44 protein-coding genes and 3 tRNA genes (2 of these 47 running past the window's edge) are annotated in these 57,671 nt (G+C 41.0%); 19 read left to right on the plus strand and 28 right to left on the minus strand.

Features of this window, described 5'->3' with window-relative positions:
* The 5 genes from traJ to SNE25_RS04660 all read left to right on the plus strand — a co-directional run.
* A protein-coding gene (traJ, locus tag SNE25_RS04640; protein WP_321563923.1) for a conjugative transposon protein TraJ crosses the window boundary here: on the plus strand, positions 1-294 show its end. 903 nt of this gene lie to the left of the window's left edge; the window shows 294 of its 1,197 coding nt (coding positions 904-1,197); its start codon lies off the left edge, out of view; the stop codon is at positions 292-294.
* A gap of 22 nt (positions 295-316) precedes the next feature.
* The gene (gene traK, locus SNE25_RS04645; protein WP_321563924.1) at positions 317-934 is read left to right on the plus strand and encodes a conjugative transposon protein TraK; all 618 of its coding nucleotides are present in this window, start codon (positions 317-319) and stop codon (positions 932-934) included.
* Positions 935-1,284: 350 nt separating this feature from the next.
* Positions 1,285-2,385, plus strand: coding sequence for a conjugative transposon protein TraM (gene traM / locus SNE25_RS04650; protein WP_321563925.1), 1,101 nt, complete (start codon positions 1,285-1,287; stop codon positions 2,383-2,385).
* Positions 2,386-2,389: 4 nt separating this feature from the next.
* Complete coding sequence (locus SNE25_RS04655; RefSeq protein ID WP_321563926.1) at positions 2,390-3,415, plus strand: hypothetical protein; 1,026 nt, start codon at positions 2,390-2,392, stop codon at positions 3,413-3,415.
* Between the two features lie 13 nt (positions 3,416-3,428).
* On the plus strand, positions 3,429-4,586 hold the full coding sequence (locus SNE25_RS04660; protein WP_321563927.1) for a hypothetical protein: 1,158 nt from the start codon (positions 3,429-3,431) through the stop codon (positions 4,584-4,586).
* Positions 4,587-4,970: 384 nt separating this feature from the next.
* Here the strand turns inward: SNE25_RS04660 and SNE25_RS04665 are convergent, their stop codons facing one another.
* The 4 genes from SNE25_RS04665 to SNE25_RS04680 are packed head-to-tail and all read right to left on the minus strand — an operon-like array spanning position 4,971 to position 11,114.
* Positions 4,971-6,269 carry a hypothetical protein gene (locus SNE25_RS04665; protein ID WP_321563928.1) on the minus strand — a complete coding sequence of 433 codons (1,299 nt, stop codon included), beginning with the start codon at positions 6,267-6,269 and terminating at the stop codon, positions 4,971-4,973.
* 10 nt (positions 6,270-6,279) lie between these two features.
* A complete protein-coding gene (locus SNE25_RS04670; protein WP_321563929.1) occupies positions 6,280-7,209 on the minus strand; it encodes an abortive infection family protein in 930 nt (309 codons plus the stop codon).
* An 18-nt stretch (positions 7,210-7,227) separates the two neighbouring features.
* Complete coding sequence (locus tag SNE25_RS04675; RefSeq protein WP_321563930.1) at positions 7,228-9,003, minus strand: ATP-dependent helicase; 1,776 nt, start codon at positions 9,001-9,003, stop codon at positions 7,228-7,230.
* Positions 9,000-11,114: an ATP-dependent nuclease gene (locus tag SNE25_RS04680; protein WP_321563931.1), complete on the minus strand. Its 2,115-nt coding sequence runs from the start codon at positions 11,112-11,114 to the stop codon at positions 9,000-9,002. Before SNE25_RS04680 ends, SNE25_RS04675 begins: the two co-directional genes overlap by 4 nt.
* A gap of 263 nt (positions 11,115-11,377) precedes the next feature.
* Between SNE25_RS04680 and SNE25_RS04685 the strand changes: the two genes are divergently transcribed.
* Both SNE25_RS04685 and SNE25_RS04690 read left to right on the plus strand, forming a co-directional pair.
* Positions 11,378-14,626 (plus strand): DEAD/DEAH box helicase, encoded by a 3,249-nt coding sequence (locus SNE25_RS04685; RefSeq protein WP_321563932.1) that lies wholly within the window; start codon positions 11,378-11,380, stop codon positions 14,624-14,626.
* Between the two features lie 123 nt (positions 14,627-14,749).
* Positions 14,750-16,168, plus strand: coding sequence for a dihydrolipoyl dehydrogenase family protein (locus SNE25_RS04690; protein ID WP_321563933.1), 1,419 nt, complete (start codon positions 14,750-14,752; stop codon positions 16,166-16,168).
* A gap of 84 nt (positions 16,169-16,252) precedes the next feature.
* Here SNE25_RS04690 and SNE25_RS04695 read toward each other — a convergent pair whose 3' ends face one another.
* The 3 genes from SNE25_RS04695 to SNE25_RS04705 form a co-directional block, all read right to left on the minus strand.
* A complete protein-coding gene (locus tag SNE25_RS04695; protein WP_321563934.1) occupies positions 16,253-17,377 on the minus strand; it encodes a TlpA disulfide reductase family protein in 1,125 nt (374 codons plus the stop codon).
* 82 nt (positions 17,378-17,459) lie between these two features.
* A complete protein-coding gene (locus SNE25_RS04700; protein ID WP_321563935.1) occupies positions 17,460-17,984 on the minus strand; it encodes a DUF417 family protein in 525 nt (174 codons plus the stop codon).
* 961 nt (positions 17,985-18,945) lie between these two features.
* On the minus strand, positions 18,946-19,170 hold the full coding sequence (locus SNE25_RS04705; RefSeq protein WP_321563936.1) for a helix-turn-helix domain-containing protein: 225 nt from the start codon (positions 19,168-19,170) through the stop codon (positions 18,946-18,948).
* A gap of 308 nt (positions 19,171-19,478) precedes the next feature.
* On the opposite strand from SNE25_RS04705, the gene SNE25_RS04710 reads away from it, so the two are divergent.
* The 4 genes from SNE25_RS04710 to SNE25_RS04725 all read left to right on the plus strand — a co-directional run bounded on the left by SNE25_RS04710 (position 19,479) and on the right by SNE25_RS04725 (position 25,047).
* Positions 19,479-19,739: a hypothetical protein gene (locus SNE25_RS04710; RefSeq protein WP_321563937.1), complete on the plus strand. Its 261-nt coding sequence runs from the start codon at positions 19,479-19,481 to the stop codon at positions 19,737-19,739.
* A gap of 146 nt (positions 19,740-19,885) precedes the next feature.
* Positions 19,886-20,446, plus strand: coding sequence for a TlpA family protein disulfide reductase (locus SNE25_RS04715; RefSeq protein WP_321563938.1), 561 nt, complete (start codon positions 19,886-19,888; stop codon positions 20,444-20,446).
* A gap of 11 nt (positions 20,447-20,457) precedes the next feature.
* Positions 20,458-23,655, plus strand: coding sequence for a SusC/RagA family TonB-linked outer membrane protein (locus SNE25_RS04720; protein WP_321563939.1), 3,198 nt, complete (start codon positions 20,458-20,460; stop codon positions 23,653-23,655).
* 12 nt (positions 23,656-23,667) lie between these two features.
* Positions 23,668-25,047, plus strand: coding sequence for a RagB/SusD family nutrient uptake outer membrane protein (locus tag SNE25_RS04725; protein ID WP_321563940.1), 1,380 nt, complete (start codon positions 23,668-23,670; stop codon positions 25,045-25,047).
* A 38-nt stretch (positions 25,048-25,085) separates the two neighbouring features.
* On the opposite strand, the gene SNE25_RS04730 is transcribed toward SNE25_RS04725, so the two are convergent.
* From SNE25_RS04730 to SNE25_RS04765, 8 genes are all read right to left on the minus strand, one after another.
* The gene (locus tag SNE25_RS04730; protein WP_321563941.1) at positions 25,086-25,424 is read right to left on the minus strand and encodes a hypothetical protein; all 339 of its coding nucleotides are present in this window, start codon (positions 25,422-25,424) and stop codon (positions 25,086-25,088) included.
* Between the two features lie 4 nt (positions 25,425-25,428).
* Positions 25,429-25,896, minus strand: coding sequence for a MauE/DoxX family redox-associated membrane protein (locus SNE25_RS04735; RefSeq protein ID WP_321563942.1), 468 nt, complete (start codon positions 25,894-25,896; stop codon positions 25,429-25,431).
* A gap of 335 nt (positions 25,897-26,231) precedes the next feature.
* Positions 26,232-28,178 carry a conjugal transfer protein MobC gene (mobC, locus tag SNE25_RS04740; protein ID WP_321563943.1) on the minus strand — a complete coding sequence of 649 codons (1,947 nt, stop codon included), beginning with the start codon at positions 28,176-28,178 and terminating at the stop codon, positions 26,232-26,234.
* A 10-nt stretch (positions 28,179-28,188) separates the two neighbouring features.
* Positions 28,189-29,424 carry a relaxase/mobilization nuclease domain-containing protein gene (locus SNE25_RS04745; protein ID WP_321563944.1) on the minus strand — a complete coding sequence of 412 codons (1,236 nt, stop codon included), beginning with the start codon at positions 29,422-29,424 and terminating at the stop codon, positions 28,189-28,191.
* A complete protein-coding gene (locus SNE25_RS04750) occupies positions 29,391-29,801 on the minus strand; it encodes a plasmid mobilization protein (RefSeq protein WP_321563945.1) in 411 nt (136 codons plus the stop codon). The genes SNE25_RS04745 and SNE25_RS04750 overlap by 34 nt, the downstream gene beginning before the upstream one ends.
* Positions 29,802-29,975: 174 nt before the next feature.
* Complete coding sequence (locus tag SNE25_RS04755) at positions 29,976-30,242, minus strand: hypothetical protein (RefSeq protein ID WP_321563946.1); 267 nt, start codon at positions 30,240-30,242, stop codon at positions 29,976-29,978.
* A 70-nt stretch (positions 30,243-30,312) separates the two neighbouring features.
* Complete coding sequence (locus SNE25_RS04760; protein ID WP_321563947.1) at positions 30,313-30,918, minus strand: ParA family protein; 606 nt, start codon at positions 30,916-30,918, stop codon at positions 30,313-30,315.
* A 286-nt stretch (positions 30,919-31,204) separates the two neighbouring features.
* The gene (locus SNE25_RS04765; protein WP_321563948.1) at positions 31,205-32,947 is read right to left on the minus strand and encodes an MOSC and FAD-binding oxidoreductase domain-containing protein; all 1,743 of its coding nucleotides are present in this window, start codon (positions 32,945-32,947) and stop codon (positions 31,205-31,207) included.
* A 185-nt stretch (positions 32,948-33,132) separates the two neighbouring features.
* Between SNE25_RS04765 and SNE25_RS04770 the strand changes: the two genes are divergently transcribed.
* From SNE25_RS04770 to SNE25_RS04790, 5 genes are all read left to right on the plus strand, one after another.
* Positions 33,133-33,783 (plus strand): TMEM175 family protein, encoded by a 651-nt coding sequence (locus tag SNE25_RS04770; RefSeq protein ID WP_321563949.1) that lies wholly within the window; start codon positions 33,133-33,135, stop codon positions 33,781-33,783.
* Positions 33,784-34,920: 1,137 nt separating this feature from the next.
* Positions 34,921-35,421 carry a hypothetical protein gene (locus tag SNE25_RS04775; RefSeq protein WP_321563950.1) on the plus strand — a complete coding sequence of 167 codons (501 nt, stop codon included), beginning with the start codon at positions 34,921-34,923 and terminating at the stop codon, positions 35,419-35,421.
* Between the two features lie 331 nt (positions 35,422-35,752).
* A tRNA-Pro gene (locus tag SNE25_RS04780) sits at positions 35,753-35,826 on the plus strand.
* A 13-nt stretch (positions 35,827-35,839) separates the two neighbouring features.
* Positions 35,840-35,912: transfer RNA gene (locus tag SNE25_RS04785), tRNA-Ile, on the plus strand.
* A gap of 8 nt (positions 35,913-35,920) precedes the next feature.
* Positions 35,921-35,997 (plus strand) — tRNA-Cys (locus SNE25_RS04790).
* Positions 35,998-36,263: 266 nt separating this feature from the next.
* Here SNE25_RS04790 and SNE25_RS04795 read toward each other — a convergent pair.
* Both SNE25_RS04795 and SNE25_RS04800 read right to left on the minus strand, forming a co-directional pair.
* Complete coding sequence (locus SNE25_RS04795) at positions 36,264-38,153, minus strand: leucine-rich repeat domain-containing protein (protein ID WP_321563951.1); 1,890 nt, start codon at positions 38,151-38,153, stop codon at positions 36,264-36,266.
* Between the two features lie 35 nt (positions 38,154-38,188).
* Positions 38,189-39,643, minus strand: coding sequence for an RtcB family protein (locus SNE25_RS04800; protein ID WP_321563952.1), 1,455 nt, complete (start codon positions 39,641-39,643; stop codon positions 38,189-38,191).
* Between the two features lie 216 nt (positions 39,644-39,859).
* Between SNE25_RS04800 and SNE25_RS04805 the strand changes: the two genes are divergently transcribed.
* A complete protein-coding gene (locus SNE25_RS04805; RefSeq protein ID WP_321563953.1) occupies positions 39,860-40,897 on the plus strand; it encodes a helix-turn-helix transcriptional regulator in 1,038 nt (345 codons plus the stop codon).
* Between the two features lie 361 nt (positions 40,898-41,258).
* On the opposite strand, the gene SNE25_RS04810 is transcribed toward SNE25_RS04805, so the two are convergent.
* The 3 genes from SNE25_RS04810 to SNE25_RS04820 form a co-directional block, all read right to left on the minus strand.
* Entirely contained in the window at positions 41,259-41,576 is a 318-nt protein-coding gene (locus SNE25_RS04810) for a hypothetical protein (RefSeq protein WP_321563954.1), read from the minus strand.
* Between the two features lie 388 nt (positions 41,577-41,964).
* A complete protein-coding gene (locus tag SNE25_RS04815; RefSeq protein WP_321563955.1) occupies positions 41,965-42,498 on the minus strand; it encodes a hypothetical protein in 534 nt (177 codons plus the stop codon).
* A gap of 407 nt (positions 42,499-42,905) precedes the next feature.
* The gene (locus tag SNE25_RS04820; protein WP_321563956.1) at positions 42,906-44,603 is read right to left on the minus strand and encodes a cellulase family glycosylhydrolase; all 1,698 of its coding nucleotides are present in this window, start codon (positions 44,601-44,603) and stop codon (positions 42,906-42,908) included.
* Between the two features lie 407 nt (positions 44,604-45,010).
* Here SNE25_RS04820 and SNE25_RS04825 point away from each other — a divergent pair, with 407 nt between their 5' ends.
* Positions 45,011-45,355 carry a hypothetical protein gene (locus SNE25_RS04825; protein WP_321563957.1) on the plus strand — a complete coding sequence of 115 codons (345 nt, stop codon included), beginning with the start codon at positions 45,011-45,013 and terminating at the stop codon, positions 45,353-45,355.
* A 26-nt stretch (positions 45,356-45,381) separates the two neighbouring features.
* On the opposite strand, the gene SNE25_RS04830 is transcribed toward SNE25_RS04825, so the two are convergent.
* The 8 genes from SNE25_RS04830 to SNE25_RS04865 all read right to left on the minus strand — a co-directional run bounded on the left by SNE25_RS04830 (position 45,382) and on the right by SNE25_RS04865 (position 55,186).
* Positions 45,382-46,245 carry a sialate O-acetylesterase gene (locus tag SNE25_RS04830; RefSeq protein WP_321563958.1) on the minus strand — a complete coding sequence of 288 codons (864 nt, stop codon included), beginning with the start codon at positions 46,243-46,245 and terminating at the stop codon, positions 45,382-45,384.
* A 140-nt stretch (positions 46,246-46,385) separates the two neighbouring features.
* Entirely contained in the window at positions 46,386-47,399 is a 1,014-nt protein-coding gene (locus tag SNE25_RS04835; RefSeq protein ID WP_321563959.1) for a zinc-binding alcohol dehydrogenase family protein, read from the minus strand.
* An 11-nt stretch (positions 47,400-47,410) separates the two neighbouring features.
* Positions 47,411-47,746 carry an L-rhamnose mutarotase gene (locus SNE25_RS04840; RefSeq protein ID WP_321563960.1) on the minus strand — a complete coding sequence of 112 codons (336 nt, stop codon included), beginning with the start codon at positions 47,744-47,746 and terminating at the stop codon, positions 47,411-47,413.
* Positions 47,747-47,760: 14 nt separating this feature from the next.
* On the minus strand, positions 47,761-48,777 hold the full coding sequence (locus tag SNE25_RS04845; RefSeq protein ID WP_321563961.1) for an aldo/keto reductase: 1,017 nt from the start codon (positions 48,775-48,777) through the stop codon (positions 47,761-47,763).
* A gap of 18 nt (positions 48,778-48,795) precedes the next feature.
* Positions 48,796-50,064: an L-fucose:H+ symporter permease gene (fucP, locus tag SNE25_RS04850; RefSeq protein ID WP_321563962.1), complete on the minus strand. Its 1,269-nt coding sequence runs from the start codon at positions 50,062-50,064 to the stop codon at positions 48,796-48,798.
* Between the two features lie 49 nt (positions 50,065-50,113).
* The gene (locus tag SNE25_RS04855; protein ID WP_321563963.1) at positions 50,114-52,066 is read right to left on the minus strand and encodes a glycoside hydrolase family 97 protein; all 1,953 of its coding nucleotides are present in this window, start codon (positions 52,064-52,066) and stop codon (positions 50,114-50,116) included.
* Positions 52,067-52,074: 8 nt separating this feature from the next.
* Positions 52,075-53,721 (minus strand): alpha-L-fucosidase, encoded by a 1,647-nt coding sequence (locus SNE25_RS04860; protein WP_321563964.1) that lies wholly within the window; start codon positions 53,719-53,721, stop codon positions 52,075-52,077.
* Positions 53,722-54,298: 577 nt separating this feature from the next.
* Complete coding sequence (locus SNE25_RS04865; RefSeq protein WP_321563965.1) at positions 54,299-55,186, minus strand: helix-turn-helix domain-containing protein; 888 nt, start codon at positions 55,184-55,186, stop codon at positions 54,299-54,301.
* A gap of 495 nt (positions 55,187-55,681) precedes the next feature.
* Here SNE25_RS04865 and SNE25_RS04870 point away from each other — a divergent pair, with 495 nt between their 5' ends.
* Positions 55,682-57,671, plus strand: the 5' portion of a protein-coding gene (locus tag SNE25_RS04870) for a SusC/RagA family TonB-linked outer membrane protein (protein WP_321563966.1). It continues 1,115 nt past the right edge of the window; only the first 1,990 of its 3,105 coding nucleotides appear in the window; the start codon lies at positions 55,682-55,684; the stop codon falls past the right edge of the window.

Consider the following 57,671-nt stretch of genomic DNA (forward strand, 5'->3'; position numbering starts at 1 on the left):
ACGGCTTACCTGATTTTCCTGATCATTGGAATAATCGGCTATTTCACCGTTCCCAGTGTCGCGAATTATATTGTTAATGCCGGGGGCGGCCATGGACTTCTTCAAAAGGTAAATACAATGGTGATCAATACCGGGAATTCTACAATGTCTGCAGGATCTTCCACCGGTGGCAGAATACAGCAGGGTGCCGCCAATCTGGTTAACGCTCCACGTGATTTCATGAGCGGGTATAATGGTGCCGGTAACATTGGTAATGCAGCAAGCTATGAGGAGAAAAAACTTAACAGAAATTAATCATCATTATAATCAAAACATTATGTTTAGTCATCTTAAAAATATCGATACTGCCTTTAAGCATATTCGTCAGTTCAGCTTATTTCTGATCATCGGAAACGTGATAACCATGTGCTTTTGTATCTATAAAAGCACCCAAGCGGTTAACCTCGCGCAAAGCCGCATTCACATTTTATATAACGGCAAACTGTTAGAAGCGTCTGCTACCGACCGTAAGTCCAATTTACCGGTTGAGCTAAGGGATCATATTAAATCATTCCATGAGTACTTTTTCAATTTAAGCCCGGATGATAAGGCAATCCAGGCTAATGTTGGAAAGGCGTTGTATCTGGCGGATGAATCGGCAAAACGTCAATATGATAATTTACGAGAGTCCGGTTATTTCAACAACCTGATATCTGCGAATATTTCTCAGGAGATCAAAATAGACAGTACGCGGCTTCAAGGTAATCAATGGCCCTATTTATTTACCTGCTACGCAACGGAAAAACTGGTGCGTTCCAGCGGAACAGTATACCGCAAACTCGTTACCCAGGGTGAGGTCAGGGACATCCAAATCCAGACGGATAATAATCCTCATGGTTTCCTGATTCAGCATTGGGAAATATTAGCCAATAGAGATTCCACTATTCAAAATTAATGCAATGGTCTTTAACAAAAATAAGAAGCAAATCGAAAACCCAGCTACCGACCGTGTTGCTAAGCAAATCGCTTCGCTAATCCTAAGGTGGCAACAGGAGATCTCGGTAAAAGCAAATAGGTGTATCAACCGACTAAGCCGCCGCCGTCAAAAAAAGATTTTGTGGCTTTTTTGCGCAACCTGGGCAATATTACTGACCGTCAGTGTCACCAGGATACCTATTAAGCAGGTCATTAGGAATTCGGTCGCAAACCTATTTCCGGTTCATATCGGACAAGCATCAAACACGCCCAAACGAGCTATTAAGAATTTAAAACAAACTGATTCATTAACCAATAAAAAATAAGGCTATGGAAAATCAACTACAAAGCGGCCAACCGCCGCAATACTCCCAAGAGTTTATAAAGAAACGAAGGTTTTATCTAGTTGTACCAATACTGGTTCTGCCATTTCTTACGATGGCGTTTTGGGCGCTTGACGGAGGAAAAGACGGAAGTAGCGCCGCGGCCGCAACACCTAAAAAGGGAATCGAACTGGCTCTGCCATCTGCCCAATTTAGAAATAGGGAAGCGATAGATAAGATGGACATTTACCAATCAGCGAAAAAAGACAGCTTACATACCGCTGAGGGGGTCAGCAAAGATTTTATGCATGCCATGGGCTTTAAACCGGAACGACCGGTTGATTCCTCGAAGATTAATTTAGGACATCCTCAAAGTCTGAGTAATCCAGCTGACCAACAATCGGCGAAGATTGAGGCTAAACTAGCGCAAATTAACCGTCAAATCAATCAGCCACAGCTTGCAACTTATAGGCAGTCGGATGCCAGCCCGGAGGTACAACGGCTTAACAAAATGATGCGTGCTATGAAAAATGGCAGCACAGAAGATCCGGAAATGAAACAGCTGAATGAAATGCTGACAAAAATTCAAGCTATTCAAAACCCACAATCGGTTAAATTAAAGCCAGAGCAAAAAACAAGTGACTCTGCATTTCGCGCGATCCCAGCTATTATTGATGGAAAGCAAAAGGTCATGAATGGGGGGACCGTCCGGCTGAAGCTTACCGATTCGGTATCGATAAATGGAATTAAGCTACCGAAAGGGCAATTATTGTATGGTGCCTGCCAGGTCACTAATCAAAGGTTATTGCTGAACATTCAAAATATTAGAATCGGCAAGGATATTCTGCCAACCAATTTAACCGTATTTAGCCTGGACGGGATGCCAGGAATTCCCGCCCCTGAAGCAGAACTCAGTGGTGCAGCTGGCGATGGGGCAAGCAATGCTGTTCAAAGTATGCAATTCCTGAGTATGGACGGAAATCTATCTGCGCAAGCCGCCGCTGGCGGTATTAATGCGGCTAAGGGGCTCTTAAGTAAGAAAGTTCACAAGGTCAAAGTAAAGTTGAAAGACGAGTTCCCGGTTTTGCTGAAGATCAATAAAAACTAATCTTATGAAACCGGAAAACCGCATACTGCAGGCATTCAGGACCTGGGATAGCCAAAAAGCTGAATTCCTACCATTGTTAAAGGTAGGCACTACAGATGAACGAACAATACTTCGGCTTCAGCTAGATCACTTTCGTCAAGCCAGACACCATTTGGGCGATACGGTTCGTCCGGATGAAAAGCCGTTCATGGTCTTATTGGAAAACAATATTGCAAAACTGGAAAAACAGATTTATCCCAATATTTTACTACGGTTGTTTTTACGGGCCAAGAATTATTTAATTGACGGTCCTGCCTACCTTGAGCATCAACGCCGTCAACGCACAGCCAATTTGGAAAACCTCAAAAACCAATTAAGTGCAAGCGGGCTTGGTTCAATAGTCGGCCGGCTTGAACAGCATTTAGATGTTGGCCGCAATCAGGTCCAGTTGCCGTTGGATTGCCACCTTACAGCGCATAAGCGGTTTAGCTTAGACCTGCATTTCGAGAGGGACGTTTATGGGAATTTCGAGTTAAGGAGGATTGATGGATTATTGGCTGAAAAGAGCCTGACAACGCGTGAGCACAAATTTGACATGGCAGAATGGCCGGATCTCAAGTCAAATCATGTTTTGAGCTTGTTAGAAGGCCGGGCAATAAAACAACAATTTATTGACGTACTAGGACATAAAAGTGAACGCTGGGTGGAACTAGGCGAAAATGGAGTAAAATATTATTCGCCAGACCACCCATTTGATGTAGCAGCAGCACTTGCCACGATGCCCAATATTACTCGCAATCGCGAGGAGTTAATCCGTTACCTGGAGAACGGGCAGCTGATTCCTACCCATTGGAAGCAAGACGGCCATTTTCAAAATATCTATGTCCAGGCTGACCCGGGAAACGGCATGATTAAAATATATAATTCACGCCAAAGGCCCATTACAGCAGAACAATTAAACCGCATCGCGTCGCAACTACATGTGAAGAAGCCACAGATTGTGATGCAAGCAGCACGCAAGGTTATTAAGAACGGGCAAAACGTAACTTAAAAATTTCAAGATCATGGAAAAGGCAATAAATTATTACGAATTGAAGCAGGAACTGACTACTGCAGGATTTCAGAATCCCAATGTAATCGATGATCTCCGTAAAGCCGTATTCAAGGAAAGAGATAATCAGCAATTGATTACTTGTGTCAATGATGTGGGATTCGATGTTGACCTCATGCGGGACGCACATGGCAGGCTAAGCTTTATTGGATATTCTGCCAGTCTTGGGACTGGTAATGTCAACTGGCAATTGCAGTCTTTTCAGCCGGATGTCTCTGTGACAGATGCTATGCTGCTATTGCGGGCCAGGGCAAGTCAAAGTCAAAGTCATGAAGATCTTTCTTTTATACCAATAGGAAAGTTAGAAACACAAAAACAAATCCATTTACTAAAATCAAATTTTATGAACACGCAAAATTTAGAATTTCTGAAAAAAAGCTTGCTGAACCTTGGGTTTGGCGATAAGCTTAATGACCAACTGGAAAAACAAATTAATCAAAAGACGCCGGACTTTATATTGGACGCGCGGCATGAATTTAACCAGAAAGCTGTGGATTACCAGCTGCACTTCAAGGCGGGCGAAAGCGACGGTATGTATTTCTTCAATAAGTTCGATGCTAAACTGAATAATGGCAAGGATAACGAAGTTAACCAAACCTTCTACATTAATAAAGGCAATGGTATTACTGCCAAAGAGGCATTTAACCTGATGGAGGGCCGGGCAGTCTACAAACAACTTTATAACAAGGACAGTGAGCCTTATAAAGCCTGGCTGCAGCTTGACCCCGATAATCTTAGCCAAAACGGTAATAAAGAGATCAAACGATTTAACGACAATTACGGCTTTGACCTGGAGGAAGTATTAACGGGTAAAGGAATTAAAGAGATGGAAAATGCCGAGAGCAAAGAAAATCTGCTTCGGTCCATAAGAAAAGGCAATCCGCAACAGATTACCGTTACCCGCGGTAAAGGAGAAGTCAAATACTTTGTTACTGCAAGTCCGCAATTTAAAACTGTTGACCTATATGATCACCAGATGAAGAAGATCAAACGCGAGGAGCTCCTAAAACCCGAACAAAAACCGGCCAATAGTCAAAAAAAAGACCAGCAGCAGAAGGAGGAGCTGCCCGAAAAAAAGCAACAATCGAGAAAACGTAAAATGACAGTTTAGATTGCATTAAAATTCAAGAGCCGAAAGGCTCTTTGAATTTTAAAGTGGTTTCAAGTTCACGTTCATCAATTGTTGCTAAATTACCATGATAAAGCCACAAAATTCCAAACTTCCGGTCAAACCTCTGGGGGTTAAAAATTTACTGTTAGTAAATTATTCAGATGTTGTCACAAGCAGTAGCCGACCAAGCCGGTGAACAAAAGGGCCTTATGTTTGATAATAAATAGTTATCCGTTGTTGATTTGTAATATAGAAATGTTTTACGATACAAAAAGGGCTACAATGACGACCTTATACGAGCAATTAGTAAAAAGTTTAATCGGTAGCGCAAATCAATGTTACATTTGAAGTTAGATATCAAATTGATTAATCCTGAAGTTAAATCTATAGTGTCATAGCGGCAATAATTTCCTTAATTGCATTTTGCGAATCATCTAAATTCCAATAATCAGTGTGACCACCGGGAAAAAACCATGGTGATTTTCTTTTGATAACAATGTCTTTAATCCCATTTCTGAATTTCCTTTGCATGGGGCCCCCAACATAATCACAAGAATAATAGATGTTGGTCCAGCGCGTGACCGCGAATAATGCACCGTGATTAAGCAGTTTGATCGTGCGCTTTTGACCTTCAATTTCAAAAGGCGGCCAGCATTTGTAGAGCATCGACTGGTCCTTTTCATCCTTGGCGGGCGGGCATACTGGCATTTCGCGCTGCCGGATCAGGTTCTCAAAGCTTTCGTTGGTGACCATAAAATAATCGGCTGCGTTGATCGCAGCACCAAGCGTGACAAAATCCGATATCAGCCATGGATTGCCATTGGCTTTCTGTTCGTCCCAGGCCGCAAATTGCAACGCCCGGAATTCGTCCAGGTTATGCTCGTCCACTTGGAATTTATCAAGCTGCTCCAGGAATGGCTGTTTGACCAACAGATGTGGTTTATAGATCGTATTGTATTCCGTCCACAGCAGGCGCATCAGGTCATAAGCCACCACCGTGCCAAGGCTATGCGCCACCACGATGATCCGGTCTACTTTTTCCGTTGACATGATGGTATGTAATTTCTGCAGGAATAAAATACCCTGCTGCCGGATACGGCTGCGCTCGCCAATATTATCAGGCTCCGGTGTAAAATAGCGTGCAGCATCGCCCGCGGAATTCAGGAAGACGCTTTTGGCAAAGGAACCGACTGCCGATAACAGAAACGGAAAGACAAACAAAGTGATCACTGGTGCCAAGATCCTTTTGAGCGTTGAAAGGTTATCTTTACTGGAGAGTACAATCACGACGGCCATGACGGCCGCGAATAAGATCCAGATTGTCCACCAAAGCTTTTGTAACCGGGGAGGTACCTTTTTTACGGGTGTAAATACCAGCCGCATGATCCAGGTCCACATCTCGCTGAATTTGGTATCCCGCATATTATGCGCCCAGTAAAATTCGTAAAAGTCCGTGATTGGCCGCTTGCGTGTACTGTCCATGCTCAGCCGCACTGTCTCATAAATGTCGCCGATGCTATCCGGCTTGCTTCGGACCGTCGAGCGTTTCTCATCTGGATCAGTCTGCTCCAACACCGCTTTGACACCCCGGACAAAACTACGTAAGGTTTCCATCGGGCGCTGTTCGCCCATGCCGTGGATCACAACCACCGCCTGCCTTTTAATTTCCTGTTGTAAAGCCATATTGTTTCTTTTAAAAGCCAGGTTCAGGTTCCACCAGCTCCGCCATTTCGCCATTGGTTTCCAGCAGTAATATAACTAGGTGTGACACCACGCCTACAAATAATTTGGCGAATTTGGTTTCCAGCCCCTTAAAGTCAGCGTCCTTGCCATGCCCCGTACCATAGCTGTTGCGTAGTTCGGCCACCCCCTGTACGATATTATTGATCCCGCTGAGGATGGTTAAGATCGCCGTTTCCGCCCTTTGTGCATCCTGGGCATGTTTCGGTTTAAAATCAAGGGTTCGTGTCGTCGTCCGCAATAATTGTGGCAGCGTCCAGTCCTTATCAATAGCGATGCCTTTTTGTTTCAGGATAGACTTGCAGGTAGTTTCCAACAGCTCCTTCGCCGTGCCGATGGCCGTTTCGGTATCCTTCAAAACCGCATCGTGCATGGTGTTGATCTTACCTTCGACATATTCGGTATTCAGATATTTCTTAATGTTTTGTTTGGTGGCCACGGCAATATAGCTGCCCGCACCCAGAGGGCGGATCTCGAAGACCGGCTTTCCGGAAATGTCCCCTGTTTGGACCACCTGGAAACCATCCGCAGCCAAGTGTTTGTTATAAATTCTGACCAGTGATCGCACTTCTTCCTCATCGCTCCTTGTGCGGGGGTGAAGGCTGAGCGCTAAGAATTTACCGTAAAGCTCGTCGTCGCAATGCAGAATATTGATCCGGGGATCACCCAGGTACCAATCCTCCGGCCAGTCATTATTATTGACCATATGCTGGTAAATGTCCCCATACGCGTCGCTGTACCTCGAATCTCTCGAAGGTAATTTTTTCAGGTCGAATAGCCGCGCCAGGAAGTCCGGCTCCGTAAGGCGGCCATGGTACCATAACCTGCCGATGGTTGTTTCATCTGCTATGCTTTGACGGCTGACGTCCGTGATCGTGTTCATGCTATAAAAATAGTTTGCTTAATGTATATCATAATCGAATACAACATCTTTTAGTTCCGGGTTCATGGCCAGTTCATCTCCTTTTTTTGTCGTTCTGCCTTTTTCGCTGATGAGGTGCAAATTGGTCTTGGCCCTTGAGCAGATCACATACATCAGTTTTTTGGAAGCTTCATTCGCGTTCCCGGAAAATATCTCGTTCCAGTGCGGAATATAGCCGTTTAGAAGCCCGTAAGCGATCACAGTCTCGAATTCCTCACCTTTAACGCCCACGCAGGTGTTGATGATGACCCCGCTCATTTCCCGGTAGAAGCTTTTGAATGAAAGGATATCGCTGGGTATGCTGAAAACGGGATCGCTCAAGCGCTTTTCGATGTGTGCAAAAAATAATTTCCTGTTTTCCACCAAAGAAGGATGTAACGAATAGTCGATCTTCACCTCCACCAGAAACTGATCGAAACAGTCATGCAAATAAGGCATGCCTTCTGTCTCGACCGATTTAATGCTATTGATCAACCGCAGCAGTGATTTTGGATGCTGAAACTGCTCCTCAAAATTGGCTTTCGTCTGGCTGCTAAAATCATTAATGAGCTCTTCAGCCCATTTATAGCGCAAGGCATAGATTCTCGGATTAGGCCCAGTTAAAAACAACCTTGACAACTTGTACCAGATATTATCCCTGTTCCTGGCCATAGGCGCCAATCCCGACGCGTCAAAATTAACACCCGGCAGGATTGCCCTCAGTTTTTTTGAAACTGAAGTGATCAACCACCATTGTGGCACGAGCACACAGATTTCACCTTCAGGAATACCCTTGTCAAGGCTAATGCGGATCAACCTAGCAATTTCTTCAACGATCCCACCGTGGTGCACCACATTATTAAATGTGATCATCCCTTTCTGTTTTGCGTTTTGGCCCACCGCTTCGATCTTTATCTTTTGGGTCTGGAAATGAGAATAAAAATCAATTACCCGCTGGCAAGTGCGATAGTTGCCCGTCAGCGTGAGGGGCGTTATCGGCAAGCCGCCGATCTCCGATTTAATTTCAGCGATATTTTTAGCCACTCCACCCAACGAGGCATAAATAGCCTGGTCGGTATCACCGACCAGAAACAGGGATGTTTTCGTTTTGCCAGTCTTTACGATCTGGCAAATAATGGCATACATCAGATCCTGTGTATCCTGGTATTCATCTACGCAGATCAGTTTAAACAGGTTGGACAGGGTCTGCGGGATCTTAGGAAGACTAATCAATATCCGGTAGGCATATAACAGCAGTAATTCAAAATCGATCAGTTTCTTCTTTTTTAGTACCGCGTGGTATTCTTTTAACAGTTCCCTTTGGATCGACTTAGGTTCTGCAAAGCTCCCGTCCCGGTTGAACCGGAAATTGACGGGATCGATGGCTTTTAATTTATGCTTTACCTTTAAAGTATCGATCAGATCGGCACAAAAGGTTTCGTCGGCGATGGTGTAGCCATTCATTAATTCGGGCAGGTAACACGAATAAGGGCGAATGATCCATTCAAGGCAAAATGAATGTAGGGTTCCCGACCATATTTGATCGCTGTTGATACCCATCGCATTCAGCCTCCGGAAAATCTCCTCTGATGCCCGGACGGTAAACGTTAATGCCATCACCTTCTTTTTACTTCCCTCCGCCATCATACTTAGTTCATGCGCCAGTTTATGAATGATCACGCGAGTTTTTCCGCTGCCGGGGCATGCCGTTAATAGTACATGGCCGTCTTGCTGAACCGCTATTTTCTGCTCTTTATTCAGTTTGGCCAGGATCATATCATTGCTAAGAATTGCGTTAACTGATCTTCCGGAAAAACCTTACAAAAATCGTCAACCAATTCTTGGTTCTCCTTATCCCTGGTGACAAAACTCATGGCCGCACTATAGTCACTACTTTTTGCATGGCCCTTAAAAGATTTTAACCGGTGCCGCACGGCTTTCGCCCTGGAAGCGGGGTTGAGGTGAGCCGAGCTAAAGGCGATGGCCTCTAAGATATAGTCCGGGATATAAGTGTTGTAAACCAACTGTTCTGCCGCCAGCAATGCAAGCCAGCCTTTCCCAAATTTTTCCGCCAACCGCAGCACTTCCGATCCCGCTACGGCCACGTCATCATCTTCCAGTCTCGCCTTGGATGTTGCAATGTTGCCGGGCGTTTTATATATTTTGGGCAAGCAACTTACATATTCATGGCTATTGGCATTCATCAATAGATCGACCTCAAAAGTATAGGTGGCATAATAGGGCTTTAAATATTTATTGCCTTTGCAAAAAGCATCCAAGTCTGTTTTCCGTTCCGCGCCGGATTTTTGGGAAGCGCGGCATTTTTTCTCTTCATCGCTATCCTCATCCGGATCATCGGCCAAGGGCACAATAGATAGATCGCTATCGGTCACGATCGCGCAATTTTTCTGGATCCTGTCGGTATGAAATAGTCGCGCTACGTTTTTGAACCCGGTGCTGCCAATATTAACCAAACTTAAACCGATCTCGTCCAAACTTAAGCCAAATACTTTTTGGAACATCTCTGGTATCAGTATTTGCTCGGCATCGCCTTCCACCAGCAGGATGCCCTTTGCAAAAAGCAGCGTGCTTCTTACCGCATCCAGGTACCGCTCTATCCTTCCGATCTCGATATCCGTTAAGTTATTGGACGGATGGAAGACAGCGGCCTGCTGTTTGCCACGGCAGAGGATATTGACCCGGCTGATTTTGCTGACCGATGAGATATGGGTGGAATGAGTGGAGATGAGTATTTGCGTTTGGTTGGTGCCCAGGTTATTAAAAAGTGTTTTCTGGATATGCGTGTGGATATGCGCCTCAGGCTCCTCTATTAACAGAAAGTTTGCGATCTTGTCCGCTTTTACGTTTTCGTATTCTAATAATTTCAGGGACAAATAGATCAGGTTGGCGCCTCCGAGGCTGAGTTCCCATAAACGACCCTCATAGCCTTCGTCATCGGGGTCGCCCACCCATAATTTTAACGATTGGAAAAGCTTTTCCATTTCGTTCGGCAATTCTGATTTCAGGTTAATATTAGGTGCATAGGTTGTGCCGACCGTTTCTTTTAAGGACCTATCGATTCCTTTTTTTACTTTTTTTACCTCATCCAGGGAACTTATCTGCTCGTTCAGACTATCGATACTGTCAATGATCTCCTGCTGTTTCGCGACCGCAACCGTTCTTTCCTTGCCTCGGAGCAAGTTGATCAGCGGGTTATTGGCATATGATTTCAGGTCGCTTTCCACGTCGCGCAGGGCTTTGATGAAGGTACAGGATACCTCGTTATGAATATTGATCTCTTTAGGCAGCCAGGTGCCGAAGATCAATTCTTCTTTTTGATCCGGATCTGGAAATTCAATGGTCTCAAAGTCGCCGATATATTGCTTATAGGTGGCTTCATCACAAAAATCGGCAGATCCACGACTGAGATATACCGTTTCATAGTTGTCGAGCGATATTTTGTCGAGCAATAGCTTCAGGCCGGCCGCATCCTTAGCGAGAGTCTGCGAATAGTCAAAGAGTTCCTTCCGGAACTGGTATTTTGGCCGAAAATAGACGGCATAACTGCCTTTTGTATTGGTATCCATATGCCCGCTGGATTGTACAGCGAGCGCCTGCGCCTCCTCACTGGCATCAAGCTCGTCGAATACTATAGAGATGATAATCCAATGGCCTGCCCAATTGGAACCCAGCGAGCGGTTGAAATCCGTGCTATTAAAACGGATATAACGCGGCAACGTGTCATCTATCAGAATCCTTATTGCAAAAAATAAATTGGTTTTACCCGACCCGTTCTCTCCGATAATTGTATTGATCCCATCGTTAAATTTGAATCGGGCACATTTGAAGTTTCTAAAATTTCGAATAGAGAGGGAGGAGATATACATAACTGATTATAGGTTTAGAGTACAAATTGGTCAGCGAAGTTGATATATCGCTTGTTAATTTATAAAAATAATATTTAATTTCCAACTACTTCAATTCCGCCTTGAAATCAGCAGTATTTTGACAACATACGTGAGTTCTGAAATATTGCAATATATTTTTGATAATCAGAGCTCTATCAATAAATGGAGTATAAATATCTATATTTGGATGTAAACTTTATCCGATTCACTGCCAGTCTGCTAGTTGGCAATTATTTGTTCAAATGAAAACTCTACATCTGCCCGCTGTTATTAAAGAAAAAAAGTTTGGAAAGAATATAATCATTCAACACTTGGCGGAAAAGCTTGATATCAAATCAGAAAGCATTGAAGTATCGGACTCTCTCCTTATAGTTAATACTGATAACGGTCGCTTAGGAATTATTCAAAAAGGGAAAAGCGATACAAGCGGCGCATCAAAAGTCATTTCTACTGACACAAAACCTGCTCTTAATAACATTTATGATTCGAAACTGAGCTGGCGAAAATATCCTGGATTAAATAATGACTACGATCCAGAAGAAGTGATAGAAAGCTGGAAAGGCACATTTACATTTAAAGAAGAAGATCTTGAGCATGAAATATTCGGACTCCGAAAGCCACAGATAGCCGCCATATTCAATGTATTGTCTCATTGGCGCATTGGAGACGAAATCGGAACGGTAGTGATGCCTACTGGAACCGGTAAAACCGAAACAATGTTATCGCTACTCGTTTCAGAGCGCTGTCGTAAACTACTTGTTATTGTGCCGACAGACCCTTTGAGGGAACAGATAGCAAATAAGTTTATAACTCTTGGGCATTTACAAAACCCATTATTTAATATCGTTTCTCCTGAAGCTCAAAAACCAATTGTTGGTATCCTATGTGAAAACTTTAAAACTATTGACGAGCTTGAAGCATTTATAAATCAATGTAATGTGATTGTTTCCACTATGGACTTAATTTCGGAAGCAAAACTGGATCAAAAAAAATTATTAGCAGATAAAGCCACCCATATTTTCTTTGATGAGGCCCATCACGTTAAAGCCCCGACTTGGTTAAGTTTTAGAAATCTAGCAAAGCCGGAAAAGGTCGTACAATTTACCGCGACGCCGTTTCGAAATGATGGACAAAGTATTGATGGAGAATTTATATTTAATTACTCCCTTCGTAAAGCGCAGGAGGATGGGTATTTTAAAAGGATACACCTTATTCAAGTAAACGAATGGGACGAGAAAAAAGCCGATAAGGTAATTGCAGATCGGGCGATAGAACAATTACGGTCTGATCTTGTAAAATATGATCATATTCTAATGGCTCGGTGCAATTCACAGACAAGAGCAGATGCAATTCATAAACTATATGAACAGTACACTGACTTTAAATCAGTTGTAATCCATACTGGTAAGAGTAAAAAGGAAAGAGACGAAGCAAAAGAAGAAATCTTTAATAGAACGGCGAGAATCGTGGTATGCGTTGACATGCTTGGTGAAGGATTTGACTTACCAAATCTGAAAATCGCTGCCTTTCATGATATTAGAAAGAGTCTTCCAATCACCGTGCAATTGGCAGGTAGGTTTACGAGAACCAAATATGATGAAGAATTAGGGGATGCCAGCATTATTGTAAACTTAAAGGATTCTAACGTTACGAAAGAGCTAGAGGAGTTCTACGCGTTAGGAGCTGATTGGAATACTATCCTTCCAACGGTAAGCACATCGCGCATAAACAAAGAAGTGGATTTTGGGGAATTTTTAGACGGGTTTAAAGACCTCGATAAAAGTAAAATTCCTTTTCAGGGACTAACACCAGCATTGAGCACAGTAGTCTATAAGAACAATACCGACTCTTGGTTTCCGGGGAATTTTGAAGAAGGAATTCCGAAAGTTGATGATTTGGATTATTTATTTCCCTCTCTTAACTCCGATAAAAAAACATTAGTAATAATAACGGGTAAGAAAGCGAAGCTTGACTGGGGTGTATCTAAAGATATCTATGATATCATTTGGACATTATATGTTATTCACTGGGATACTAAAAGTAACCTCCTATTTATTAATGCGAGTGATAATGCTGGATTGTATCGTGACCTTGCAGTCGCTATCATTGGACAACAAGCAGAGATCATCAACAAAATCAATATTTTCAAAGCTTTTTATAAAATAGAACGAGTACGTCTTCAAAACGTTGGGCTAAAGGAGTTTCTAGGAAAAAACCGTTCGTTCACCATGCATACTGGTTATGACATTGAAAAAGCATTAGAAGCTGCCGATCAAAAAGGAAGTGAAAAGGCGTTTGTCGCGGGAGTTGGCTATGAGGATGGTTTGAAGGTGTCTTTGGGTTGTTCATATAAGGGCCGAATATGGTCACATCGAAAAGGCGATATTCAAGAATTGGTTGAATTTTGTACCGCTGTTGGGAAGAAGTTAATCCGAACTGACATCGACCCCAATACAATTTTAAAGGATACGTTACTATCTACTCCGCTACCCACAAGGCCGAATGTTATACCATTTGCTGTAGATTGGGATGAGGAAGTTTTTTTAGAACCTGAAACACGAATAAGTTTTGTTATTAATGATATACCTTTCTTCTTTTATGAAACTGAGCTTCTCATAATTAATCCGTCAGAAGATGGTGATCTCCTATTTGAATTGGTAAGCCCCAATTATAAACTGCGTTATAAACAGGTATTTTTCAATAATGGCAAGTTTGACGATTTTAAAATTGTCAAACTAAATCTGACAGCTCCTGACTGTAAAGTCGTGCAAGGGAAACGAGAGGTGCTAATTGAGGAATTTCTTTATGAAAACCCGATGGTTTGGTGGTTTGTGGATGGTTCTGTCCTTATCGGAAATGACTACACTGCTCTAAAACAATTAATTCCAGGCTATCCAAAAGAACATATTATAGGAAGAAGTTGGGACGGTGTCAATCTAAGAAACGAGGCGCAAAAGATCGATCCTAAGGTGACAGATTCCATTCAATATCATATTATTCAGGAGTTAAAAAATGGCGATTTTGATATAATATATGATGATGATTATAGTGGAGAAATCGCTGACGTGATTACAATAAAGCAATTTCCAGAATATGTTCAAATCCAGTTATATCATTTAAAATATGCAAAATCCGGTTCGGTTAGTCGGCGAATTGATGATTTATACGAAGTATGTGGACAGGCAATGAAATCAGTGAATTGGAAATTTAAGGAACCAACAGAGTTTTTCGGCCACTTGTTAAGACGTGAAATTAAAAAGCGTGGGGATAAATCATGCTCTCGCATTGAACATGGTGACAAGGAGGTTCTTACATTTCTTTGGCAAATCGTCAAAAAACGTTACCCAGTAGAATTTGAAATTTTTATTATTCAACCAGGACTATCTTCGAAAACCCCATCTGCGGAGCAACTTAACTTATTAGGAGTTACAAGCTCCTATCTTAGGAACAAAGCAGATATAGGCCTTACAGTTATTGGTTCAAATTCATAATCCATCAACAAAGGATAACTGAACATTATCATGTACAATTATAAAGTCGGGAAAAACAGACCTGTTTCAATGCTCCTTTTTACGTCATCTTTGATAATCTAAAATAATAGAAAAACTAATTAAATGAGCGAAGAAAACACTTTAAATCAGTATCCTGACACGGAAGAATATGACCTTGTCGTTTTAGGAAGCGGCGCAGCCGGCAAGTTAATTTCCTGGACATTGGGAAAAAAGGGGATGAAGATAGCTGTTGTCGAACGACAATATGTCGGAGGAGCCTGTCCTAATATTGCCTGTTTACCAAGTAAAAACATTATTCACAGTGCAAAAGTTGCTAACTATGTGCGTCAAAGTGAATCGTTTGGTATCACCAAAGAGAAGTGGCAGATTGACATGTCAGCTGTTCGCGAACGCAAACGTAGAATGGTTACTGATCTGGTCAATATTCATCATGACCTGTATAAGCAAAGTGGCGTTGATCTGATTATGGGAGAAGGACAATTTGTTGCGCCGAAAACCCTTTCAGTTAAGAGTTCCAACGGAGGTGTTCGGATATTAAAAGGGAAAAGAATTGTCATCAATACCGGCACTCACGCTGCAATAGGAACCACACCTGGCTTGCAAGATGCTAACCCTTTGACCCATGTGGAAGCACTGGAGTTGAACTTGGTGCCAGAACATTTTATCATTTTAGGTGGGGGCTTTGTTGGGATTGAATTTGCGCAGGCAATGCGTCGCTTTGGTAGCAAAGTGACACTGATCGAACGTAACGGGAGTTTGATTCATCGCGAGGATGATGATATCTCGGAAGAATTATATAATGTCTTAAGCGAGGAAGGAGTTGATATCATAACAAGTGCTCATATTGTAAGCGTGGAAGGTAAATCGGGCCAATTCGTTAAAATCAATTATATGCAAAAAGACATGACCAAGGTGATTGAAGGATCGCATTTAATGGTTGCCGCAGGCCGTATTCCGAATACCAGCGGAATTGGGTTAGAGCTAGCTGGAATTGAAGTCACTCGTCATGGTTACATTAAAGTAAATGACCGCCTGGAAACCACCGCCACCGATGTTTGGGCAGCTGGAGAATGTGCAGGCAGTCCGCACTTTACACACATTTCAGAAAATGATTTCCACGTTGTTGTTGACAATATATTAGGTGGAAACAAAGTAACAACTGGCAGGCAAGTACCTTTTTGTATGTTTACAGATCCTGAACTTGCCAGAATTGGTTTAAGTGAGAAAGAAGCTCAAGAACAAGGGGTTGCGTATAGATTGGCGAAAATTCCTTTTGGCGCAATACTACGCACGAGAACACTTTCAGAAACCAAAGGTTTTATGAAGGCTCTTGTTGATACAGAAAGTGATCGCATCCTCGGATTCTGTGCTTTTGGGGTAGAAGCAGGGGAACTGTTGGCGCCGGTCCAAGTCGTTATGTCGGCGCAATTGCCTTATACCATATTACGCGATATGATATTTTCTCATCCCACAATGGCGGAAGGCTTGAATTCTCTGTTTGGAAGCGTGCCCGCCAGGTAAATTATTATTGGCAAGGATGAAAATAAGAAAAGGCAGGGTAGCACCATCCTGTCTTTTCTTATTTAGAAGGTTTTACCGTTACTGTTATTTATTAAAAAGTTCCTGCAACTTTTTTTGTAATGCGTCTCCGGTTAAGTTTCGGTCTATAATTTTTCCGTCCGGATCTATTAAAAAATTCTGAGGAATGCCAGAGATATTAAAGGCTTGAGCCACCGGGCTTTTAAAACCTTTCAGGTCAGAAACTTGAAGCCATGTAATATGGTCATCCTCAATAGCTTTTCGCCATTTTTCTTTATTGCCGGGGCCGTCCAAAGAAACTCCCAGGATAATAAAGTTTTTCCCTTTATACTTAGCAACTTGGTTTACCAGGTTGGGATTTTCCAGACGACAAGGATAACACCATGAGGCCCAAAAATCGAGTAACACATAATTCCCCTTTAACGATGAAAGACTTATACTTTTACCAGCAATATCGGGAAGTGAAAAGTTGGGTGCCAATGTACCATTGGCGAGTTCCAATAGCCTATCGATTTTAATTTTAAGGTTTCTTCCACGCAGAGTTTGTTTTAAATTCAGCGAAAGATTCTTGAAAAGATTTGCAATCTCTTTGATATCAATTTTGGTATAAGTCAAATTAGCCAGTTCTATCAAGCTGACCGGCGATGTCGGATGATCTTTGATGAATGTCATCGTCACATTTAAGGATTGCTGCCGATATATCGTTAACAAGCTATCCAGGTTTCTTCGTCTCTCGATAGGACTATTTGAACTTAGCTGGTCCTTTGCCCGCGATAATGAATCATATTTATTACTAATCGGTTCATGTTTACGAATAAATATCTCATAGTCTTCATTAGCTCGATTCCCGCTTATAGACGAATATTTTATTGAGTCTTTTAATATAGATACTTTTATAACTCCTTCTTCAAGGTAAATATTTTTCATGTCTCCGGAATTTTCCAGGCCGTCTCCTTTCTTATTGAGAAAAATATAAGCGAGCACTGGAAAATCACCTTTAACTTTAATGTTAAAAGCTCCTTGTTTGATCGATGCGGAATCAACTATTTTCTTTTGTTGTTCATAACGCACCAAGTAAACTTTTGCGCCATTCTGAATTGTCGGGGCTTTACCTTGTATTTCTGACTGATTTCCTTGCGCTAATACAAACTGTGGTAAAGTAAAGATTAGGTATAAAATTTTTTTGAACATTTGAATATATTAGAATGGTTACATTACAAATATTGACTTACAGATAAATTCTTTGTTGCATTCGTATAAGTTCGAGCATACATCAATGAGTTCCAAAATGGTTAACAAGATATAGGGACAAGCTTAGAGAAATTATATCCTTAAATAGGAACAAGCCATTCAGACTCATATAACTCATCCCATTAATGTGAGCAATTACTCCAGGAGTAGACAAAAACATAGTACTGGTGATAAAAAACATCAGGGTCGCGATTAATCCTCCCACCATGCCAAATTTGGGCTTGATATAACCAATTAAGATTAAAAGTGCCGCCCCGATTTCAGTCGCCCCAATGATATCTGAACCAACATACGGGCCAAAAACTTTGAAATGCCAACTGATCAGAGGACTGTTTGATACTAGGGGTGTAATGCTCTCTGCTCCAGAAGCGGTCATTTTAAACAACCCTCCCCAAATAAGCATTACAATCATACCTGCACTACCAATAAAGAAAGGTATATCATGCTGACCGATCCAAATGGCAACTTTTTCTAAGCTGGTTTTATTTATTAAAGTGAACTTATTGTTCCTAACCTGTTTTGTTGTTGATTTTAATGACGGTTTCATTGGTGATTGATTTGATATTTCAAATATCCAGGGAACGAGGCATTCAAAAAAGGCATTAACTGCCCGACAACAGGTTCGAATTGCCCGAGTTAATCCCAATCCACGAAGATGTGAGATGTCCCTCTTATTGTAAATATAATCCCGCTGCATCCACGGATGTAACATGAACTCAGTCTTTGTTCGGGCCATACATCGGCGCTTATTATACCAGAAGCCGCCAAGGATATAATTTGAAGGTATCGTCATCAAAAGCCTAATGTACAAAAGATTACAAACCGTCTTCAACGTCCCCAAGAAGCCTAATGAAAGGCAAAAGTTGAAGTTTGAGCAATACGAGAATTGGTATCAAGTATTTGGCGGCGTCGTTTGTAAGGGGAAAAAGTGTCTGCATTTGGGAACCGAAATGCTTAAAAAAGATGGCCCGGGTAGTTTGTCCGCTACATAACCTTACCGCCGACGTTGAAACTTTAGTTATAAAGCCATTAGCAATCTAAGAAATTATTGAGGTCTTCGAACACAACCATTTGAATATTCTTTTGTTGTTAATTGGCATACTCCTGCCATATGAAAAATTATCAGCCTATACTTTTAACCACCTTATCTACTAACCATGGAATGCAAGGACTTGGAATTTGTGTCGCATTACTTGGAGTTTCATTGAAATATTGGATTGGCAGAAGGAGATTTTACAGACGATCCGTTACTGGCGTGCAGCTTTTTTCATCCTATGAAAAAATGGGTCTGATCAGATTTATGGAATGGATTGGCTCAGTACTCGGAACATTATTAATCTTAGGTGGAATATTCATATTTCTGCTTATGCTTATTACATCACATCCATCTCATCAACACCTGTAACTTGAATCTTAATTGGAAAATTGAATCTGTTTTTGAATTTATAAGACTTTGACGTTCATGAAAACTGTAGTATTCATTTGTTGAAGTGAGCTGATTGCTTAAGTTAAAAATTTAAAAGCTCTGCTCTTTCTATTTTTAATCCTTTTGCCAATGCAATTATTACTGTAAGAGTTGGATTTCTTTTACCTTTTTCCAATCTATGTATCTCGCTAAAATCGACCTCAGATAGGATTTCTAATTGACGAAGACTAATTCCCTTTTTTTTCCTAATTTTCTGAAGGTTTTTACCAAAATCTACTAAAACGCTTTCATTTCGAGTATTACTCATAGGTGAAAAGTCGATTATTCGCAAAAAATATCTGTAGGACTATTGACATACATATTAATATTTCTTATCTTGCATTCTTATATTTTATTAATTTAGCGACACTTCAAAATATTAGAAGCATTCGCTTTGAATCTCGTAACTGAAACCTAGGAAATTTCAATAACGGCGAGATGATAGGTGGAATGCTCACGCCATAGGCGTGGGCTCCCTTATTGTCGTCGGTTCTCCTAGGTACCTAGTTGCAATAAGTGGGGTTCCACGCCTTATTGCCTCGGCATCATGGCAAGGTCCCTTATAACATTACAGGGATGACTGCCAAAGTAAGATCACTTAACCGACACGACCTGCTTAATGCCGGAGAGGCTATTGAGCGGATATTGTCCGTAGTCGATTCTGCTGAAATCAAAAACGAGCTCCTTAAATGGCTTGAAATTGGTTTCAAAGATCATTCAAAAACCCTGGCTAACTTCTCTTCAGAAGAATTAGCTATTTTCCTCGACAAATTACCTGATCTTGTCCTGGCCCTGTATTGCTACCAAAAGGAAACAGAGAAAGGAGACGACAAATGACCATGATTCCCCAAAATCAATGGCTTCTTGTCATTTGCCCGCCAGATTGATAAGTATAAATGGCAGCCTGGATCAGTTTTTTAGTTAATTACCTTCTACGGCTGCCATTACTTTCCATTTTTAGTTTTTAAATCAATTATAATCTCATGAAAAAATTAACGATCGTACTCGTATTGGCATTGCTATGCCTAAAATTTTATACACAAGCGCAAGAAAAAGCTCACTTAATAGATTTGAAGCCTGGCGACAAAATGCCGGATGTCAAGATTACCAACATTATTAATTCAAAGGTCAGTTTCGCAAAAATTTCAGATTATAAAGGAAAACTTATTATCCTGGATTTTTGGTCAACCTGGTGTGCCGCATGTATTGATGGATTTTCACACCTTGATTCCTTACAACGGTTATTCCCGGATAAAATTCATGTTTTACTAGTAAATCCCAAAAAAGAAGGTGATAATGAAAAAGGTGTAAAAGTTGTCATTAACCGGATGAATGAATGGTCCTCGCACCCCTTTAAACTGCCCATTGTACTGCAAGACACCGCTATTTCCAATAATTTTCAGATACATGGTCTTCCACATTGCGCCTGGATTGGTCCCAATGGCTATGTCATCGGGATAACTGGAAAGGAAGAAGTTACCCTGGAAAATATAAAAAAAGGAATTGCCGGCGAAATGATCGAGATAACTGAAGGCAAACATTAATTCATATAACCATGAAAATAAAATTATACATAATATTAATTCTTATGATAATAAGGATATCGCCTTTATTTGGTCAGGGAACTATACACATTTATGGTGATATTAAATCAGAGACAGGGCAGCCTATACAAGGGGTAACCATAAAAACTATCAGAGATAAAACCAGCACCACTAGTGATGTTAATGGAAAATTTGGAACCGTTTTAATATCGCCATCTGATACGCTGTTATTGACCCATGTCGGATATAAGCCTGTCAAATTTTTTATCACACAGGAAAATTTAAATGTGCTTCATCTTAAGATGGCATCTACAGTAAGCGAATTACAGGAAGTAATTGTGAGTACAGGTTATCAGGATATTCCGAAAGAAAGGGTTACCGGATCGTTTTATAAATTAGACAACAAAACGCTTAATCAACGTGTAAGTCCTGATATATTAAGCAGGCTTGACGGTTTGGCGAGTGGGTTGCTCTTTGATAATCATGATGTTCAACAACACACGATCCAAATACGAGGCTTAAGTACCTTAAATTATAGTTCGGCTTCCCCGTTAATTGTTCTTGACAATTTTCCTTACTCTGGCGATATTAACAATATAAATCCCAATGATATTGAGAATATTACGATTTTAAAAGACGCAGCAGCTTCCTCAATATGGGGGGCACGTGCTGGTAATGGTGTTATTGTTATTACTACAAAAAAAGCAAAGGTTAATCAACCCATAACTGCAAACATAAACTCCAGTTTAACCATAGCATCAAAGCCTAATTTGTTTTCTGCAAATCAAATTCCAGTAACCAGTTATATTGATTTGGAGAAATACCTCTTCGGTCAGGGTTATTATGACGCTTTGTTTTCTAACACCTCATTCCCTCCTTATTCGCAGGTGGTTGACGTTCTGAACCAACAGCGTAACGGGCAACTTACTTCAACGCAAGTAAATCAAATTATTGATCAACTAAGGGGGCAAGATGTTAGAAACGATATGAAAAAATATCTCTATCGGAAAGCCACTAACCAGCAATACCATTTAAATCTTACGGGTTCAGGAAATAATATCCGTTATCTGGTTTCGGCAGGTTACGACAAAGATCTAAATAATTTAATAGGGAATGGAAATGATAGGCTTTCTGTCAGATCTAATAATATCATTGATCTGACTAAAAAATGGCAGCTTCAGACGGACTTAATTCTAACGAAATCAAGTTCAACTGCAAACAGCCCAGGAGGCTACGAAGGATATAAAACTTTTAACAGCGCAATCTCTCCCTATGCCAGCCTTGTAAACCCTGATGGCTCGCCTGCTTCAATTGATCTTTATTATAACAAAGCATTTACCGATACCGCTGGCGCCGGAAAGCTCCTGGACTGGAAATACCGGCCTTTACAAGAACTTCAGAACAACAACAACACTTCAAAGACTTCAGATATACTTGTGAACCTTGGTACTTCTTATAAAATTTTAGAATGGCTGAGAGCGGATGTTAAATATCAATATGAGCAATCTTGGGGGGACGTAAATAATTTGCAGGATTTAGATTCGTATGCAACGCGTGATGCCATTAATACTTATACTCAAATCCATGGTAATGCTATCGCCTATATTTTACCCAAAAACGCGATTTTAAATATCCAAGAAACGGTTAATAAGCAGCAGGCAATAAGGGGCCAGTTAAACATTGATCATAGATGGAATGAGAACAATCAACTATCGGCAATAATTGGTTCGGAAATAAGAGAGAATCAAAGTAATTCAACCTATGGTCTAACATATGGTTATGATCCTAACACATTAACCACAATACCGGTGGATTTTGTAAATCTTTATCCTACCTATGATGGGATCTATGGAAATACCTATATTTCAAATGGTACAAGATTTACCCAGTTGCTTAATAGATTTGTCTCTGTTTTTAGTAATGCCTCCTACACCTATGCGAATAAATACACCATTTCCGCCAGTGCAAGAAGGGACGCTTCTAACATTTTTGGCGTCAGCACAAATCAAAAATGGCAGCCCTTGTGGTCCACTGGTGCCATGTGGAAAATTGACAGGGAGAAGTTTTACAACATTTCATGGTTGCCCGAATTAAGTTTGCGGTTAACTTACGGAGAAAGTGGAAACCTCTCTCCCAACGAGTCGGCTCTTACGCGGATCCAATATTATAGTGCTTCCCGAAATCCAATTAATATACCTTTCGTTGGCATTAACTCCCCTCCCAATCCGCATTTAAGATGGGAGCAAGTTAAAACTTTGAATGCTGGATTTGATTTTGGTTTATTTGGAAATCGGATCAATGGGTCATTCGAATATTATACGAAGCACTCGGACGACCTGATTAATAGCGTGCAACTTGACCCAACCGTTGGTTTTTCAAACGCACGTCAAAATTCCGCAAGCATATTTACCAAAGGCATAGACCTGGTATTAAATTCCCTGAATATCAATGGCGAATTTAAATGGCGGTCAACACTACTATTTAATTATATAAACTATAAGGTTACTCGAAATCTCAATAGCCCTGCCACAACAGGGTTAGTTAGTAGTGGAACTTACATTTTTCCGATTTTAAATTACAACCCCTATGAAATAGTCACTTACAGATGGGCTGGGCTCGATCCAAAAACGGGTGATCCGCGTGGTTATGTAGATGGCGCGATTAGTTCAGATTACAACGCTCTCACCCAAACCCCTTTGGCACAGCAGGTAAATAATGGTTCAGCAATACCCCCGATATTTGGCACCATTAGAAATAATTTCGAATGGAATAATTTTTCTTTGGCTATTAATATCACCTATAAGCTTAATTATTATTTTCTTAAGCCGACTACTAATTATTCAAATCTTCTTACTTCAGGAACAGGGTATGCTGACTACGAAAGACGATGGCAAAAGCCAGGAGACGAAATGCATACAAATGTGCCCTCTTTTGCCTATCCGGCAAATTCTCAACGCGATGTATTTTATCAATATGCGTCAATTAACGTAGAGAAAGGCGATAATTTCAAGCTGAATGATGTTTATTTTAGTTATGATTTTACTCCACATAAAAAAATTGCGGGTTTTAAATCGATGCAATTTTACTTATACGCTAATCAATTAAATTTCATTTTGTGGAAGGCTAATAATGTGGGCATTGATCCTGATATCGTATATGAGGTAACTCCGCCTGTCAATCTTTCAGTAGGTATTAAAGCTTCACTTTAAATCATTAATCATATGAAAAGGATAACAAGAATACAGCTACGTAGGTATCTGCAGTGCTCTCGCGTTTTTTTATTTATAATTTTATGCATCCCAATTTATTCTTGTAATAAATACTTGGACGCCAAACCAGATCAATCTATTGCTACACCGACGACGATTGACGACGCCGAGGGCATATTAAATAACTACAATTTTATCAATGCCCGATATCCATCGGCATCTGAGGTAAGTTCCGATGATTTTTATCTAACAAAACCTGATTGGAGCACGTTGGCAGACGCACCTCGTAACTATTACACTTGGCAAAAATATGATATGATTGGAGGTGATTATAGTTCACCTTATTCAACCATTGAGTATGCAAATATCATTATTGATGCACTACCCAAAATTGTAACGACAGATGTGACCAGGAAAAACATTGTTCAGGGAAGCGCTTTATTTGTTCGTGCATTTAATCATTATTCTTTATCACAGCTATTTGCCAAGGTTTATGATAAAAATACGGCAAATGTGGACCTGGGAATCGTATTGAGGCTTACCTCAGATATCGCCGTTAAACCTGTACGGTCAACAAATACAGAGACTTATAATTCTATTATTATGGACTTAAAACGAGCAGTAACATTATTGCCTGCAAATACAGTTCAGAAATTTAAACCAAGTAAAGCAGCAGTATATGGCCTGCTTGCCAGAGTTTACCTTTCCATGAGTGATTATCCAAATGCTGGTTTATATGCCGATTCTGCCCTTAGTTTTTATAATAAATTGATTAATTATAATAATGTAAGTACAACCGCAACGGTCCCATTTGTTCAATTCAACGATGAAGTTATATACGACGCCCGCACATCAACGCCAGCGGCATTGTCTTCTTCCAAAGCCAAGATCGATACTTTACTTTATGGAAGTTATTCAACGAACGACTTAAGAAAAACTATTTTATTTAAAACAAATGCGAATGGTAGTCACGCATTTAAGGGTAATTACACCGGGCAGAATAATGCGTCTTTATTTACAGGTATTGCAACGAATGAACTGTATCTTATAAAAGCAGAAGCTGATGTGCGAGGTGGAAAATCAATGGGAGCGTTGCAAACAATTAACAATCTCTTGGTAAATCGATATAAGCAGGGTACTTATGTTCCTTATGATACTTCCGATCCCGGGCAGTTACTTCTATTTATTTTGCAGGAACGGCGTAAGGATCTGCCATTTAGAAGTCTGCGATGGACAGACCTGCGACGATTTAGTAAAGAGTCAAATTATAAAGTAATATTATCAAGAAATTTAGAGGGGCAAACATTTCAACTCCCTCCGGGCGACCCCCGATATGTATTCGAAATTGACCGGAATGCAGTTAACGCAAGCGGACTTGTTCAAAACCCTTAATTTAAAATGGCGGGAATAACTTCCCGCCATTTTACTTTTTATGGTTTCATGTCGATATTTCCGTCTTGTGGCGCATGTGCAGTTTGCGAATCCCATAGGTTAGCACTTTCATCGTCAAATTCGCTGGAAATCGGTTTTGAATTGACAGGTTGGGCAGTTGGCAATGTAACACCACAAACATTTGTGGTAGCGCCAGAACACGGATCAGAAGAGGTAGCTATATAGTTATTGAAATTTTGTATATCACCCTGTAAATGTGAACTTGAGCTATACACATAAAAATTACTATTAACTCTTTTAACATTGGTAAAAGCACTAAAACTAATAGCCATTGCAGCGACAACCAAGCCCAAGGCAATTCTTTTGAAATTTTTCATTTTCTTAATTTTTTAAAGATGTATTTAATTTAACTAACCGGAGGGCAATTATGGCTAAGACTATAAAAGCGAGATTAAACCATAAATGCTGTGACCAGCTTAACTTTTCGATGGCTCCTCCACAATGGCAAGGCAATGTATTTTCCCAAATCATTGCACTGGCGATATAAGCAGTAAATGCCGCCATCACCGCAATAAAACTATATAAGCCATACTTTGAGGTTTGAGGAAGCAGTAACAAATAAGCTACAATTAACTCAATGGACGGAACGGCATAAGAAATAGGAACAGCCATGTATCTTATGAACTGTACCTTTAACAAACCATTTAAAAAACGATCGTGATCAACGGTCTTTGCATAGGCGGTATATAAAAATAAAGCCATACTTAGCCAGCTAATAGCGATTGCTAGCCGCTCTCTTACCTGCTCGGATATTTGAATTCTTCTGTGACTTTTTATTACACTTTCCATTATAAATAGGATTTGCTCATCATTAATTAATAGATAACTTTTGTTATCAGCGGGCGAGTAGCCCACAACTTTGAATTCTACTCTGTGTCACTAAGGTTCCTTTCTTTTTTGTATTATCCAGGGGATGGATAAGTGATTGGTAATTGGTTTACGAATCAAAGGAACCATAAAAAACGAGGTGAAAACAGGTACAAATTGGGTAACGGTTTTGACCCTTATTTAATTAATACTTTGGGTGACTTTAATTATTACGCAATTGCATTGCAGGTTATTTATAACATATAGAGGCTTATTTACGCTGGAAAAAGTCACAACTGTTTATCCCCTGTGTTCACTTAAACTTTTTCGTTTTGGAGTGAAAGCTCTTGGTTTATGATTTGCTGAATATCATTTTTAATATCCAGGTAATTAGCCATGATCATATCACTGTCGATCTGCCGGATATTAGGAATTTTTTTATAATTCTGTTCCTCAATTTTCATTGCCGCATGGTCATTGATGATGGAGTTGTGAAATACTTTTAAATCGATTTTATTATTGGGATCGTCGGCAACTAAACCTACAAACTCACCTGAAGAAAGAGTTGATATTTTTGAGGCAGGTACAGCAAAATCTAATTGAGTTGATTTATTAATTGAGGTATCCTGGGAATTAATAGTAACACTTTGCCGCTCCTGTACAATTTTGCCAAACCTTTCACTTAATTGTTTAGAAGTATCTCCTGTTACTTGACCGGAAACGATATTGCCCACGATATTCATAATCACTTCTGCCTGATCTCTTCCGTAGTCCTTTTTTAACTGGCTATAATCTTGAACTGCTAAGGTAGTTGCTACCTTATTTGAACGAGCAGTAGCAATCAGACTATCTATATTATTAAAATAAATGGTTGGGAATTCGTCAAAAATAAGATTGCTTTTTAGTTTGCCCTTTTGGTTTACCAGTTTGATGGTCCGGGAGATATACAAGCTTAGCACAGCGCCGTAGACCTGCTGCTTCATTGGGTTGTTCCCAATACAAATAATTTTGGGGTCTTCCGGATTATTGATGTCTAATGAAAAATCATTGCCGGATAGTACGTAATATAAGGAAGGTGAGACCAACCGAGCCATACTAATTTTGGCACTGGCAATCTGACCTTCTAATTGATCATAGGCCTCGTTTTTCCAGGCCGAGATAAATGGATTAATAAGCACCTCAATTTCCGGCTCTGTTAAAAGCAAGGCAAAAAGATATTTGTATTCGACCTGAGCTAATTCAATAGCATGCGGCAATGTACAATATTTCCCTTTCTCATATTTGCGCAGGAACCAAAATAAAGCGGTTACGAAGTTAATCGGCGACTCTACAAAGAAGTCTCCTTGCTTTTTTATCCACTCTCTATTTAAGCCCAACATGAAGGTTCGGGATGATTCCATAGCATCTGTTATATCTTCCATCCGGCCAGGGTCCAGTGGGTTACAACGGTGTTTGATGTTATCAAAATCAATGAACCAAATAGTTGGTCTTACTGTATAGTTCCCTGCGTATTTTAAAAGAGCATTATAGGCGATTACCGAAAGGTCATCAAACTTGAAGTCATAAATAAGCATACTGAAACCCTTTTTTATATGTTGGGTAATAATATGCCTGATTACAAAGTAGGATTTACCTGCACCAGGACTACCCATAATTAACGAACCACGAAAGGGATTGATAATATTTATCCAACTGTTTCGTGTTTTCCCCTTCAAATTGTATTTGGCGGGGAGGTTTATTGAATAATCGTTTTCCAGTTTCCTTTCCTCCTGGGGAAAGGTTTCGTTATCCTTATTGAATACATCCTGATTTAGTTTAACGTCAATGATTCGGAACAATAAGCTGATTCCGGTAATTATGAGCATAAAGCCAATACTGGTTAAAGCGATATATATAACTCCCAGATAGAAATGAGCTACCTTGATATTAAATAGTACTCCGCTTAGGAAATAGATCAAGAACCCGATCACTGTATAGGTAAGCGCTCGTTTTAACCGAACATTTTCGTCCTTTTTTCCTTTGCTACCAATCAGTGAGGCGATTAATAAAATTACAGCGAAAAATTTAACCTCTAGCGGATTTTGAAAGATCTTTAGTTTATAAATGTTTATCAAAACCCGATCGACGATTGGATAATTTATATGTAATTCGAAAAACACATCGTAGCATGAAAAATAAAAATGCAGGATCAAAATGAGTATCCCCAGATACCTGGTAAAATCCATGATCTTTCTAAGCGCTTGTTCATTTTCTCCAGTTTGCATAATCTTAATTTTATAATTTTAGCTTTTTCTTTTTCTTCTTCTTTTTTTGTTCAAACGGGATCCCGTTTATGTTGCCCTCTGTGGGACTGAGCAGATCATCCCAGAATGTTTCTCTTGATTTGGCTAGGTTTGATACTTCCCCCTTGAAACTTCCCATATTATCGTTAACTGCGCCCGTTTCTCCGGAACTTGTAGAAGATACGGCTGACTGAATTTGCGCTATTATTGCAGCGGCGCTATACCCTCCCAGATCGCTTCCATTAAATACTACCTTATTCTTGTGGTCAACAAAGGTGACCCCATAAATTCTACCCTCGGTGTTTTCACGGATGACGGCTCCTATTTGTAAGCCTTTTAGTTCGGAAACGAACTGTTCCATTGTTCTCGCTTTCCTTAAAGCGACATCTACTCGGTCTTTTACTTGCTTTTTTAAGGGTCTCCGTAGGAATTCACCGAGATGAAACTGCTGCTCTAAATATTTTAGTGTTGGCTTTTTATAGATCGCACTGGCCTTAATAGGAACACCCAGCTTTTTCGCTTGACTATCTAATGGCCAATATCGAAGTCCTTTAAGATCATACATTACGGATTGTTTTTTTCCGCGATCTGCTTCTATGTTATAGCCTTTTAAAATGGCATTAAATTCTGCTAAGCTTGTAAATTTATATTGACGAATGATTTCATTTACCACATTCGTAATGCCCCGTTTTGTATCTGTAGTCCCATACTCTAACGGCGCTATCTGAGACCGTAAAATTTGTTTGTTCTCTACATCTTTCAGGTCTGCTCTCACCAAGTCAAAGTCTAACTCGATTTTTTTTCTAGCCGGTTCTGAAACTAGGCGACCAATATTATGAAGGCTTATTCGAGTTCCATTTGGTTGAATGTTGGTAGACACAATATGTATGTGCGGATGCCCTGCATCGAAATGTTGGTACACTAAATAGGGTTGGTTACAGAAACCAATCTCAGACATATAGGCATCCGCGATTTCAATTAACCGTTCAGTAGGTATTCTTTCAGTGACGTCAAAATTCAAAGAAAGATGAACCGTATTAGTTTTTGTGCGTTGGTTTCTTTCGGCCAAATCTGTTAAACGAAATAGCTTATCATTAAAACAAAGCAAATCCTGGTCTTTTCCATAGGAAGCTGCAGATATAAGCTTGGCTTTTCCCGCCTTAACCTTATGCTCATTATAGTTAATGGCACCAATTATACTTTTCCCGCTTTTAATTTTTGCGACCATAAATCAGAATATCGACTAATGTGTTCTTTTATTTCTGTGATGGAGGGTTCCAGCTTTCCATTAATTACCGTTAATAAATTCATCCATAATCTTGTATCAGGGTGGCCATGGGCACTATTAATATTTTTAACCGCCTGATTCAAATTGTTGCCTATAAAGTTTAGCTCCCGTCTTAGCTGAATTAATTCTTCCAATACCTCATCCATAGATTTATCCCTGTAAACTATGGTAACAGGTTTTCCCAGAATCATGGCGCGACCGTATTCACTTAGGTTTTGAAAGGTTGATTTTTTAAAATCTTTGCTAAACGCTTCTTCTTCGCTGGGCTTCAAACGAACCTTAATCCACTTCGACCTATTTTCATTATTTTGCTCCATTATATTGTTCTTTACAAACCGACTCCGGAGGTTTGCAATAACCCCGAACCGACTTTGGAGGAAAGGGCAAGATCCGTTTGTGGTACAAACGTACATCTTGCTAACTGCAGGAAAACAGCAGTTTAATCCCCTTAACTATAGTCTAAATTGACATGAAATCCCTTTTTAAATCTATCAGTCCGAAATTGTTTTAGGTGGCTTTGTATCAAGGAAATAGCGGATAGCCAAGATGTTAAGATCCTTTAGCGAAAGATCTTTTTCAATCCCGTAAGATTTCATCCTACGCAATAACGTCTTTGGAATCCAAGTATTTAGCTGCGCTTCCTCCTCTTTTTCCGTCGAAGCCTCTTTAACGGGGTGAACTTCTTGAATAGGGGTTTTCGCCGGCTCCTTCTTTAGCTTTTCGGCTAGGTTACCCAATTTATTTTTGTAATCTTCCATGAGTTTGAAATCATTCTTGTAATTATGTAAATGCAGATTTCTGTAATTGCATTTTCCTATAATTACATATTTATGCACTTATGTAATTGACGATTTCTTCAGCCAACGAAGTAAGCTCTTCCTTGGCTTTAAGGTCGGCGCCATTTAAAACGCCGGTGGTGATCGCCGATCGGGTTATACTTACCCGGTCATGAATTCGGGTATTTAATACAGGAATGCCCATAGCCCCCAGTAGGTCGTATACATCTTTAGTAATGCCGGACCTATGTTTAACCATGTTCAAGACAATGCCCGCTTTCAGATCTGCTTTTTTAGCTTGAGCGAACTTGACTAATGCTAATGTCGCACGAATGGCCATGACGTCAAAAAAGCCTGCCTTTGTAGGAATCAAAACATAATCGGAAATCATAAATAGATCGCTCAGCTTATTAGATAAATAGGGAGGTGTATCAACAATAATAAGCTCATGCTCCAGTTTCGGAATATCTGTGATCTTTTCTGCAAGGAAAATATCCAGTCCTGGAAACTCTTCCTTTACGTGATAAATACTACCCTGGAGGTCAGAGTCAACTAAAGCGACTTTTAATTGATCCTGAAAACACAATGCCAGGTTCAATGCGATTGTGCTCTTTCCTACGCCACCTTTTTGATGCGCAATGGTGATGATCTTTGCCATGTTACATAAATCTAAATTGTTATAATTCAACATTTGTGTAATTCTGCATTTATAGAATTACAGAAGCAAAAGTGAGATTTAGTAAAGAGCAGAACATCCGATATTATCCGACTCGGACGCAATAAATTTTAGAAACCATGTATGTCATCGCCTATCGCTGTTTCGACCTCGTCAAACCACTCAGGTGAGAAGCAAAGCGTCGAACTGTTCGCTTTTAAAGTTGATGAAATATTACCGGGCTCCTATATTCACAACTGGTAATTAGTGAAACTCCTGGTTGATAAACTTAAAGGTCGAGGTCGAGGTCAGAAAAAGGAACCGAACAACAGATAAGCAGTCTGCCTGTAGCAGGAGGATCAAGGGGCGGGGATGTGTATTTGATCTTGCCATCCAGCAAAGAGCTTTCGCACCGGTGACAAACGCCGACACGGCAGGACCAGTGAACAGGAATGTCGCAGGCCTCTGCAGCTTCAAGTATATTATCATACCGTGGGCTCCAGTGGAATGCAATATTGCTCTTTGTAAAGTTGATTAGCGGTCCTTTACCGTCATTGTCAGGCGGAAGATGCGGCTTTAAATCAGCCACGGTGCTGGCCGCGTAATCTCCGAATATCTCTGATTTAATTTGTGCGTCGGAAACGCCAAGAGCGACTAGTGCGGCTGTCGTATCAGAAAGATAACCCGGAGGTCCACAGAGATAATACTCGCAGCCCGATGGTAAATTCAGGCTTTTTAAAACAGACAGGCTAAGATGCCCCTGAAAATCATAATGTATTCCAATTTGTTCCCCTTCCGCCGGTTGACTATAGACCTTTAACGCGTGGAAGGCGCTAAGTCGGGACCTTATTTCTTCAACCTCCTTTAAAAATGGATAGCTGCTCTCATTTCGTGCAGAATGGATCCACCAGATTTCCCTTGTGGGCATGTTCTCTTCAAGGGTATAAAGCATGCCCAGCATTGGTGTGATCCCGACGCCGGCGCTTAACAATACTACAGGACACTGCAGGTCTGACAGAATGAATTCGCCCCGGGGAGCGCTTACTTCAAGCGTATCGCCTTTTTGTAGTTGATCATGCATATAGGCGCTGCAAAGCCCATCCTTCTCCCGCTTAACCGCGATGCGATAGCGGTCGCCGCCCGCCGGCCCGCAAAGCGAGAACATCCTCGTCAAAAGAGCCTTACCGCGCCCTGCGGGAATCCTGATGGCGATATGTTGTCCGGGTAAGAAACTGGCCAAAGACTTCCCGTCGGCCGGCCGAAGTTCAAATGATTTGATGTCTGTTGTTTCCAGATGCGAATCGGCTATGACAAACTGCCGGTAGCCTGCCCATGCAAGCGGACGGCCGTTTACCCCTGAAAGGCCGGTATTACCCTCGGCAATCCCTGCCTGTGAAGATTTCAGCAGGTCTTGGAATGATTGACGCCAGCCATCGCTTAACGCAGGGATATTTATAGCCCTGACTAATTCTTCCGTAGGATGGTTTTTTGAATACAATAAAGAGTCCACATCTGCGATGCTCATTTTACCTGGGCCGTCTGCTATCTTTTTAATCAGATCACCTGCAGCGATCTCTCCTTCCCGGATAACGCGAAAATAAAAACCAGGTCGTTTGTGAGATACGAGAAGTGCGGGCATTTCAGGAACGCCCATACTTATCCCCACCCTGTAGCAAGTCACTCTCGGCTGCGTAACCTCGAAAATGGCGGTCCCTATCTCATAATGGTCTCCGATATATACCTCTTTGTCAGCTAATCCCTCCACCGTAAGATTTTCACCAAATTGCCCATAAAAAAGATCTTCACGGTTCAATTGCTTACTCCAATAGTGATAAGATTCGGCCTGGTACACCATAACCGCACGGTGCTCGCCTCCATGCCCGATCAGATCAGTCTGGCAATCCCCATCTATATTCAGGCGCCTGACGGTGACCTTTCCTTTCACCGGCTTTTTAAATATAGAGGTTTTGATAAGTTTTCCCCGGAATTCCACTTCTTGTGACATTCCGACATTTATGGACAAAACTTTCATGATAATTAAATTTTACATAATAAATTTAACGATTAAAAACCAAATTGACATGCCGCGCCAAATTCAGATCAGAAGTTACCGGCTACCCTTTGATTCTAAACGATTGATATAGTATGACATTTAGAAAAACAGTTTTTTTATATTTATGAAGATTGCGTAGTAATTGAGGTAATTGGGAAGTTGATATGACGATTCAAAAACAAAGAATGCTTGACAAGAAGCAGAGCAAACAAATAGAAAAGGACGATAAATTCTCTGAATTTACACCTGAGCGTATAAACGCTTTTTCTGATGGTATTTTTGCCATTATTATCACTATTATGATACTGGAGTTGAAACTTCCTTCAAGTCCGACATTCAGCGCATTGTTTGCGGAATGGCCCACCTGGGTCAGCTACTTGGCGAGTTACATTTTCATTGCTATTGTGTGGATAAATCACCATTATCTGTTAAAGCATTCGACTATGGCACGTTTACCACTGATGTGGGCCAATTTTGCGCATCTTTTTTCCGTTTCATTGGTCCCTTTTAGCACCAACTGGATGGCTGAAACGCGCCTGCGGTCAGTTCCGGTTGTGATGTACGGATTTGTATTCCTGCTGGTGAATATCACTTATCTTTTACTGATACGGGAAACGGTGGCTGCGAAAAAAAACGCGGACATGCCAAATGGCACCAAAAGATTATTCCTTGTGCGGTCGGCATTAACCATGCTGATTTTCGGCAGTGGAATGGTTGTCGCTTTATGGTATCCCTACATTGGGTTCGGAATGATCTGCGCCTGCCTTACACTCTATTTGCGTCCTGACGTGCCGGCTATAAGAATGAAAGTGTAAAAAACTGAAGCTGACACTTGCGGATTGGAAGAAGGCTGTAACTATTTCAGACGATTTCTTAGACCAGCGTTTGAATTTGTTTCAATGAACATTCTTACGATTAATCGCCGCTTTTCGACTTTTGCAGAATTAAAGGTTCTTGTAAAAAATTTTAAACCAACGTTTTGATCTATGTATTTATAGAAGTGTATTTTTACATAAATACAATTATCTACATTTATGCATTTGGAGATTTACATAACAGACACCACCACTAAGTGGTGGGCGTACGTTAAATTTTTTTCTCCTCGCGCTCTAAATAATAATACTCTAATACCTCAATAAGTCTGGCATATTTTCTTCTCCTCATTAAATAGCCCACATAGCTACGCAAAATGATCCAACTAAAAGCGAGTATACTACATAGGGTTAATAAGTCTCTGTTTAATCGAGCCAAGCGCGAATTGTTTAAAAAAGAATACAAGCATGCCATAACAGTCAACGCCAAGCAAGTAGAAAGCAGCTTATAAAATAAGGGAAAGGTATAAGGCTTTTCATCTACCTCGCGCTCTTTCAGCATGGTTATGAATAACATTAGCTTTTCATTACTGATCGTCGGAAAATTAGAAAAAAAAGCTTTTGTTAGAGACAGCCTATTAAATAGTGAATTGACCTTTCTTAATTTTTCCTGGTCAAAATATATGAGTTCCTCCAATATCATATCTACATCAAAGATAATTATAATTACGTTTAAGCTTCCGTTTTGAAGTTAAAATCGAATATCGTTGATGCAATTCCATCCTTTATTTGTACATTTGAAATAACAAAAGTTCTTTTAAAATTTACTCAAAAACACTTGAAAATTGCTGATGTCCATATCGGTGACTATAGAATTTCAAAGTTTATAAATACTTGATATTTAATCAGTTATGGATGCGACCACGGTCCCGTCCATTCCGCCAATTCAATAATGAAAACAGTAAAAACCCCTCAGATGACATCATCTGAGGGGTTTTTCATTTTCAGGGCATACCAAATTATTCAGTTTTCGGATCAAGGAGAAAAAGGCGGATATTAAAAACCGACCGCGACAAACAATTATTAAAACTTGATTGGGAGCGTGATGCTATCACGAACGACCCTGATTACGCAACGGTAGTGCCTTTAACCGAATCCTACCAGAAAGGATGGAAGCGTTTATTTGTACTAAGCCCCGAAGTTAAGAAAAGTGATGAGGCCGAATTTTACCAGCAAATACTGAACGCGATAAATCAGGTTCAGTATCATTATGACGCGTCATTTAAAAAGCCAAAACGCAAAGGCCACTGGCATAGATATTGGTTTGATGAGTTACCAAAATTAACAATGATAAGTAGCCGCGACTGGCAAGTAAACAAAGACCAATTAAGCGACGAGCAGCGTGCCTGTTTTAAACTGGTTAAGTTTTGGGATGAGCGCACGTACCGGTGGAGTTATTACTACAAGTTTATCATGCCCGAATTATTTAAAATATCCATAGTGCCGCACATTATCGACACCATAACAATTGGCGACGCCCTCCTGGAGCAGCGCCTTGGCTGGATTGACAACCACATAGAAAATAATAACCTTTACTGGAAATTGCGCAAGCTACAGAACGGCAACCGCTACAAAGGTTAGAAAGATGGCACTGAAAAGTTGAAGTATAAAAATATATTGAAGAATAAAGGGAGGTTTGGTTATGAGGATGTTTAATAGACGTACCCGAAGAGAGACTCGAACTCTCTAAAGGCACACCCACATAAACAAAGATAGATTAATATTTTACAGAAATTTCTTTGTTTGTAAAAAATAATGTGTATCATTGCATCATGAAAACAACAACAATACAATGTTCTATACCCCAACTGATTTATCAGAGAGGATAGGCTATGTATTGACTTAATATAACAAGATACTTGAATCCTCTTAGAAAAATCTAAGGGGATTTTTTGTTTTAGGGAGTTTTTTCAGGGTAGTATATCAATTGGTCAGATTACCACATTTGGGATGTGGAGGCTCCCGGTTCGAGTCCGGGTTACCCTACTTTGTTTGGTAAGGAAATATAGCTCAATGGTTAGAGCAACACCCTTATACGGTGCCGGTTACAGGTTCAAGTCCTGTTATTTCCACTATTGATGGTCAGTTGCCCGAGTGGTTTAAGGGAGTCCTCTGCAAAAGGATTATTCGCAAGTTCGAATCTTGTACCGACCTCCAGATTTTCCTATGGTGCAACGGTAGCACGTCAGATTCTGGCTCTGAAGATCGTGGTTCGAATCCATGTAAGAAAACTTGATTTTATTATTGTTTTTTTTTGTTTGATCCGGTTGAGAATTGGGTAAGGGAGAGGCATGTTTAAAATAAAGAGATTTCTTTATTTTAAACATGCGCTTTTAAGCAATGTGTACCGCAAGCGTCCCGGTTGCGGTAGCAGGAGGTAATGCTTGTTGTATTGAGTAATATACTTCAAACTATGAGATCATTCAATTACATGCTTTTAATAAAATATTAAATAATAAAAATGTTATTGCAATTAGTTTCAAAATGTAAGGCATCTTCCATGTATAGTCAGTAGAATTGATATGATTATAACTTCTCCCACTATGGATCGGGACAACATTATGAGAATAGTTCCTCCGATAATAATCTACTAAATCAAAAGCAGGAAAATTACTTTCCGCTATGTTTTCATTTATATTATTTCTGTACTTACTTAATTCTTTATATAAAGGGTACTGAAAAGGCGATCCTTTGGTTACTAACGTCTTATAAATATAAAGTACTTCAGATATTGTTTCCCGTCTTAAAATTCTCTTTCCTAATATAAATATAATTTCAGGGTGTCCTTTTTTAGAACCTAATTCGCCGCTTATAAAATATTTAATGTATTCCTCATGTAAAATATACTTATAGTACTGCTTATGATTACTCAAACTTTCCAATATATCTGCTTTATCGATAAACGAAGTTTGTGTAATAATCTCTTTTAACTGTTTAAAAATTGTTTTAATTTCAGCATCATCTACAACCAGCTCTCTCTCTTTATTTAAAAGGTTTGCCAAGCAGTTTACACAGCAAATGATATAATATTTCAAGTAAAAAACATCTTTAGGATTTGTAGCGAGTAATTGCTCAAACCGAATTTTTAAAGTTTTCTTGCTGATATCATTAATATAAAAGAATGCTAATGCTTTGTCATTCTCTCCAAGTGTTAAATAATAGTCAGCAACTTTTTTGTTAAGAACGGTTAAAAGCTCCTGATTTTCTTGTTGACTGTAATAATATGATACAAATATTTTATTCCCAAAGTCATTTTCGCGCAGGTCTACACTCATTAATTTAGGAAACAAGTCAGCAATAAATGGCTCCCTGATATTATTATCTCGTAAATAAATATAATTCAAGCCCTTACAAGCATAAAGTTCATCAATGCCTGTTATTTGATTATGATCAAGATTTAAATTCGTTAATTTTTTTAGTGACTTAAGGAAAGATACATTACGAATATTACAATGTTGAAGATGTAAAAAACTTAACTCTACTAACCGGCTTATAATTTTACCTTCAAAGTTTTTCACCGGGCCAGCACTTAAATAAACAAGCTTTGACGCATATTTAACCGGCTCTAAATCTGTTACCGAAACCCCTTGCATAAATAAGTTTTGCAAGTTGGGCAAACAGCTTAACGGCGTAATGTCAGTAACCGGATTGTGGTTAAATGACAGATGTTTAAGTAATGCGATAGAGGATAAAAAATTCAGATTACTTACATTGTTATTGTTAAAACTCAATTGCTCTATCTGATCAAACCCCGCAACAACTGATAGATCATTTATTTGATTATGATCAACAGACAGTGCCCTTATTTTTTTGCAATAAAGCAAAGGAGATACATCATTGATCTGGTTGAAAGAAAAATTAACAGTAACTAATTGTTGATGTCCCTTGAGCACATCAATACTTGCTATTTTACTCCCTGATAAACATATATCAACCAGATTGGTTAATTGTCCAAGCACTGTAATGTCACTTATTTCGGCATTAATTATTGCTAAATGAGTTAATTGCTTCAAACCTGCAAGTGCAGAAATATCATCTACTTTACAGCAATCATCAAGTGTTAGCCGCTCCAGGTACTTAAAATTTGAAAGTCCACTTAAATCAGTGATTGTGTAATTGCTTACTTCAACATCTAAATTTTTTAGGTGAATGAATGGGCTTAGTGCTTGTAGCAGGTCTCCGTTAAACTCAAACTCAATGTAATCACAATCGTACAAGCAAATTCCGATAATATGACCTTTATCATTCAATTGCAGATCATAAAACACGTCATCAATTTTCAGATTGGTTTTAAAAACTTCTAATTCTTTCATGAAATTACAATTATCGTTACTTATAGTATGTTCGATCAATCCTCCGGCTTCTCCCTCGCATCCGCCATCCTTACTATTCTCGGTTCAAACTTGGCCAATACCTCTACCAGATCGTTTTGCGCGGCCATCACGGTATGAATGTCTTTGTAGGCCATTGGCGCTTCGTCCACGTCGCTACCCATCAGGGTTATGCGTTTATCGATTAAGTTGGCGGCAATAGCGGCTTTGTCTAATGTTTTAAAGGCTGCGCTACGGCTCATAGCCCTACCCGCACCATGACTGGCCGAATTAATGCTTGCCGCATCGCCTTTACCACGGACTAAAAAGCCGGGCGTACTCATACTGCCGGGAATAATGCCCAACACGCCTTCGCCGGCCGGGGTGGCACCTTTACGGTGTACCATAACTTCGGTACCGTCGGCCAGTTGTTCTTTCCAGGCAAAGTTATGATGGTTCTCAATCATGCTGATAGGCTTAACACCAAGGGCACGGGCAATTTTATTATGGATCTCGTGGTGGTTAGCACTCGCATATTCGCCGGCCAGGTTCATGGCAATCCAGTATTCCTGTCCCTCGTCCTTATCCAGATCTAACCAGGCCAAATGTTTGGCCTCGGCAGGGAGCTTGGTTTTGGTCATGGCTATACGGCTGTAATGGTCGGCCACAGTACCCCCAAAACCACGTGAGCCGGAGTGAGACAGCAAGGCCAGATATTTACCGGCAGGAATATCGTTTAAAGCACCTCCGGTTAAAGTCAATTCGCCCCATTCCACAAAGTGGTTGCCGGTACCGCTGGTTCCTAATTGGGCATAAGCTTTATCTTTCAACGAGCGGATCACCTTGGTTTCGCCCCAGGTTTTGCTATCAAATAACGAGCTATCAAAATACGACTTGGTAGTACAACCTATACCAAAGTAGGTATTATCAACCAGTATATTTTTCAGTTTGTCGGTTTCGGTATCAATGGCCTCGGCAGGTATATCAAAAATACTTAAGCACATACGGCAGGCAATATCAACCCCGACAGCAAACGGAATAATCGTATTTGCGGTGGTCGCCAATACGCCACCAATAGGTAAGCCATAACCCTGGTGCGCATCGGGCATTAAAGCACCGGCAACAGCTATGGGCAATTGCACTGCGGTACGCATCTGTGCTAAAGCACCCACCTCAATATTCTCTAATCCCCACACCGGGAAGTTGGCTATCTCTTCTTTCAGCTTAAAATTGCTGCGTTCCTGCTTTATAAATTTGCCTTCTTTACGTAATGCGATTACATCTTCGGCCAGGTTTTTAAACTTGCCTCCCTTTTTTAAGGCGTAAGGCATAGGGTCGTCAATTACAGCTTCCAAATTGGCCAGTATCTCGGCTTTACCCATAACGTTGTGTTTAAGCAAACCATTAGCCACACGACTAAAGTTTACCAATACTTCCACATCATTAATACCCAAGGCTTTCAATTCATTATTGCCTATTTTTTCCTTTTCCATATCTATAGTGATAAATGAATTTACAATTAAAAGTCTCCGGGCCAAAAAACCCTCTCTCCGGATCAAGAGAGGGGACGTTTGTGAACAGGTTTAGCCTTTCGACACTACAAAGAGAAACACCAAGTGCGCAGCGTATTTGCGCAGTAAAAAATATTTTATAAATTCATCAAAAAATAATTCCGAAATCGAACTTCCGATATCCGAAATCACACACCTATGCCTGTTAACCGTAACGCCCTTATCCGATACCGCACCATTGACCAATGCCTGCAAAACCGCTTCAAGAAATGGACGCTGGATGATCTGATAGATGCCTGCAGCGAAGCCCTGTATGAATACCAGGGAATTAATACCGGTGTAAGCCGTCGTACCGTACAGGCCGACATGGAGATGATGCGCAGCAATAAATTGGGTTACGAAGCACCCATTATAGTGGTTGATAAAAAATATTACACCTATAGTGATAAAAATTACAGCATCACCAATAGTCCGCTAAATCAGCAGGATATGCAGGTGTTGACTGAAGTGTCCGGGCTGTTAAAGCAGTTTAAAGGTTTTAATCACTTTACCGACCTTAATGAGATGGTGAGTAAACTGGAGGATAAAATATACAGTCAGAAAACCCAGGGCCCGCCGGTGATTGATTTTGAAAAGAATGACAATTTAAAAGGTTTAGAATGGATAGAGGTGATACGCAAGGCCATCGTAGCAAAGAAAACCATGTGCGTAACCTATCAATCATTCAAAGCCAGAGAGGCGAATACCTTTTGCTTTAGCGGCTATCTGCTGAAAGAATATCGTAACCGCTGGTTTGTGCTGGGATTGCCACATAAACGAAATAACCAAATTTTAACGCTGGCTTTAGACAGGATACAAACCATACAGGAAGATGAAGAACCGTACCGGGAAAACACCGTGCTTGATCTGGCAACTTATTATAATGATTGCATAGGCGTCACCAAAAGTCCCGGCCAGCGAGACAGCGAGGTAGTTTTCTGGATAGATACTGCCAATGCGCCTTATGTGATTACCAAGCCTCTGCATCATACCCAAAAGCTGTTAAGTGAAGATGAGTCCGGGAAAATATTCAGTATGCGGGTGATACTGAACTTTGAATTGGAACGGGAGTTACTGGGCTTCGGTGCTAAAATGAGGGTACTGGGGCCAAGGACGCTGGTAAAGCAAATAAAAGAACAGTTGGCTAAAACTTTGGAAAGTTATAAGATACCGGGGACAGAAACTGGCGAAAATTAATTAATAAATTTAGACCCTTATCACAATTCTTATTAATGACCAACTTTTTAAGCAAGATCAAGTTAATCTTTTTGCCGTTTTTGCTGGTGGCTATCGGCTTTGTCCTATTGTATTCGTTTTTGATATGGATGGTAGTCTATCAATTTTCTTTGTTAGCGTTAAACTCCGCTTTCGCGAAGCGACCGCCACTTTTTTTCCTGATTTGCGAAGCAAATCATTATCGGTGCAGCCGATGGCTGCACCGGATTTGTATATTATATAGCTGGATATCTAACTATACCTATATCGGAATAACCAGTTATTCCGATATGCCGTTATCCGTATAGCCCGATATTCGACTATGCCGATATAAAATACCAAACTACACTTCCCAACCGGCAGGCCAGTAAACCTGGCTGCCGAGTTTGGGATGGTATGACGGCTGATAACGGATGTAACCATATTCATCGAGTTCTTTGATACATTTGTGATACGTTGCAATTGACGCTATCCTGCTAAAAGCCATCAGCGTTTTTCTGGTGACAGAAAACGGACTTTTGAAACCACCGCGCTGCCATTGGACAAATAATGCGCTGAACAAGCTGATGTGAGTCGTATTCAGTCGTCCGTCCATGCTCATGCGTTTGAGCAGCTTGCTGTAACCGGCAAGTTCACTGGCCGCAATTTTAGGAAAACTCATTGCAGTCCTCCTTCCAGTAGCTTGTTGATGTCTTCAAGCTTATAATACATGATGCTGCCAATACGGGTAAAGCTCAAACCAAGCCTTGAACATAATGTGAAATATTAACGAGGCTATAGCTGTGTTCAACACAAAGGCAATGGCCGTTGCTTTCTTTTTAAAAATGTATCCAACGAAAAGCCCTATAAGTAGATTAATCAAGATGATTCCCGGTATAATAAGAATCTCCGCAACGGAAACATCTGGTGCCGCATTTAGCCATTTAACCAAAATGGCTAGCACAATAATGTCAAGTCCAACTAAGACAAATACGATCTTTAAAAGGTTTTAATAAGGCTTCACACCACCAAGATAGCTTTTTAGTCAATTATGTGCACTGATGTATCCACTACCTTTGTGGAAAGAATGAAGTACCAAAAGATACTCCTCCACGAGTTTCCAAATCAAGACTTTGACTTCGCAGTAAAACAGGTTTTTTGCGGACATGCTGATTGTATCCTATTGACTTAAAAGATATTTCGCCAACCGTTGTTTCAATTAACCAATCATACTCTGTGTCTTTGTTAAGATACTCGGCGTTTTTGGGTCTTTGTGGATTGTTCTTCGTAATACTATCAATGATAATGGTAGTATCCTCAGACTCAAAAGCGATCTTATGCACATTGTCGAAAACAAGCGTACAGGGTGCTACCCAAAACTGATATCTCTTCTTATTCGACATTAAGACCCATTTGAATATATAGTCAATATCAAGCGATAGCTTATAATCGTCTGTAAACGATAAGGCATGGATAGGGCAATCATGCCAACTCATCGTATCGAAATCAGCGTCTGTAAATAGTTGTTTCTCTAATTGATATATGCTTGCCATAGCCAAATATAAAGGTTGTTGATTGGTATCTTTTAGATATCCTGCATCCAAAAGTTAAATATTACCTCGTTGATACATTCCAATTAACTCACCGGTTTGCAGGTCAACTGTAATGGCGGTATCACACCATTTCATCTAATGTAGGTATACATATAAATATTATTACGGCTATCAAGTTATTATAATGAGTTTTTGTATATTTATAAGTTTAAAGAAATATATAACACCCCCACTTTTAAGCCCTTCAGATTAAGTTCTGAGGGGGCTTTAAAAACCATCTTTATTCTGGCGATCTCGCCCTATATAGAACACAAAATCCCGGATGAAATGTATATCCGGGATTTGCATATTGATTACTGAGCATAATGTTTAACAGTAAGTAACAAGGCTGATGGCCCAGAAAGAAACGTTTGTAATTATTGGGGGCCTTGCGCCCAGCTTATTCGAGCTTCAAATGCTTATATTTTTAAAAATCCCCACTGCTGGTTGCGGCCTCCTGAGTAGGTCCATTGATCAACTGCAACGCCGTTATTTAGCGAAGCCCCGGTAATATCCAAAGCCTTTCCGCTGTTGGCATTAATGATCTTATAATATCCGTTGTCGGTTATCTGAATTGACCATTTTTGATTTGCACCGCCGGTGTAATCCCATAAATCTACCTGGCCGCCATTACCAGTGTTCCAGCCATAAACTTCCAAACACTTTCCTGTGGCATGCATAGGGGTTAATCTATAGTAGCCGCCTCCTGCATCTTCTACTTTAAATTGCTGGTTTGCACCTACTAAGTAATCCCATTGGTCAGCCTGTGTTTGATTGGCAGTTCCCCAGCCCGCAAATTCCAGAGCTTTAAAACTATTTCTGCTGTAGATCTGATAAACTTGCCCAACCTGAATGGTTGAGGATGTATTGTTTTGCGTTCCTTGTACAACTGCAGCTAAACCTTGTTGATCGGCCACGCTGTTTGTCTGCCTGTTAATGATTCTGAATGAATTATTTGCAGCCGACCCGTCATCAAAATAAAATGGACGCAAACCGTATTGTAATGCCTGGTGGGTGATATAATTAAGATAGTACGCTCTTCCCGCAAGATGTAACGTCAATGCATCTCCCGAAAGCGTTTGTAGCCGGCGGATCGCTCCATATTCGCCCAATATAACCGGGATGCCCTTATCAATGAACTTGGTCTTCATCAGCGGAAACTCCGCAGGAGCGTCTGACTCTTCACCCCAGGTTGCATTTCGTGAAGCATCGGTTGTAGAATGATAGCCGCTACCCCAATAATAGAACATATTGCCCCAGCTTGCATCTTGGGATAAGCCGGCAAAATTAAAGGGAGTGTAATAGTGTACTTCAACCATCAGGCGATTGGATGCCGGGTCTGTGGGAAGGGTATTCATTAAACTGTTTGAGTAGTCAATACTGGTTGTAGGACCCTGGATAAGCAACACCCTGTAGCTATTGTGTCCGCCTGTTGATCTGACTGCATTGACAAAGGTTTGATGATAGGAAAGCAGGACCCCCATCCCAGTGGCGTCTGATACTGCGGGCTCATTCGCACTGGCAAAGATCACATGTTCGTCAAAGCCTCGCATCTGAGTCGCTATTTGCTCCCAAAAGGCCTTTTGCTTGGCATTAACTGCAGTCTGTGCGGTAGTCGTACAATTGTTCTCCAGCCATCCGCCATCCCAGTGTATATTTAATATCACATACAAACCGTCGTTAATGCAGTACTGAACAACCTGCTTCACCCTGTCGAGCCATGCCTGCTGAATCTGGGCCGTGGTTGCGTTAGAATACTGATCCCAATCGCAAGGGATACGAACTGCGGTAAAACCACTTTTTTTAACCTGATCGATAAGGGCCTGAGCCACCGTAGGATTACCCCAAGCTGTTTCGCCGCCTGATGCCTCCAGTGTATTACCGATATTCCACCCTAACTGAAATTTTGCAGCGAGTTGAGTCGCCGTACTGGTTACTCCCGTTTGATCAGGAGGAAGGGGAGATGTGTTGTAACTTGGATAGCTGGTAATATCCAATGTTTTAACTGTTTTGGGAACAGGCGGCTTAACACTTTGGTCTACGATTGCCTGCTTCTTGCATCTTGTCAAGGTAAAGATTGCAAGGATGCACAAAAAATAATTTAAAGTTCTCTTCATAAAAAATTGGTTTAATGACGACGTATAATTTGTCGCGGTGAATAATTGGTTAAATGATTGGTTAATTGCGTGTGGATGTGTCTGATAACCCCGAAAGATGAGTGTGTGTGTCCTGTTGTCGCTCAGGTTTGCACAAATGATAAAACGAGTAGTTTTGTTGGCAGTTGCTATTCCGCGTAGCACGGAGTCTAACATTAGTTTCATTTTTCGATATGTATAACAGGCCTGAGCCGGTTTAATTGGTTAGATTTTATTTTCGCAAGGCAGGATAATTAATAAAACAAGTGCACTTCAAAATCAACAAAACACCACGGTTGGAATGACAGCAATGTTTTAGTTGGGCATGTTTTTGATGAGTACCCGGTTTATTAATTGGTTGATAAAATTATAGAAGAAACAAATAACCGGTGGGGGTACAAAAGTTAGAAAATAGGGTCCGAAATGTTCAAATTCTCAAAAAAACATCAAGGCGTGATGGTTTTTATGAATTTTATAAAAATAAGGGAGTGAATTGTACAACCTTAAATAAAGGTCAGTTTGGTTTTGAAATTACCTCATCAGGTAGTGGTTTTACTTTTATTTCCTGTAGTAGGGATACAAATGCTTCCCCAATAATTATTATTGGCCCTTTTGCTTTTTGCAGAAAAAAAATAATAAAGCAAACGGATTTAAATCTATCCGAAACAGACACTGAACATTTAATTAATTGTTTCTATAACAATTATAAAAAATACGAGAAGCTATATTGTTAAAATACTGGTTAAGTCGATGACGGTATTTATAAATGCTGGTTCATTTTATAAGCCATTCTTAATCCGAGTTTCCATGTACCGGAGGTGCCAAAATGAATGACGTCATTTGGATACGGGGTATTGGGATCGTTTGCGCGCAAACTCAGGCTGTCTGTATTGACCACATAGGCCTTTCTCGTAGACAGGCCAGTTCCGGCATCCTGATCAAGGTCATGCTCTGCCTGTCTGACTTCCTCGATGCCTCTGCCGTGATTGGGTGGAGGGTAAACATAACCATAAACGAAAACCATATTGCGGGCATGCAGCTGTTTTCTGATCCTGCCGATTAAATATTTCAGGTTTTGGCCGTAATTTTTACTGGCCGCTCCGCCTTTATCCGCATCTGACTCGCCCTGCTGCCAAAGCATCCCTTTAATGACGGGATGGTAACCTCTCTTACGCAAGCTGTCCAGTCCTGCGTTTACTGTATGGATGAACTCCCCGTATTGAACACCCTGGGTTAAAGTATCCTCATTGTTCTTGGCAGGGTTCCAGTCATCGAATAAATTGGTACCGGAATGAGCATGCTTGATAATTGCAATGTTGGCTGTAGGCCTTAATCGCTTCAAGACTGTTCCGAAACTCAGCTCAGGCCCGAACCGATCGGGGGATTCTGATGCCTGGTGGAGCGGTTGCCAGGTATAAGGTGGCAGGCCGGAATTGAGATGCGGCAGCCCCGAATGGAAGAGAAGCACCTGCTTATCAGCAATCATCGTATCAGACAGATTAGCCATATAGCCCTGGCCAGTCGCATTCGATTGCCCACCGATCAGATAAACCTCTATCTTTTTTTGAGCAGAAGCTTGATCGTATGTTAGAATCAGGAAAAAGAGGGGTAGTAACCAATTCATAAAAGGACTATAAAGAGATGCCTGATATCGGAATTTATCAGGTGTCGGATCTTGTCTTCCATGCACGCCGGGTTCTAATTTTTCATCATGATCATATTTTTAATCCATAGCATCTCCTATTAACTACGGAAGGATCCTAGCTAAACCTCTATCATCGCTTTAATTACCCCGTTCGCCGGATCGAGCCAACTTTCAAACTCACCTGTGACCTGGTCAAATTGTATACGATGCGTAATGTAATTGGCCGGCTGAACCGAACCCCTTTTCATTGATATAATCACATGCTCAAAATCTTCCCTGGTAGCGTTTCTGCTACTCATGAGCGTGGCCTCCCGTTTGTGAAACTCGGGATGACTGACTTTGATCTCTCCTTTTTGCAAACCGACCAGTACATATCTCGCTCCATGGGCCATATAGTTAAATCCATTATTAATCGCGTTTAAGCTGCCTGTGGCATCAATAACCACGGTAGGCATATCACCTTTTGTTATTTCGGCTAATCGCTCCAATGCATTATCTTCAGATACGTTGATGGTATGATCAATCCTTAATTTGTCGTGGCAAAATTTAAGCCGCCCGGCATTTAAGTCCATTGCAATTACTCTCCCCCCGGCAATACGTGCAAATTCCATTATCCCTAAGCCTATTGGCCCCGCGCCGATGACGAGTACAAATTCATCAGGTTTTACATCGGCAAGCCGGATACTATGCGCTCCTATCGCCAAGGGTTCCACTAATGCCAGTTCATCATAGTTTAAACCTTCTCCGTGTATAAGGGAATATGCCGGCACATTCAGGTATTCGGCCATCCCGCCATCCACATGTACACCGCAAACATTGATCTTTACACAACAATTTGGCTTCCCCGATCTGCAGGCGATACAATAGCCGCAGTTGAAGTAGGGAATAAAAGTAACAACGTCTCCTTTTTGAAAGTCCTTCGCGCCACCGGTTTCAACTAATTCTCCGGAAAGCTCATGGCCCAAAACCCTGGGATAGTTAAAATAGGGTTGTTTTCCCTCAAAAGCATGCAGGTCTGTCCCGCAAATACCTATCCTCCTGATCCTGATCTGGGCATAGCCTTCTTTAATTTCAGGCTTTTCCTTTTCTTTAAAAACCAACTGGCCTGGTTCCTCACAAACTATTATCTGCATGTCATCCGTTGTTAAAGCTGAAAAATCTGTTTCATAGCCACCCATTTTTCTCCTTCTTTTGCCCAGGGAAGTGGCTGTTGAAATAGCCACATGAGCTGCTCCCATTCCTGTACTTTCGGATTAAATGCGTCCTTCGCTTCTTTTTTCTTGATGTCATAATGATCACTTGTTTCCATGATCATAAATAACCGGTTGCCCGTACGGTAGATCTGCATATCGCGAATTTCCGCATCCAGGATGCTTTTGCGTATTTCCGGCCAGCTATTTTCCGCTTTATGCCAATGTTCATATTCCGCGATCAGTTGCGGGTCGTCCTTTAAATCAAGGGCGAAACAGTATCTTTTCATAATCTATTCAGTTTTTATAGATAGGAAGAGGCGTAGAATTTTTCAATTAAACCGTATTCTTTCATTTCTTTCCAAAATTGCACAGGGATCTTTGAAGAGGCTAAAGCAACATTTTGTGATACTCTCTCCGGATTGGTGGTATTCAGGGCAATGCTTACAACGCCCGGGCCATTTAATCCAAAAGCCACGCATGCATCCGCCGGGTTTATTTTATAATCTGTACACAGTTTACGGAACAATTCCCGCCAATGATATAAATGCTTGTCTTTTATAGGATCAGTTAACCGGTAGTTATAATAAACTGACCCGGTTAAAAAACCACCGTTAAAAACAGCAGAGTTGATGATCAGGGTTCCCTGTTCTTCAAGTTCCTGCATAAATTCCACCAATTCCATGGGATGGCTGTGAACCGTCATGCTATTGGCTATCATCACCCAATCCAGTTTTACATCGCGGGCTATTTTTTTGATGATCCTCCAGTCCTTTGAACCTACACCAATGCCTCTCACTTTACCATCTCGCTTCAATTCATTCAGCGCGCGGTAGGCCTCCAATATATCCTGGTAGCGTTGTGCCTGTTCATGCTTATCTTTTGCCGAGGTAAGATATTCGTCAGGATCATGTACCGATACCAGTTCTGCATGGTAATTGCCCAGTAGCTCATTACCCTGTTCATAGCATTCCAGGATCCCTTCATAACTTATCCGTTGAACGGCGTCATATTTCAGGTCACGCCAAACACCCGGTTCAAAAGTAGGCTCTGGGGTTTTTAATGCAGTACGTAGCCAGCCCAATTTATTGCTGATCAATACATCGGAAGGGTCCACATTTAATTGTGCTAAAGACCTGCCCAGCGATTCGAGCGCGAGCCCGGCACCGTATTTGCCGGCAGAGTCAAACACGGCCGGTTTAGGCGAATGCCTGATGCTTTCGGCAACAATAGCGCATTTAACATCATCAGAAAGCGCTACATATAAATTTCCTAACCCGCTTGTTCCAAAAATTACTTTAGGCAGATTGATTTCTTGCATTTTAAAAATGAGTTATGGTTAAAGAATTGCCGATACAGGCAAACTTTCCGGTTGTACTTTTACACGGTGACCTTTTAATCCAAAAAATGCCACCACGGTAAAGCATACCAATGGTACCATATAACCGTATTGAACATTGCCGGTTAAATCGCTGATATAGCCGAACACCCTTGGCAATACAGCACCCCCGACGATGGACATAATGATCAGGCTGCTGCCGAATTCGGTATCGCCCTTTAATCCCTTTATGCCCAGCGCAAAAATGGTTGGGAACATAATGGACATAAAGAAACAAATACCAATAACTGTGTAAACGGTGATCATACCATGACTTAATATTGCCATGATGCAAAGCAAGACATTGATTGCCCCATAGACAGCAAGTAAACTTGCCGAACTATAATACCGCATCAAAAATGTACCTATAAACCTGCCGATCAGGAATGCAAAACCGCATAAACCTAAATAGTCCGCGGCCTTTACTTCGGTGATGCCTGCAGATTTTGTGGCATAAAGGATAAATAAACTGAATACACAAACCTGGGCACCCACGTAAAAAAATTGCGCGGCAACACCCCAGGCTAAATGTGAGTGCTTCAGGGCATGGAAAATATTTTTACTGGCAGCATGTCCTTCATGATGCACTATCCGGGGCAGGCGTGTAAATGCAAAAAGTATGGCGATAAAGACCAGTACACTACCGAGTATAAAATAAGGCATTTTCACGGAAGAGGCCTCGGCGGCAAGTGCCAGTTTGCGGCCTTCCTCCGTCATTGCATTCAATTGTGCCGCCGTATAACCTTTGGTTAGTATAATACGTGCGCCAATAATAGGAGCCATGGTGGCAGCAAGCCCGTTAAATGATTGTGCAAAATTAAGCCTTTGTATCGAAGTAGCCGGATCACCCAATGAAGAAGCATATGGATTGGCCGCGGTTTCTAAAATGGTTAACCCGCAGGCAATAATAAATAAGGCTACCAGGAAAAACGTGTACTGCTGTGTATTGGCTGCTGGTATAAATAAGTAAGAGCCAAATGCAAAAACAAGCAGGCCAGTTATAATGCCTGTTTTGTAACCATATTTTTTCATGATAAAGCCCGCTGGCAAGGCCATCAGGAAATAAGCTATAAAGACCGCGGAATCTACCAGTGTGGCCTGAACCGTTGTAAGCGTAAACGACTTTTTTAAGTGGGGTATCAATATAGGGTCGAGATTATGAGCGAACCCCCATAAAAAGAATAAACTGGTTATTAATATAAAGGGAAAAAGAGTTTTATTCTTTGCCATGATCGGATAATTATATGTATGTTTCTTTTATGGGATGAAAAAGCCGGATTTAATTATTAGGTGTAATCTTAGCTACCCATCCACCCGCGGTGTCTAAATGAATATTGATTACTGAACTGGCCGTTACTTTTTTTTCAGACCGGGTCAAACTTTGTGGTGATGATAACACATCAGCCCATGACGACAAAGTGTATTTACCCGAGGGTAAAAAATCCATTTTCAATTGTAATTTCCTTTCTGTGTCGTTGGTCATTATGCCGATATACCAATCGTTTCCGCTTCTTTTGGCAATAATAATATATTGGCCCGGGTAACCGCCGAGTACCTTCGTGTCATCCCAAACGGTAGGTATATGGTTTAAAAAATCGGCGCCGGGCTGGCCCAGAATATGCTCCGGCGCATCACAGTAAACTGTAAACGGGCTTTCATAGATCACGAATTTTGCCAGTTCTGCACAACGGCTGTTCATCACCTCGGTAGGGTTGCCTTTTTTGAAAGCTTCCTTTTTTACATTTAAAAAACCGCCAGGAGTGTAATCCATTGGCCCCGCCAACATACGGGTAAACGGTAAGGTGGTATTGTGCCCGGCTGTTATCCTGGTTGAAAACTTGGAATATTCTTCTCCCAAAACGCCTTCACGGGTTATCATATTGGGATAGGTCCGCTCGATACCATCAGGTTTAAAGGCACCGTGGAAATCAACCATCAAATGGTATTGTGCAGCTGCTTTGATGATACGGCGATACCAGTTCACCATTTGCTGGTCGTCGCGGTCCATGAAATCAATCTTAACCCCTGCAATGCCCCAACGCTCGTAAATTGGGAATGCTTTCTCAAAATTATCATTCCGGTTAACATCAGAACTGTATAACCAAAGCCAGCATTTAACCTTTTTGGCTTTAGCATAAGCTAAAATTTCGGGCATATTTAATTGGGGGACAGGTTTGGTAATATCAGCTTCCGGCTTATTAAACGGCCCATACCATTGCCAGTCAATGAGCATGTAAGGCCAGTGCTGTGCCGATGCCAGATCTATATACTTTTTGATGGTTGGCATATCCATCTTTACATCACCACTCCACCAGTTATCCCAGGCGCTCATGCCTGGTTTGATCCAGGTTGTCTCTTTCAGCGCACATGGAGGGTTCAGATTCTGTATCAGCTCCGATTCAATTAATTTACCAGGAGAACCGCCCAGCATGATGACACGCCACGGTGTAAGCTGGTTATTAGTGAAGCGTGCCTTAACCCCGTTCTCATTTTCGCCGGGCAGCGGCGATAATTTGGTGACCAGGTCAATTTTATCAGTTGCTCCGGTGTCCGTCTTTAGTGATCCTATATATAACCCCGGGTAGTTGTCAATATTGGCTTCTGTGATTGCCGCGTAATGACGCCGATCTAATTCAATGAGAAGGGGTAAGCCCGCAATAGTTTTTTCTGTAATATGGTTTAGGTTTTTAGGTTGAAATTCGGTTTCCTGCGAAGTGGTATAACTCCCATAATCTGCCACCCAGGCTTTTGCGTTGGCCGGTAAGTTGAAACTGGTAAGTTCCTTGACAAGCTGCCGGTCGCCTATTTTATCAGCCCCAAATAGCTCATAACGAAAAGCTACCCCATCGTCATAAGCTCTGAAACAGACATTCATGCGGCGCATTTGCCCTGATTTTTCCACCAGGGACAATTCCAGTTCATTATAACGGTTGGCTATGGTGCTGTGCTTGGTTTTTACTACCGGCACCCAGGTCTGGTTAACGGAATGTTCCACATGATCTGTTACTGTCAAATCGGTGCCGATAGACGGCTCATCCTTAAACTCGAAACCAAGTGATGAAGGATGAATGATTGTTAAACCATCGCTGGAAACAGTATATCGCAGCCCATTGGTATTGCTAATCTCCACAACTTTTTTTTCATCGGGCGATATCAGCTTAAAAGTTTGTGCAAAAGAAGGAGCTGCGAATGAAATGGCAGTAATCAGGCCGTAACAAATTTTTATATTCATGATACGGATTAAATGGCTCCTTCTATTTTTAAAACAAATGCATCTTTACAAGGAGCCTGTTCCGGCAATTTTACTTTGAGGCCGGCTTCGGTCTGTTCAAAGCTCAACTTATCATTTCCAAGCAGGCTTACGCTGCTTACATTGCCTGCATCATTACCTTTTGCTAACTTCTTAACAAATGCTTCGTTCCCTGCGGGCCAACCCATCATAGTAGCATAAAGAGTTTTACCTTTTACGGTAAACCGGATATCCTGGGCCCCGAATGGCTTTCCCTTGCCTTCATTAAAGCCCTGCGCACTGATAGGTGCCGCCGAATCTGTTGCCGGGCCTTCTCCAAATACTTTCCAGGGGCGGGTGCCATAAATTGCCTCGCTGTTAACCTGCATCCAGGCACCTATACCTTCAACTACGGTGCGCTCCTCGCTGTCAATTGAACCATCCCCCCTGAGCGGGATATTGAGTAACAGGTTACCGTTTTTACTAACGATATCAACCAGGGTATGAACAACCGTTTTGGCGCTTTTGTAACCTTTATTATCAAAAATGCGGCGATCATAATGCCAGCTGCCAATACAGGTATCGGTTTGCCACGGTAAAGGTTCTATCTGGTTGCTTTGCCCGCGTTCTATATCCCATATCATGCACTTACGCTGCTGCTCATTCAAAACTTTACCAAACAATGCTGCTTTTAGTTTGCCATGTTTTTTAATACTGGTGTTGTACATATGCGCGGCTATTTTTAAGCCGGCATCGCTTACCGGCCAAAGGGGTAAGGCAGTGTCGTCAAAATAAATCAGCTCCGGGCCGTATTTATCTATCAGCTCAATGGTACGGTTCAAAAACTTATCACAATAAGCTTTATTGGGTACGCTTGCCCCATTGCCCCAGTCCCAGTGTCCGCCCATACTATTATCATCAAGGCTATCCTTGCTTAAAGCATGATTTTGTCCATATAATTCCTGCGGGTCGTAGCCGTTCCACCATTTACCTGCGCCATCTGCTTTGGTAAGCTTCCCATCATAAGGGATACCGGCATAGGGACCGCTTTTATCAGACCGTTGAGCAACTTCATACCAGGTCCAGGGGTGCGATGCGTGTACCGTTACGCCAAAAGGCAGGCCGTGTTCTTTAGCAGCTTTGGCCCAGCCGCCAATCAGGTCTTTTTTTGGGCCAAGTTTGGTAGAGTTCCAGCTTTGGTATTTGCTGTCATAAAGGTCAAAGTTATCATGGTGATTGGCCAATGCCATAAAATACCTGGCGCCTGCTTGTTTGTATAAACCAACCAGGTTATCGGGGTTCCAGTTCTCGGCTTTCCATTCGTTAATAACATCCTTAAAACCAAATTTTGAAGGATGGCCGTACTTTTCAACATGATATTTATACTGATCACTGCCTTCCTGGTACATACCACGAGCATACCAGTCACCACGTTCGGGCTGGCATTGCGGCCCCCAGTGCGCCCATATGCCAAATTTGGCATCACGAAACCACTCTGGCACCTGGTATTGGGCCAATGAATCCCAATTAGGTTTAAAAGGCCCCGAAGTAATTTCAGCATTTAAATTTGTGCGCAGCAAATTGCTGCCAAAAACCTTGGACAGGTAGAGGGATGATACCCCTGTGGCTAAGCCTTTTATTAATGTTCTTCTTTTCATAATTGAGTTTCACGATAAAAAAAATAACTATGCAGATCAGCAATGTGAATGAATAGCCGAACTTCAAGTAAATTTCTATAAGTCATCTATAATTGGTTGATCAGCAATTCAAGTTATTTCTATCAATACTGATAACCAAATTTCATCGAAATAACATTCAATTAATTGGTCTAATGGGACTTTTTTTTGTACAAAACCGACTTTTTGCGTGCTGCTGCAATAGTGCAAATTAAAATTAGTAGAAAAGCAGAGTTGGTTGAATGACCATATTTTTTTACAGGATTTTACTATAAATTACTTATTTAGTGCAGGTTGTTGCTTGCATTAATGCAAAGTTTCTATAGTGCCATTACGTGCGGACCGGCCGGAACACCACTCTGAAAAGGAATTGCTAAAACGTTACAGATGCTTATTTCAGACTTCACTCTCCAGTTTTTTTGTACCAAGCCTATAAAGAGTAACAAGTTCATGCAGAGGCTGGGCAATCAGAAAATGCTAATACATATCTGAATAGGTTTTTCTATTCACAGTAAAGTATTATCTGTTTCAACTACCCGTACTGTGCAGGCGCATTGGGTTAATGATCAAAACCAACCTGGTACATTTGTTTTTTATAGGCGCTGGGAGACATACCGGTTAATTTTTTGAAGGCTTTGGAAAAATAAGAAAGGTTATCAAATCCGGTTTGGGTACAAATTTCTGAATAGGACATTCTACTTGTCGCCATCAGGTATTGTGCACGCTCAACACGTTTTTCATTGATATAATTCAATGGCCTGGTTCCCGTATGTTGTTTAAACTGTCTGGAAAAGTAATCGACATTTTGGTTTGCACGGGAAGCGAGCAATTGAACCGAAAGATCCTGGTGTAAATTAACCAGAATATAATTTAAGATTTCTGCAATTTTTACCGGGATAAGTTTATGCTCCGGATGCTTGAACAATTGGGGGTTCAGGAATTTGGCGGTTAGCATCATCAGGATACCCTGGGTTTCCAGATAAGTTGAAGTATTTTGTTGATTGTTAAGCTCCTGGTATTCTTTATAGTAAATGTCTTTTTCATATACCTTTGGGTTATCAGACCGGTTAATTCCTCTTCCCGGGTTAATTTCAAGCAGACGGTTAAAAAGGATAATATCCATTTCGGTAGCTTTTGTCTTGAATACAGCTCTGTTATTGGCAAAAAGTGAGCTTCCATCTATCGAATCTTCAAAAAACTGAACAAAATACTGCCCCAGAAAATTACTGCAGTTTAAATTACATAAGGTGAAGCTCGGAATGATATACAAATAGCCCGGTTCAAGCTTCAATAAACTGGCCGCATCTGATATTTCACCTTCTCCATCATCGATATAATAAATACGATAGTAAGGACTGATCACATTCCTATAATTCCATTTCGAGTTGAGCCTTACATAGTCAACGTTGAGGAGTGAAAAAGTATGTTTTAAGTTCCTTTTAATCATCTGGACCACAAATATGCAAATTGCTTTGATATACCATAGTGTATATGAATGCTTTAAATGCAACAAAGTCGGATTTTTACAAAAAAAAGTCCATTTCAATCAAATTTTGAAATGTGGTTTACTGTAGGTTTGAATTAACCAATATAAAGAAGCAATACCTCAAAAAAATTGCATTAATATCCCCGCATTAACGGTTTGCCGATGATAAAAAAATATCAGCGCCACAGCTGTTTATGCTTACAGTTTAAAGATGTTGCCAGATAGCCGGCAAATTAATTTTTGCCGGTTTGCAAAATAATACGGGCAACTGTATAAAGAATTGCAACCAAATAACCAGTAAATAAACAACAAGTTAAACCTATAAACCAATGATTATGAGAAAAAAGATATAAGCACCTGTTTAAAAAGTGAGGCGGGCACTCAACATGCCCAACCGTTCAGGGAATAGCTGACAGGCTCATTCCAATTATTAACCATTTTATAAAAAACAAATTTATGAATATAACTTTACGGAACTACGATGTGCTTTATAAGTTAATGAAGGTCACATTCGGGTTGCTGTTTGTAGTATTGTGCCTTTCGGGTTCAGTATATGCAAAAGGCAATGAAAGCTACCACATAGCAGGTAGGATTTTAAAAGATGAAAACCTGCCGGTTACCATAACAGGAAAGGTAACGGATGAAAAAGGGCAGCCTTTGGTTGGTGTGAGCATATTGATTAAAGGAACCAATAACGGCGCGGTTACCGATATAGAGGGGAAATTCAAACTTAGTGCTCCAAATGAAAAAGCCATCCTTTTATTCAGATACATAGGATATATCAACAAAGAGGTTGTGGTCGGAAATGCAAGCGTATTGAATGTCACACTGATAGCCGAACCCAAAAGCATCAACGAGATTGTTGTTGTTGGGTACAGCACACAAAGCAAACACAAACTCACCAGCGCCGTGGTTACCGTTTCAGGGGACGAACTGAACAAGCGGGTGGCCACATCTCCTGCAACCTTATTACAGGGCAAGCTTCCGGGTTTGCAGGTTGTTCAGGGCTCGGGTGAACCGGGAGCTGAAAACGTACAGCTCACCATCCGGGGAACGGGTACTTTCAGTGGTGCGGGTTCAAATCCTCTGGTTATTGTAGACGGGCTTCCGGGGAGTCTGGATGTACTTAACTCGAACGATATAGAATCGATTTCGGTATTGAAAGATGCATCATCTGCGGCGATTTACGGGTCGCGCGGTGCAAATGGCGTGATAGTGGTTAAAACCAAAAAAGGCAAAGCCGGAAGCCTTGCTGTCCAATACACTTACAATTTCGGCATTTCCAATGCGACAAAACTGCCGGACATCGTAACCAATTCGGCTACTTATATGCAGTTATCGAACGAAGCCCGTACCAATTCTTCATTAGCTCCGCTATATACCCAGGCTCAGATCGATTTATATCAAAATGCAACAGACCAGACGAAATATCCTAACCATAACTGGCTGAACGATATCTTCCGTACCGCTTACACCCAAAATCACTACCTGAATATGAGCGGAGGTAAAGATAGTACAACCTACAGTGTAGGCATCGGCATTACCAATCAGCCAGGTGTTATGAAAGGGTTCGATTATTCAAAATATACACTTTCCCTGGGGCTGAATTCGAAACTTAATAAGCGAATAACGTTTGGAAGCGACATACAGATGCGCTACGGCAAAAAGCTTACACCTGAAAATGGCGCCGGCGACCAGTTCCTTTCTGCATTGGCCCAATCTCCTTTGTACCCGGCGCAGGTTGACGGCAAATGGATAAAGAAAGCCTATTCCAATGAGCTGGGCAATAAAAATCCGGCGGCGATTGTAGGTGAAGATATCCGTACCCGCGGCGATGATAAATATATACAAGGCAACCTGTCTTTGGATATTGATCTTTTCAAAGGGCTGAGATGGGAGAATAAGGCGGGGTTTAATTACGGGACTTATAAATTCAATGATTTCAGGCCAATCATACCTACCTATTATTATAATGATATGAGTCCGGCCGGCAGCCTTGATGACGGTTCACCCGGTCTAAATGTAGGTAATTCGGATAATTTATATACAGTTTATTATAGCCAGTTGACCTATAAAAAGAGTTTTGGTGCTCACAACTTTTCCGCATTTGGAGGTTTTCAGCAGGAAAAAAACACTGCCAGTAATCTCAATGCATCAAGAACACAATATGTAACCAACTTTCTCAGGGAACTTGATGCAGGGCCTTCTGACGGCCAGACTAATAGCGGAACATCTTCGGCATGGGCAATCAGTTCTTTATATGGTAGTGCGAACTATGACTACGAGGACAAATATTTGCTCGGAGCCAGCATCCGTTATGATGGGACATCCAGGTTACCCTCCGATACTCGTTACGGAACATTTTACTCATTTTCGGGCGGATGGCGAATTTCAAAAGAAAACTTCCTGAAAAATGTTTCCTGGTTAAATGACCTTAAGATTCGCG

The organism is Mucilaginibacter sabulilitoris (genome assembly GCF_034262375.1).
In the GTDB taxonomy this organism is placed as follows: domain Bacteria; phylum Bacteroidota; class Bacteroidia; order Sphingobacteriales; family Sphingobacteriaceae; genus Mucilaginibacter; species Mucilaginibacter sabulilitoris.

Bases quoted from the DNA above. Each gene is read 5' to 3' on its own strand.
- traK (WP_321563924.1), top strand. From the start codon at position 317: ATGTTTAGTCATCTTAAAAATATCGATACTGCCTTTAAGCATATTCGT.
- traM (WP_321563925.1), top strand. From the start codon at position 1,285: ATGGAAAATCAACTACAAAGCGGCCAACCGCCGCAATACTCCCAAGAG.
- SNE25_RS04655 (WP_321563926.1), top strand. From the start codon at position 2,390: ATGAAACCGGAAAACCGCATACTGCAGGCATTCAGGACCTGGGATAGC.
- SNE25_RS04660 (WP_321563927.1), top strand. From the start codon at position 3,429: ATGGAAAAGGCAATAAATTATTACGAATTGAAGCAGGAACTGACTACT.
- SNE25_RS04665 (WP_321563928.1), bottom strand. From the start codon at position 6,269: ATGGCTTTACAACAGGAAATTAAAAGGCAGGCGGTGGTTGTGATCCAC.
- SNE25_RS04670 (WP_321563929.1), bottom strand. From the start codon at position 7,209: ATGAACACGATCACGGACGTCAGCCGTCAAAGCATAGCAGATGAAACA.
- SNE25_RS04675 (WP_321563930.1), bottom strand. From the start codon at position 9,003: ATGATCCTGGCCAAACTGAATAAAGAGCAGAAAATAGCGGTTCAGCAA.
- SNE25_RS04680 (WP_321563931.1), bottom strand. From the start codon at position 11,114: ATGTATATCTCCTCCCTCTCTATTCGAAATTTTAGAAACTTCAAATGT.
- SNE25_RS04685 (WP_321563932.1), top strand. From the start codon at position 11,378: ATGAAAACTCTACATCTGCCCGCTGTTATTAAAGAAAAAAAGTTTGGA.
- SNE25_RS04690 (WP_321563933.1), top strand. From the start codon at position 14,750: ATGAGCGAAGAAAACACTTTAAATCAGTATCCTGACACGGAAGAATAT.
- SNE25_RS04695 (WP_321563934.1), bottom strand. From the start codon at position 17,377: ATGTTCAAAAAAATTTTATACCTAATCTTTACTTTACCACAGTTTGTA.
- SNE25_RS04700 (WP_321563935.1), bottom strand. From the start codon at position 17,984: ATGAAACCGTCATTAAAATCAACAACAAAACAGGTTAGGAACAATAAG.
- SNE25_RS04705 (WP_321563936.1), bottom strand. From the start codon at position 19,170: ATGAGTAATACTCGAAATGAAAGCGTTTTAGTAGATTTTGGTAAAAAC.
- SNE25_RS04710 (WP_321563937.1), top strand. From the start codon at position 19,479: ATGACTGCCAAAGTAAGATCACTTAACCGACACGACCTGCTTAATGCC.
- SNE25_RS04715 (WP_321563938.1), top strand. From the start codon at position 19,886: ATGAAAAAATTAACGATCGTACTCGTATTGGCATTGCTATGCCTAAAA.
- SNE25_RS04720 (WP_321563939.1), top strand. From the start codon at position 20,458: ATGAAAATAAAATTATACATAATATTAATTCTTATGATAATAAGGATA.
- SNE25_RS04725 (WP_321563940.1), top strand. From the start codon at position 23,668: ATGAAAAGGATAACAAGAATACAGCTACGTAGGTATCTGCAGTGCTCT.
- SNE25_RS04730 (WP_321563941.1), bottom strand. From the start codon at position 25,424: ATGAAAAATTTCAAAAGAATTGCCTTGGGCTTGGTTGTCGCTGCAATG.
- SNE25_RS04735 (WP_321563942.1), bottom strand. From the start codon at position 25,896: ATGGAAAGTGTAATAAAAAGTCACAGAAGAATTCAAATATCCGAGCAG.
- mobC (WP_321563943.1), bottom strand. From the start codon at position 28,178: ATGCAAACTGGAGAAAATGAACAAGCGCTTAGAAAGATCATGGATTTT.
- SNE25_RS04745 (WP_321563944.1), bottom strand. From the start codon at position 29,424: ATGGTCGCAAAAATTAAAAGCGGGAAAAGTATAATTGGTGCCATTAAC.
- SNE25_RS04750 (WP_321563945.1), bottom strand. From the start codon at position 29,801: ATGGAGCAAAATAATGAAAATAGGTCGAAGTGGATTAAGGTTCGTTTG.
- SNE25_RS04755 (WP_321563946.1), bottom strand. From the start codon at position 30,242: ATGGAAGATTACAAAAATAAATTGGGTAACCTAGCCGAAAAGCTAAAG.
- SNE25_RS04760 (WP_321563947.1), bottom strand. From the start codon at position 30,918: ATGGCAAAGATCATCACCATTGCGCATCAAAAAGGTGGCGTAGGAAAG.
- SNE25_RS04765 (WP_321563948.1), bottom strand. From the start codon at position 32,947: ATGAAAGTTTTGTCCATAAATGTCGGAATGTCACAAGAAGTGGAATTC.
- SNE25_RS04770 (WP_321563949.1), top strand. From the start codon at position 33,133: ATGACGATTCAAAAACAAAGAATGCTTGACAAGAAGCAGAGCAAACAA.
- SNE25_RS04795 (WP_321563951.1), bottom strand. From the start codon at position 38,153: ATGAAAGAATTAGAAGTTTTTAAAACCAATCTGAAAATTGATGACGTG.
- SNE25_RS04800 (WP_321563952.1), bottom strand. From the start codon at position 39,643: ATGGAAAAGGAAAAAATAGGCAATAATGAATTGAAAGCCTTGGGTATT.
- SNE25_RS04805 (WP_321563953.1), top strand. From the start codon at position 39,860: ATGCCTGTTAACCGTAACGCCCTTATCCGATACCGCACCATTGACCAA.
- SNE25_RS04810 (WP_321563954.1), bottom strand. From the start codon at position 41,576: ATGAGTTTTCCTAAAATTGCGGCCAGTGAACTTGCCGGTTACAGCAAG.
- SNE25_RS04820 (WP_321563956.1), bottom strand. From the start codon at position 44,603: ATGAAGAGAACTTTAAATTATTTTTTGTGCATCCTTGCAATCTTTACC.
- SNE25_RS04830 (WP_321563958.1), bottom strand. From the start codon at position 46,245: ATGAATTGGTTACTACCCCTCTTTTTCCTGATTCTAACATACGATCAA.
- SNE25_RS04835 (WP_321563959.1), bottom strand. From the start codon at position 47,399: ATGCAGATAATAGTTTGTGAGGAACCAGGCCAGTTGGTTTTTAAAGAA.
- SNE25_RS04840 (WP_321563960.1), bottom strand. From the start codon at position 47,746: ATGAAAAGATACTGTTTCGCCCTTGATTTAAAGGACGACCCGCAACTG.
- SNE25_RS04845 (WP_321563961.1), bottom strand. From the start codon at position 48,777: ATGCAAGAAATCAATCTGCCTAAAGTAATTTTTGGAACAAGCGGGTTA.
- fucP (WP_321563962.1), bottom strand. From the start codon at position 50,064: ATGGCAAAGAATAAAACTCTTTTTCCCTTTATATTAATAACCAGTTTA.
- SNE25_RS04855 (WP_321563963.1), bottom strand. From the start codon at position 52,066: ATGAATATAAAAATTTGTTACGGCCTGATTACTGCCATTTCATTCGCA.
- SNE25_RS04860 (WP_321563964.1), bottom strand. From the start codon at position 53,721: ATGAAAAGAAGAACATTAATAAAAGGCTTAGCCACAGGGGTATCATCC.
- SNE25_RS04865 (WP_321563965.1), bottom strand. From the start codon at position 55,186: ATGATTAAAAGGAACTTAAAACATACTTTTTCACTCCTCAACGTTGAC.